The sequence below is a fragment of the Actinomadura sp. NPDC023710 genome (genome assembly GCF_040639875.1).
In the GTDB taxonomy this organism is placed as follows: domain Bacteria; phylum Actinomycetota; class Actinomycetes; order Streptosporangiales; family Streptosporangiaceae; genus Spirillospora; species Spirillospora citrea.
In genome coordinates this window covers 113,187-167,184 of record NZ_JBFAGB010000006.1, presented here as the reverse complement: position 1 = coordinate 167,184, position 53,998 = coordinate 113,187, and the positions used below count along the sequence as shown (strand labels likewise).

Sequence of the window (53,998 nt, the reverse complement as noted above, 5' to 3'; positions counted from 1 at the left end):
ACGTAGTCGTTGTGCAGGTGGGTCTCGGCCACGTGCGTGATGCGGACGTCCAGCCGCCCGGCCAGGGCCAGGAAGCGGTCGATGTCGCGCTGCGGGTCGACCACCAGCGCCACCCGCCCGTCGTGGGCGAGGTAGCTGCGGTCGCCCAGGGACGAGGTCTCGACTACCTGGACATCTACCATCTGCGTTCACTCCTTATACCCCGGGGGGTATCCGCCGGTCAGATCGCGGCCATGGTCGTACCCCCTCATCGCCCGATGAGGGGAGGCCGTCCCGCCGCCTTCAGGAAAGGGCGAGGAAGAGTTTCTCCAGGCGCTCGGCGCTGATCGGCGGCTTCTCGCCGCGGTCGGCCGCCGCCTGGCAGTGCCGGAGCCCGGTTGAAATGATCTTGAAGCCGGCCCGGTCGATCGCCTTGGACACCGCCGCCAGCTGGGTCAGCACCCGCTCGCAGTCGTCGGCGTTCTCGATCATCGAGATCACCCCGCCCAGCTGGCCGTGCGCCCGCCGGAGCCGGGTCAGCGCGTCCGCCAGGGCGGTCGCGTCCATCTCCAGATGCTCCTCCACCTTCCACCTCCGGCGCCCAACATACCCCAGGGGGTATCCGCCTGTGCGTGAGGTACCTCACCTGGCCCCGGGACTTCCGGCAGGACCTTCGGCTCTACCTGCGAAGACTCCCGAACTCGAAACTGGGGGCCAAGCGAGGAACCGCCAGCAGAGGAGGTGGCACCGATGAGCGAGATGCTGGTCGTCCACCGGGAGGACGACGCCTTCGCAGTGATCGTCCGCGACCACGTGATCCACGTGGACCAGCCGTACATGGGGGGAGGAATGGACGCCGGGCCGACGCCGGTCGAGTTGTTCGTGGCGTCCCTGGCCGCGTGCACCGCGCACCACGCCCGGCGCTACCTGAAGGCGCGCTGCCTGCCCGCGAACGGGCTGGAGGTCGCCGTCGAGTACGCGATGAGCCCGGAGGGCCCCGCCCGGGTGTCGCACGTGGAGCTGCGCCTGCGGCCTCCCGTCCGGCTGCCCGACCGGGACGTGGGCGGCCTGATGGCGGCCGTCATGGCCTGCACCGTCCACAACTCGATCCTCGACACCCCGCGCATCGGCGTGCGCCTGGAGAGCGAGCTCACGGCCGCCTGAGCGGGGCGCCGGAGGTCCCGTCGCCAAGGGTCGTTCGGCCCTGGGGAGGGGGCGCGACGGGCGGTGCAATGAAGGCGGACCGATGAGGAGTGCGTCATGAGCCACGTGGTCGTCGGATACGACGGAACGAGCGAGAGCGAGCGTGCTCTGCGCTGGGCGGTGGAGGAGGCCCGGCTCCGGCGGGTGCCGCTGACGGTGTGCCATGCCTGGCGGTGGCCGTACCCGGTCGGTCACATCGACCGCGAGGGCGTGACCATCGTCCGCCGGATGGCGGAGCACATGCTCGACCACGGTGTGGCGCTGGCGCATGACCTGGCTCCCGCTCTGAAGGTGCGCAGGCGGCTGGCCACCGGGGGGCCCTCCGGGGCGCTGCTGAACGAGGGGCCGGACGCCGAACTGATCGTCATCGGCTCGCACCCGCCGGAGGAGATGCACGTCGGGTCCACGGCGCTGCGGGTGCCGGCCCGGGCCGACCGCCCCGTGGCGGTCGTGCGCTCGGCCGCCCCCCGCGACGGTCTGGTGGTCGTGGGCGTGGACGGTTCCCCGGGGGCGGACGCCGCGCTGGCGTTCGGATTCGAGGAGGCGGTGCTGCGCGGCTGGCGGCTGCGCGCGGTGTACGGGTGCTGGGAGCCCGGCGCCGTCCCCGATGGCGACCTGTCGCTGTTCGACGATGAGGACAAGCTCCGCCACGTGTGCGGAGCGGTGCTGGAACGGGCGGTCGCGCCCTGGCTGGTCAAGAACCCCTTCGTCCAGGCGACGACGTCGCTGGTGCTCAGATCGCCCCGTGAGGCCCTGCTGGAGGCGGCGGAGGAGGCGACGCTGACGGTGGTGGGCGCGCGAGGCACCGGCGCCGTCAGGCCTCTGACACTCGGCGCGACGAGCGACGCGCTGCTCAAGCACGCGCCCTGCACGGTCACGATCGTGCCGCAGTGGTTCGGCTGACGCCGGGCGGCGAGGAACACCGAAGGTAGGCGAGCCAAGTGAGCATGGTGACCGCGGCCGATCTGGCCGGAGAGGCGTTCTTCGACGGTATGCGGAGCCTGGACCTGACCAGGCTCGCGAAGGCGGCCCGGCACACCGACATCCCCGCGGGACGGCGCATGTTCGCGGAGTCCGCCGCGGCGGAGCGGTTCTGGCTCCTCCTCGACGGGAGCGTGGCCGTCGACCTGCACGTCCCCGAGGGCGGGACGCTCGTCATCGACACCTTCGGGCCCGGATCGGTGGTGGGCTGGTCATGGCTGTTCCGTCCGCACCGCTGGCGGTTCGGCGCGTTCGCGAGCACGCCCGTCCAGGCGATCGAGTTCGACGGCCGGCTGGTCCGGACGCTGAGCGCGGTCGACCCGTCGCTCGGGTACGAGCTGACGCGCCGCTTCGCCGAGCAGGTCGTGGGCCGCCTGGAGGCGACCCAGACCCGGCTCGCCGAGGCCGCCCCCGAAACCCTCGACCGGGCGGTGTGACCCCTCACGCTGTGCGGACGTCCTGCTCGGCGGTGAGCCATGGCGCCACTTCTTCGGGGAGCCGGCGCCGCTTCAGTCGTGGGGGCGGACGACGGCGACGGGGCAGTGGGCGTGGTGGATCACGCCGTGGCCGACCGACCCGAGGGGGAACGACCGGCCCCGGGACCCGACCACGATCAGGTCGGCCTCCGCGGACGCCCGCGCGAGCATCTGGACCGGGTGGCCGACGACCACGTCTTCGACGACCTTGAGGTCGGGGTGCCGCCGCAGGGCCGCGTCCCGTCCGGCGCGCAGCACCGGGTTCCAGGCGTCCACCAGTGACGCGGTGTCGCCGCCCGTGCCGCCGGGCGTGGGCTTCGTGGGGGTCTCCAGGACGTGCAGGATGTGGAGTTCCCCGCCGAGGCGCGCGGCCTCGTCGGCCGCCCAGCCGATGGCGCGGTCGGAGGGGGCGGACCCGTCGGTTCCGACCAGGATCGCCGTTCGTTGCGTGGACATGTGCTTCTCCTGTGGGGGGATCGGGGGATCAGCGCCCGGCGGCGGGCGTCAGCGGTGGGAGCAGGAGCAGTTCGTGCGCCCGCTTTGCCGTCGGCGCCGGTTCGCCGTGGTCGGGGGTGTCCAGGGGAGCGTCCTCCACGGCGGCGGCCAGCAGCCGGGCCGCTTCGGCGAGCGCGGCCACCTGCCGCTCCAGCACCGCGACGCGGTGCTCCAGAGCCAGGGCGGACGAACCATGGGAGATCTGCCTCGCCATCGCGAAGCTCCTTAAGCTCGGCGAGCCGCCCCGGTGGCGGCCACGGTGCCGACTCAAGCGTCGATCGCGCACCCGCTCGATCGTAGGGACCTTCGTCCCCGTTTCGACGGCGACGGTCCTTTCGTCCCGGCCGCGCCCTCACGCCCGATCGCAAGGAAGCAGGGCGATGTCCCCGAAGCCGGGCGTCCACCACGGGCGGCCCCCGGACGTCACGCCGAGCGCCTCGATCCCCGGGCGGGCCTCCGCCCAGGCGCGGGCCGCGCCGCCCATGGCGAAGGCCGCGGTGGCGAGCGCGTCGACCTCGGTGAGGTGGCGCCCGACCAGCGTGACGGAGGCGAGGCCCGCGGCGGGACGACCGGTGCGAGGGTCGAGGATGTGCCGGCCGCGCTCGGCGGTGCCCGAGGTGGCGACGGCGATGTCGCGACCGGACACGACGGCGATGAGCCCGGTCCTGTCGCGGGGGTCGGCGATGCCGATCCGCCAGGGCTCTCCGGGCCCGGCCTCGCCGCGCGCCTGCACGTCGCCGCCGCCGTTCACGCAGTGGTCGTGCGCGCCGGCGTCGTGGAGGATCGTCGAGGCCCGCTCGATGGCCCAGCCCTTGACCACGCCGCTGGGGTCGAGCCGGCCCCCCGGTTCGCAGGTGAACGCGCCGCCGGTGACCCGTTCGAACTCCGCGCCGAGGCGCAGGACCTCGGCGACCTCGGGATCGCATCCGCCGACCCCGACGCGGCCGTCCGCCAGGCGCGTGACCTGGCTGTCGGGGCGGTAGGGGGAGAAGACGCGGTCGACGTGGTGCAGCCAGGCGACGGCCCGCGCGAGGGCCGCGGTGACGGACGGCGAGCGCGGCGTGCGGATGTCGAAGGAGAACACCGTCCCCATCACGTGCTCGACGTGGCGGATCCGCTCAGGCACGGGCACGGTCCAGGGCGCTTTGCAGGGAGGTGATGTATCCCTCGCTGGTGTAGGTGGCGCCGGAGACGGCGTCGATGTGCGCGTCGCCCGCCGCGAGGGCCTCCTCGGTGAGCTGCGGGAGGGCGAAGGACGCGATCTCGCGGTCGCGGCCGTTCTCCGACGGGGAGCGAAGGACACGGACGGCGCTGAGGCGGCCGCCCGACATCGTGATCTCGACCTGGACCGGGCCGTAGCGGGTGTCGACGCTCTGTCCCCGGTAGGTCCCGTCCGCCGGGTTCGCTCCGCCGCTCGTCCCCCTGCTCGTCGCGCCGCCCGCGGTGGGCGGCGGCGTGGCGGAGTCCTCCTGCTGGTGCGGTTTCAACGACAGCAGCAGCACGACCCCCGCGATCGTCGCGCTCGTTGTGAACAGGGCTCGGCGCATGTGGTCCGGTCCTCTCAGAACTCGAAGGATTCGGATCGGACGTGGCGGCGTCGCACGCCGGCCTGCCTGAGCGCGCGCCGGGCGGCGGCCATCATGCCGGGCGGCCCGCACAGGTAGACGTCCCGGTGCCGGATGTCGGGGACGAGGCCGCCCAGCGCACGGCCGTCCAGCGACAGGGAGTAGTGGGACGGCTCGTCGACGAAGTAGTGGGCGCGGGCGCCGCGGAGGCGGGCGATCTCGTCCAGCTCGCCGCGCAGGGCCAGATCTTCGGGCCGGCGGGCGAGATAGACGAGGGTCACGTCGCCGGGCAGGGTCTCGAACAGCGTCCGCAGCGGGGTGATGCCGACGCCGCCGGCGATCAGCAGGGCCCGGTCGTGGTCCGGCCGCGCCCCGGTGAACCCGCCGTAAGGCCCCTCCGCCCAGACCCGCGTCCCGGGGCGGAGCCGGGCCAGCGCCCGGCTGTGGCCCCCGGCGGCCTTGACGGTGATCCGGAGCCGGTGCCCGCGGGGCGGCTCGGACAGCGAGTAGGGGTTGGCCGTCCACCGCAGGCCCGGGGCGAGGAACCTCCAGCGGAAGAACTGGCCCGGTTCGGCGCGCAGTTCGTCCAGGTGGCGGCCGCTCATGTAGACCGAGACGATCCCGGGCGCCTCGGCGTGGACGGCGGTGACACGCAGGCCGTGCCGGATCCCGCGCACGGCGGGCATCAGGAACCGGAACCAGGCGAGGACGACGGCGACGCCGATGTACAGGGTGTACCAGGCCGCCTTCGCCCAGGGCGATCCGGCGAACTGGGCGCCGTTGGCGAGCTGGTGCGAGAACGCCAGGAAGACGGCCAGGTAGGTGGCGAAGTGCAGGTAGTGCCACGTCTCGTAGCGCAGCCGCCGCCGGGCCGCCCTGGCGGAGGTGATCCCGACGCCGAGGAGGAGCAGGAACCCGGCCGTGCCCCTGAGCATCTCGGGGTAGTCGACGACCACCGTCGCCGTCTCGTGGACGATGTCGGTACGGGCCGTCACCGCGTACCCCCAGATGATCAGGAGGGCGTGCGCCAGCACGAGGCAGACGGTGTACCGGCCGCCCATCGCGTGCCAGCGGGCCAGCCGGTCGGTGCCCACGCCCCGTTCGAGCGCCGGCACGCGGGCCATCAGGGCCAGCAGGACGGCGCACCCGTATCCCGCCAGCAGCCCGGTGACGCGCCCCGCCTCCGTCAGCCAGCCGTCCAGGCCGGTGACCGGGCCGGTGCTCCGCCACCACAGCGCCAGCACCGCCACCGCCCCGGCGTGGACCAGCACCTGCGGCCACCCGTGCGGGAGGCGCCACGACGGCCGCCTGACCTGCGGGGACGGCCGCATGATGTCGTACCTGGTCGTCGTCATGGCGGCCACCCTGCCAGCGCAGTTTCTGAGTTCCCTCTGACACCATGGGAGAAGGCGCCTCTCAGAGCCTTTTCAGAGGGAAGGCAGAGGTTGGAGAGGGATGCTGGCCGGACCATGACAAAGGACGAACCCGCGGTCGCGGGCCTGCGGCGGGCCGACGGGACGCCCGTGCGGGTCCTCGTCGTCGACGACGAACCGGACCTGGCGGAGGTGCTGTCGCGCGTGCTGGCCTCGGAGGGCTGGGCGGTGCGGACGGCGGGCGACGGCGCGGGCGCGCTCGCCGCCGCGCGCGACTTCCACCCCGACGCCGTCGTACTGGACGTGATGCTCCCCGACATCGACGGCCTGCAGGTGCTGCGGCGGCTGCGCGCCGACACGCCCGACGTGTGCGTGCTGTTCCTGACCGCCAAGGACGCCGTCGAGGACCGCATCGCCGGCATCACCGCAGGCGGCGACGACTACGTGACCAAGCCGTTCAGCCTGGAGGAGGTCCTGGCGCGGCTGCGGGGGCTGCTGCGCCGGGCGGGCATGGCGCGGCAGGTCGACGCCGGCCGGCTGCTCACCGTCGGCGGCCTGGCCATGGACGAGGACGCCCGGGAGGTGACCCGCGACGGCGAGGTCGTGGAGTTGACGCCCACCGAGTTCGAGCTGCTGCGGTTCCTCCTGCGCAACCCGCGCCGGGTCCTCAGCAAGGCCCAGATCCTCGACCGCGTCTGGGCCTACGACTTCGGTGGCCAGGCCCACGTCGTCGAGCTGTACATCAGCTACCTGCGCAAGAAGATCGACGCGGGCCGGACGCCGATGATCCACACCGTGCGCGGCGTCGGGTACGTGCTGAAACCGGGGCCGGGGGCTTCGTGAGGGGCCCGCGCACGCTGCGGGCCCGGCTCACCGCCGGGCTGCTCGTCCTGCTGGCGCTGAGCTGCCTCGCCGTGGGCATCGCCACCGCGACCGCGCTCGACCGGTTCCTCATGGGGCGGCTGGACGAGCAGCTGACCGCGTCCGGCGGGCGGTTCCCGGCGAGCCTCGAACACGAGCGGCGCCATGACGCCGACGACCGTCCGGACACCCGTGGGCAGGCGCCGGGGACGTTCGGCGCGCGGCTGTTCGGCCGGACGGTGACGCAGGCCGCGGTCGTGCGCGACAGCTCCGACGAGCCCGTGCCGCTCGACGCGGCGGACCGGCGCGCCCTGGCCGCCCTCCCGCCCGATGGCCGGGCGCGCTCGCTCGACCTGTCGGGGCTGGAGGAGTACCGGGTGATGGCGGTCCGCGGCGACGACGGGGACGTCCTGGTCACCGGGCTGCCGCTGCGGCCCGCCGAGGAGACGCTGCACCGCGTCATCCTGGTGGAGGCGATCGTCTTCGCGGCCGTGCTCGCCGCCGCCGGGATCGCGGCGGCGGCCTGGGTCGGACTGGCCCTGCGCCCGTTGCGGCGGGTCGCCGCGACCGCGTCCCGGGTCACCGAGCTGCCGCTGGCCAGCGGGGAGGTGGCGATGCCCGAGCGCGTCCCCGACACCGACCCCGGCACCGAGGTCGGGCAGGTCGGCGCCGCGCTGAACCGGATGCTCGGCCACGTCGAGAACGCGCTGGCCCGCCGGCATGCCGGCGAGGAGCGGCTCCGCCGCTTCGCCGCCGACGCGAGCCACGAGCTGCGCACCCCCGTCGCCGCGATCCGCGGCCACGCCGAACTCGCCCTGCGCACGGCCGAGCCCGTTCCGGCGGGGGTGCGGCACGCGCTGGGGCGCATCGAGGCCGAGTCGGTCCGGATGTCAGAACTCGTCGACGACCTGCTGCTCCTCGCCCGCCTGGACACCGGCCGCCCGTTGGAGACGGGCCCGGTGGACCTGACCCGCATCATCTTGGACGCCACCGCCGACGCCCGCGCCGCCGGCCCCCGGCACCGCTGGGAACTGGTGCTCCCGGAGGAACCGGTGACCGTCACCGGGGACGCCCGGCGCCTCCACCAGCTGGTCGCCAACCTGCTCGCCAACGCGCGCGCCCACACGCCCCCGGGTACCCACGTCACCGTGCGGCTCGCGGTCCGGGAGGACGCCGTGCGGCTCGACGTGGAGGACGACGGTCCCGGCGTCCCGGCCGGCCTGCGCGAGGAGATCTTCCAGCGGTTCGTCCGCGCCGACCAGGGCCGGTCCCGCAGCGCGGGCGGCACGGGACTCGGACTGGCCATCGTCCAGGCGGTGGCCGCCGCCCACGGCGGCCGCGCCGAACTCGTCGAGGGGGAGCACACGCTGTTCCGCGTGACCCTTCCGAACTCGGAGGCCGAAGACCCGCAGATGGGGCCCCAGCGCTGAATCACCGCCGCGCCGTGCGGGCGTCCTTGTACTGCTCCGTGCTCGCCACGCGGGCGCGCAGCCGGGTGCCGGCCAAGCTGATCGCCTCCGGCATCGAGGCCGCCGCGGCGTGCGCGTTGAGCGGAAGGCCATTGAGGTCCACCCGGAACGAGACCAGATGGGGGCGGGGCACGGCGGGGTCGTGCAGGACGCTGAGCGCGGCCTTGGCGTACAGGACGGGGCGCGGCGCGTGCGCCAGAGCCCGGGCGACGCATTCGCGGGCCGCCGCGTGCTCAGCCGAGGGCCAGGATCCGCGTGACCAGTCGAGCGGTCCGGCCGCCTTCCTGCTCCGCCACGTCGAGCGCCGTCCCGACGTCGAGGTCGTCGAGGAGGGCCCGCGTCACGGCGGCCTCCGCCGCGGGGGAGGAGCGGCCGCGGCCCGCCGCGGCGAGGAGGCGGTCCAGGGCGGCCGCGGCGCCTTCGAGGGCGTCGGGCGTGTAGTCCCACTCCTGCGCCCAGGGCTCGGCGAGGAGCATGAACCGGACGGCCGGGGCCGGGTGGTCCTGGATCAGATCGGAGACCAGCACCAGGTTGCCGGTGGACTTGGCCATCTTGGCGCCGTCCCGGCAGACCGTCCCGACGTGCAGCCAGGCCCGGGAGAACGGCCGCACGCCGGTCAGCGCCTCGGCGATGGCGGCCTCGTAGGCGTGGTGGGGGAACCGCAGGTCGACGCCGCCGGCGTGCAGGTCCAGTGCCGGGCCGAAGGTCGTCATGGCCATCGCGGAGCACTCGGCGTGCCAGCCGGGCCGTCCCGCGCTCCAGGGACTGGGCCAGGCCGGCTCGCCCGACCGCGACGGCCGCCAGAGCGCGACGTCGAACGGGTCCTCCTTGCCGGGGTCGTCGGGCGCGTCGCCGTACTCGGCGAGGAGTTCGCGTGCCCGGCCGGCGTCGAGGTGGGCGCGCCCCGGGACCTCGCCGCCGCGGAAGTAGACCGCGCCGTCCCGCATGTACGCGTGGCCGGAGGCGAGGAGGCCCTGGGCGAGTGCGACGACCTCGCCGACATGGTTGTGCGCACGGGGCTGGTGGTCGACGGCGTGGACGCCGAGGGCCTCCAGATCGCGTTCGAAGTAGAACTGCTGGACGGCGGCGAAGCTGTCGTACGGGCTGCCCGCTCGGTGCGCGGCCTGGTCCAGCACGTCGTCGACGTCGGTGACATTGCGGCACACGCGCACCTCGCCGCCGGCGTGCCGCAGGACCCTCGCGGCGACGTCGGCCCAGACGAACGTGCGCGCATGGCCGAGGTGGGTCGCGTCGTACGGGGTGATCCCGCAGACGTACATGCGGGCGGGGCCGACGACGGGGAGGGGACGGCCGCCGATCCGCAGCGTGCGGCCGGGCGAGTTGAGATCCACGAGAGCGCCGCTCCTCAGGGTGGAAGAACCGGTTGCTCCTCTCTGTCCTACCCCGCCGGGCCCTTCCGGGCCGGGGGACGAAGGTCCCGACGACCGGTGACCTTGGGATCCTGACCGACCGGGCCGGGCGCGGGGCGCTCGAACGCGGTCACCCGATCTGGAGGGGGTGTCGTTCTCGGCGAAGAACATCCCCGCGTCCAGCGTGTTCATCCGCTGCATCGTGCGCCTCCGGCGTGGCGTCTCGGGTCTGCTAGGCCGAACGGGAGCGGCGGTCGAAGTCCGCCCATTCCTCGTCCCACCGCCGGTAGCGGCGCTTGTCGCAACCCCAGCGGACCATGAGGTAGACGGTGAGCAACGGCAGGCCCGTCACCGCCACGACCGCCGCGGCGGAAGACACGTCGTCACCGACCGTCCGCGCGTGTTTCCGCGGGCCCACCTCCTCCAGGCTGTGGCCGGGGGCCGTCCAGAGCACGCGGTGCTCGCCGACCGCGGTCGCGCGCCAGCTGGTGTACCGGCCGGTGTGCGGAGCGCCGTCCGCACCGGTCCAGATCACGGTGACCTCGCGCCCGGACTGCAGTGGCGTGGCCCCGACCACCGTCGCGTCGACCCGGTGGCGTGTCGCGGCCTCGTACCGTTCGGCGCGGACCCCCGCGGCGTGGACGGACCAGACGACGTGGGCGCAGGCGACCGGGGTGACGACCAGGAAGAGCAGCAGCAGAAGCAGCCCGACGCGCCACTGGGTCCGATCCACTTTCCGGCGCAGGGCGTTGTCGTCGAACCCGCAGCGGCGCCGCAGGCGGTCCGCGCGTGTCCTGGCGTCCGGAGCCTTCATGCCTGCTCCCCGGGTCGATGACCGAACGACCTCGGAAGTCGCCCGGAACGGCTCATACCGGCAGCCTTTCCCAGAGACGGGCCGCGCACCACGGACCGATGTCCTCGCCACGCGACCCAAAGGTCCCTTTTTTGGGGTCGGGTCGTCGGCGCGCCCCGGTCAGAAGGACGAACGTCCCTGGCCGACGTGGCCAAGGACTCTGCGGAGCCGGGCCGCTGCTCGCCAGCGTGGAACAGAGCGGTCATCGACAGGGGAGGAAACGTGATGAGCATGAGGGTGCGCGGTACCGCGCTCGCCTACGGCGCGACCGCCGCCTATGCGGCCGCGCTCCGCCCCGCTCTCCTGTCCTGGGGGGCCACCGACACGGAAGCGGACACGTCGTATCCGAGCGACGAGCTGATCGAGAACGCGACGAGCCGGTCCACCATGGCGGCCTCGCTGCCCGCGCCGCCGGAGGCGGTCTGGCCGTGGCTGGTGCAGATGGGATGCGGACGGGCCGGCTGGTACAGCTGGGACCTGTTCGACAACGGCGGGCGTTCGAGCACGGACCGCATCGTCCCCGAGTGGCAGGACCTGGCGGTGGGCGACCGCGTGCCCACGGTCCCGAGCGGGGCGAGCTACTTCCGCGTCGAGGTCCTCGATCCGGGCAGGACCCTGGTGCTGCGGAGCGACCTGGAACTGCCGTCCGGGAGGTCGTTCGACCCGCGCGGACCGATGCCGCGGGCGTACGCGGACGGGATCTGGGCCTTCCACCTCCGCCGGCTGCCCGACGGGTGCACGCGGCTGATCGTCCGGACGCGCGGCCGCGGGGTGCCTTCGATGGCGAACCGGCTGTTCACCTGGATCCTCGGCGAGCCGGCGCACTTCATCATGCAGCACAGGCAGTTCCATGAGCTCCGCCGGCGCGTCGCCCGCCGCGAGTTCGCCGGGGCGGAGGGCACGGAGGGCGCGGAGGGAGCGGAGGCCGACCGGGCCCGCCGCGGGGACCTTCGGCTCCTCCGGTGACCGGTTCGCCGCACACGTCCCGGGCCTGAGGCGAACGAAGGACCTTCGTCCCTGGTCCGGACGCCCGCGGCGAGGTGGAATGTAATCGGGCGAGGGAAGTCGAGCAGAAAGGGACGGAGAAGTGGGAGACCACGCACCGTCCATCTCGAAACGCTGCCTAAGCGGCGGAGGGCTTCTCCCGCCCCTTTCACGTTGTGCGGACGCCGTTTCCCGGCCATTGGCCGGGAAACACGTTCACGGGCGCATCGGTTCCGGCACGGAGGTTCGCGATGTCTGACCGAGGCGGCGCACGCGAAGTGGTCGTCGGATTCGACGGATCGGTTCACGCCATGCAGGCGCTGGACTGGGCGCTGGACGAGGCGGAGCTGCGCGGATCGCCGTTGGCGCTGTGCCACGCGTGGCACTGGCCCTACCAGGGAGTCGCCCCCGAACTGGAGGAGGCGGGCCGGCGGTCTCTGCACGAGGCGGCGCAGCACGTGCTGGCCCACGGCGTCGAGTGCGCCCGGCAGCGCACGGCCGGGGTCGTGGTGAGGCCCGTGTCGGAGGAGGGATCGGCGGCGGAGCGCCTCACGGAGCTGTCGGCCGGCGCCGAGCTCCTCGTGCTCGGGTCCCGCGGGCTCGGGCGGCTGGCGCGCGTGCCGGTCGGCTCGGTCGCCGCGCACGTCGCCATGCACGCGCGCTGCCCGGTCATCGTGGTCAGGGGCGTCGGCGCGCTGCCCCGGCCCGGGGAGCCGAGGCCGGTCGTGGTCGTGGTGGACGGCTCGCCCGCGGCGGACGGCGCGCTCTCGTTCGCCGCCCGCGAGGCGGAGTCGCGGCAGCTGCCCCTGAAGATCGTCTACTCGGGCGCCGAGGGCGCGGCGTCGCCGGGTGCCGCGCTCCGGGGCTCCACGGTCCACGATCCGGTGGAGCGGGCCGTGGCGGTGATCGAGGAGCGGCACCCGGACGTCCTGACACATCCGGAGAACCCCCTCGCGCCCCCGCCCGAAGCGCTGCGGGAGGCCGCGCAGGAGGCGCGTCTCCTGGTGGTCGGGGCCGCGCATCCCGCGTTCGGCTCGGTCGCGCAGTGGCTGCTGTACAACGCGGTCTGCCCGATCGCGGTGGTGACGCGGCCGGCATGAGGAATCTGTGCCTGCCCGCATCGGCCGGCCCTACGTTCTCCCTCTATTTCGATCGCTCCGGGACGCGGCGGAAAGAACCGCGGAGAAACGGTGGGAAATGTTTCGCGCCGCTGAGGGAAATCGACTGCTCGTCTCCGCGCTGACTTGTGCCGACCGGCGGCGGAAGAGGGGCCGAAGGTCCCGCCTCCTGCGGACCGTCGCCCCTCCTGAGCGACGTCCCCGCCAGGCGAGGCTGGAGCCGACCAGGCAGGAACCTTGAAGGGGAGTTCGCACATGAACGACGAGCCGATCACCGGTGTGGTCGTTGGCTACGACGGCTCCACGGGCGGTGTGCAGGCACTGGAGTGGGCCGCCGCCGAGGCCCTGACCCGGGGCCTGCCCCTGACCGTGCTCCACGTGTGGGACGTCTACGTCGGGGGCGGCCCGATCGCCATGCCGGCCGTCGACCTGCGGGCCGTTGCCGAGGAGAACCTCGGCAACGGGGTCGAGCAGGTCCGGAAGGCGGCGCCGGAGCTGAGCGTGCGGGGGGTGCTGGCGCGGGGCCAGGCGGCCGCCCGGCTGATCGAGGCCGGACACGGCGCGGACATGATCGTGCTCGGCCCGCGGGGGCTCGGCGGGTTCGTCGGACTGGTGCTCGGCTCCGTCGGCGCGCAGGTGGCCGCGCACGCCCCCTGCCCGGTCGTGATCGTCCGCGGCGACCTCGTCCCGCCGCCGGAGCAGGTGCACGGGCACGTCGTCGTGGGCGTGGACGGTTCGCCGGTGTCGCGCGAGGCGCTGGCGATGGCCTTCGCCGAGGCCGGCGCGCACGGCTGGGACGTGCACGCCGTCGTCGCCTGGGAGGCGGTCCCCGAGAAGGACGTCCCTCCGCTGGTGGACGAGGCCGGGCTGCGGGACGCCGCCGCGGCCAGGCTGGCCCGGCTGATGATCCCGGCGCGCGAGCTCCACCCCGACGTGAAGGTCGAGTTCGACGTCGTGATCGGGCCGCCGCGCGAGGTCCTGATGAACGCCGCGGAGGAGGCGCGCCTGCTCGTCGTCGGATCGCGGGGCCTCGGCGGGTTCCGCGGCCTGCTGCTCGGCTCGGTCAGCCACGCCCTGATCCACCACGCGCCCTGCCCGGTCGCGGTCGTCCACGCGACCTGAGCGAAGGCGCGTCCTCTGCCTGGTCTCTCCGAACGGGCTCCGGGGGCCGCCTTCAGCGGCCCCCGGACGTGCCCGTCAGTGCCCTGGCGCTTTCTCGTGCTCCGCCTGCGGCGCGGTCGCGGGCGCATGCTCGGGGCGCGGGGTCCGCAGGGTGGCGGCGGCCAGTGCCGCGCCGGCCAGCGCGACCAGTGCCGCGCCGGCGAACGCCGCCGAGAAGCCGTCGGTGAGCGCGCGCAGGTCGCCGAGCCGGTCGGCGCCGAAGGAGGCGGCGATGGCGGTCATCGCGGCCAGGCCGAGGGCCGAACCGACCTGGTAGCTGGTGTTGACGATGCCGGACGCCAGGCCGCCCTCCTCCGGACGGGCGGCCGACAGCGCGGTGCCCAGGGAGGGGATGAAGGCCAGCGACATGCCCAGCGCCGCCACCAGCGAGGCGGGCAGGACGTCCACCCAGTAGTTCCCGTCCGGGCGGATCAGCGCCAGCCAGCCCATGCCGGCGGCCAGCACGAGCAGCCCGGTGACGATGGCGGCCTTGGGGCCGATGCGCCCGAGCACCCGCGGCGCCAGGACGATCATCCCGAGCATGATCAGCGCGGTCATCGGGACCAGCGCGGCACCGGAGGGGAAGGCGCTGTAGCCGAGGACCCGCTGCAGGTAGAGGTTCAGGAAGAACCACATCGGGATCCACGCGCCGCCGAGCAGGAGCTGGGCGATGTTCGCGGCGCCCAGGTTCGGCGCGCGGAAGATCGACAGCGGCATCAGCGGGGTGCGGCGGGACGCCTGGAGGGCCAGGAACGCGCCGAGCAGAACGAGCCCACCGGTCAGTACGGCCCAGGTAGGCACCGCGTCCCAGCCGACCTCGGGGGCGCGGACGACGGCGAAGACGACGGCGCCGAGCCCGGCGGTCACGGTGAGCGCGCCGACCACGTCCACCGAGCCGCGGGCGCTCCCGGCGCCTCCGGGCATCAGCGCCGGCGCGGCGGCCAGCGCGAGTACGGCGATCGGAACGTTGATGTAGAAGACCCACGGCCAGGCCGCGTACTCGGTGATGACGCCTCCGAGGAACACCCCGGCGGTGCCCCCGGCGGGAGCCGCGGCGCCGTAGAGCGACAGCGCCTTGGTCAGCTCGCGGGGTTCGGAGCCGAACAGCATCATCAGCAGGGTGAGCGCGGCGGGCGCGATGAGCGCCGCGCCGACGCCCTGCAGGGCGCGGCCGGTCAGCTCGACGGGGACGGTGCCAGCGGCACCGGCCACCGCGGAGCCGGCGAGCAGGACCACCCAGCCGGCCGAGAACAGCCGGCGGGCCCCGAGCAGATCCGACAGGCGGCCGCCGAGCAGGAGCAGGCCGCCGAAGGCGACGACGTAGGCGTTGAACACCCAGGACAGGTCCTCCTGGGAGAAGCCCAGGTCGTCCTGGATGCGGGGGAGCGCCACCCCGATGATCGAGGTGTCCATGATCACCATGAACTGGGCGGTCGCGATGAGTGCCAGGGCCCACCACCGGCGGGTGGCGGGCGGCACGGAACGAGCGGACATATCCCCTCCATAAATTACCCTTAGGGGGTATCCCTGAGTCCGGCTTACCCTAGGGGGGTATATCCGAAACCGCAAGCGTCAGGAAGGTGACGATGCCTGTGAAGTGCTGCTCGCTCTGCGGACGATGCGCCCGCTAGTACGGGGTAGGGGTACTTGCGGCGGTCGTTCCGGGTTTCTCTCGCCCGTCCGGGGACCCCGCGCGGGGCCGCTTCAACGGACGGACGTGCGGGCCGGCGCGAACCGGCGGGCGAGGTCGGTGAGCCGCAGGATCTTCGCCATCTGCGGGCGGGGACCGGTCAGGGTGACGGTGCCGCCGCTGCGGCGCGCCAGCCCGTCGGCGGCGACGAGCGCCGCCAGGCCCCGCGCGTCGCAGAAGGTCAGGCCGGAGACGTCGACCACGACGTCGGGCCCCCGTTCGCCGATCAGCCTGGCCAGCTCGATCCCGAACGCGGCGGACGAGGCGATGTCAAGCTCCCCGCGGGCCGTCACGCGTGCCGTCCCGCCGTCATCGTCCTCGATCGACGTGACGAGCTCCCCGAACGCTTCCAACCGGATCCCCTGCGTGCTCATGCCTTCCCCCTGGGCCTTTCCCGAATGCCCTAAGGCTCCTTTCTCGGGCGGCCCGCCGCCAGGGACCTAGGTCCTGCGACGCCCCGCCAAGGTCCGGCGGGCCCGGACGGCTCCGCTCGAAGAACGCCGCGCCCGACCTGCCACGGGGTCATCCACCACGCGCGGTGCCCGGTCGCCGTCGTTCCCGCCCACTGATACCGGCCGATCCCGTCGGCGGCGCGTGCCGCCGACGGGATCGCCGTGTCCGGGCGGAGGCCCGAGTCTCAGGCGGGGGCCGGGCTGCCGCGGCGGAGCCCGGTCTGGCGCATCATCCGCTGGAGGTCGTCGGTGGTGACGATGCCGAGCAGGTGGTGGTCCGCGGCGACGGCCGCGACGAGGCCGCCCGCGACGGGGGCCATCTGGAGCAGGTCGTCCACGGGCTGCTCGGGGCCGACGATCCGGTCGGATCCGAGCGGAACGCTCAGATCGCCGAGAGTGACGCCGGTCTCCTGCTTCGGGACGCGGGCCAGCCGGTCCACCGTGACGGCGCCGACGGGGTCACCGGACACGCTCACGACCGGGAACACCGTCTGGCGGGACCGCGCCGCCACGTCCTGGACGAACGCGGACGCGGGCTGCCAGGCCCAGCCGTGGTCGGGGTCGCGCGTCATGACATCGGCGACCCGGAGGCCCTTCGCGGCCTCGCGGAGGTCCGTCCAGCGCGCCTCCGCCCGCGCCGAGCCGGCGATGAACCAGCCGACCACGGCCAGCCACAGTCCGTTGAACCAGCTCGACAGCAGCAGCACCAGCAGACCGGCGCCGATCATGGCCTGGCCGAGCACCATCCCGGCGCGCTGTGCGCTGCGCGTCGCGCTCGCGCGATCGCCGCGGCGGCCCCACAGCAGTGCGCGCAGGATGCGCCCGCCGTCCAGCGGCGCTCCCGGGAGCAGGTTGAACACCGCGATCAGGATGTTGGTCGCCGCCAGCCAGCTCAGCGAGGCGGTGACGATGACGGGGGCGCCGAGCGCGTGCCCGGCCGCCCAGGCCCCGGCGAACGCCGCCCCGGCCGCCGCGCTGGCCAGCGGGCCGACCCCGGCGATCTGGAGATCGGCGCGGGCGGTGGAGGGTTCGCCGTCCAGTTCCGCGAGGCCGCCCAGCGCCCACAGCGTGATCGAGCCGACCCGCACGCCGTGGCGGCGGGCGACCAGCGCGTGCGCGAACTCGTGCGCGGCCAGCGAGCCCATGAACAGCACGGCGACCAGCACGGCCGCCGTCCAGCGCGCCGCCGGGTCGGCGGTGGGCAGCACCGAGCGCGCGAGGATCTCGGCGATCAAGAACATGATCACCAGAACGGACCAGTGCATTCCGACGGGGATCCCCCGGAAGGTGCCGAGCCTGAACGTCTGCTTCATCGCGAGCCTCCTGCCGATGCCACCAGGCTCGCGCGAGGGTCCGTCCGGGGGCAGAGGCGAATTTCCCCTCCCCATGGGCCTTTGGGCCCAAAGAGCGGCTACCGGCGCCCCTCTCCGGCGGCGAAGGTCCCCGCCGCGGCGGACCTTTGGTCCCTGGCTCGTGCCGGACCGCCCGCGAAGGCTGGAAGCAGGCCGTGAGAGGACGCGTGATCTTCGGAGGAGCCATGTCCGCACCGATCGTCGTGGGGACCGACGGGTCCGCCGCCGCGGACCGGGCCGTCGACTGGGCGGCGGGCGAGGCGGCGCTGCGGCACCGGCCGCTGCACATCGTCCACGCGGCGGAGATCTGGCCGTACCAGGTCCACCGGTTCGTCCCGCCGGACGCGGGCGAACGCACCTCACCGGCCGGGCAGGCCGTCCTGCTGGAGGCCGAGAGCCGTGTCCTGGAGCGCCGGCCGGAGCTGCGGGTGACGACCGCGCTGGTCGTCGACGCGACGCCGGACGCGCTGCGCGACGAGGCGGAGAAGGCGTTCGAGCTGGTGCTCGGGCACCGCGGGCACGGCGGCTTCGCCGGGCTCCTGCTCGGCTCGGTCGCCCTGCGCATGGCGGGGCGGGCCGCCGTCCCGCTGGTGATCGTGCGTGACGGCGCCGCCGGCCGCGGTGAGGTCGTCGTGGGCTACGACGTCGCCGAGGAGCCGGGGGAGGCGCTCAGGTACGCCTTCGACGCGGCCGCCGCCCGCGGGGCGCGGCTGCGCGTCGTGCACGCATGGCAGCTCTGCGCGGGCATGGACGAACCCGGATACGCCCTCGACGAGGAGCGACTGAACGACGAGCGTCGGGCGCGGGTCATCGAGGCCTACGCTCCGCTCCGCGAGAGGTATCCGCTGGTCGGTGTGGCCAACGACGTCCTCGTCGGGCACCCGGTGTCCGAACTGACCAGGGCGTCGCGGACGGCGGACCTGGTCGTCGTCGGCGCGCACCACCACCGCTGGGGCCTGTTCCGGCTCGGCTCCATCGGCCACGGGGTGATCCACCACGCCGAGTGCCCGGTGGCCGTCGTCGGCGGGCCCCGATAGAGCGCCGGCGAGGGGGCGTCCGCGGACACGCTTCGGACAGTCTGATCATTGAATTCGGGACTTCCGCCCCTAGGGCGGCTCCGGCCGCCTTCCGACGATGGAGGGTGAACGGCCGAGCGAAGGAGATTCGTCATGAAGGCCAAGGAGTGGAGCGTCGAGCTCTACATCACCGAGGACGGCATCGACACCGTCGCGCAGGCGATCCTGTTCAGCGGAGGCGAGAGGAAGTCCACAGGGCGCGGGCACGCGCGCCGGAACCCGGTCGACCGCGAGGTTCCGGAGATCGGCGACGAGCTCGCCGTGAGCCGGGCGCTGGCCGATCTGGCCGACCGGCTCCAGGGGGTCGCGAGCAAGGACATCGCCCAGTTCGCGGGACCTTCGTGAATGCCGGTGAGTGAACGATCGGCGAGCGAGGTGGGGTGATGTACTCCGATCGGCAGGACGCGGGACGGCAGCTCGTCACCTGTCTGCGGCGGTACACGGGCGCGGACGTCCGGATCCTGGGCCTGCACGGGGGCGGTGTCCCGGTGGCGGCCGAGACCGCCGCGCCGCTCGGCTGCGCGCTGGACGTGCTCGTCGTGCGCGAGCTCGTCGTCCCGGGACCTCCCGGCGTCCTGGTGGGCGCGGTCGCGGAGGGCCCGGCGCGCGTCCTGGACGAGGAGGCCGTCCGGCGGGCGGGGGCCGGGGAGGCGCAGATCGGGGAGCTGGAGCGGGACGCCCGCGTCGAGGCGCGGGCGCTCGGGCTCCGGCTGCGCGGGAGGCGTCCGGGGCTCCCGCCGGCCGGCCGCGACGTCATCGTCGTCGACGACGGCGCGGCCTGCCGTTTCGCCGCCGAGGTCGCGTGCCGGGAGGCCCGGGCCCAGGGCGCCGGGCGGGTCGTCTTCGCCGTGCCCGCGGCGTCGCCCGCCACCGTCGACCATCTGCGGACCGTCGCCGACGAGGTGGTGTGCCCGCTCTCGCCGGTGTTCTTCGTCACCGCGAGCGACTTCTACCTGGACTTCGCGCCGGTAACCGAGGCCGGGGCCGGCCGGCTGCTCACCCAGCCCGTATGACGCGCGCACGCCCGGCGGGTCTCGCGGACCTCAGGCCGCCCAGGTCTCCGGCGCGAGCGGGTCGCGCATCGAGACCATCCCCACCAGTCGGCCGGACGGACGCCTGCCGTTCCTCAGCCCGTCCCGCCGCGCGCCGAGGCCCCCGCGGTTTCCGCGGCCCTCCGCCGCCCGGCTCGCTCGGCGGGCACGACCGCCACCGGACAGGGCGCCTCCAGCAGCGCGGCCTGGGTCACCGGGCCCAGGAGCGTCTGGGGTCCCGAGCCGATTCCGCGCACGCCCATCACGAGCAGCGCCGCGTCGCGGGCGGCGCCGACCAGGGCCTGCCGCGGCGTGTCGACCACGAACTCGGTCTCGAGCGGCACCCGCGGGTACCGGCTCCGCCAGGCCGCGACGTCCTCCTCGAACCGCGCCCTCGCCTCGCGCCTGATCACCTGGGGATCGCTGAAGGGGACGCGGTCCGGCCCGCGGAACGCGGCCGGGTCCCACCAGCTGCACACGGCCGTCACCGACGCGCCGCGCAGCGCGGCCTCCTCGAAGGCGAAGCCGATGGCCGACTCGCCGCCCGTCGAGCCGTCCACGCCCACCACCAGCCGCTCGCGGCCCTGCGGGGCGGGCGGCAGGTCCGGCCGGACGACGACGACCGGGCGGTCGGCATGGGACGCCACCTGGACCGCGGTGGAGCCGACCGTCAGTCCCTCGAACCCGCCGTGCCCCCGCGAGCCGAGCACGACCAGGGCGGCCTCGCGCGACGCCTCCAGCAGCACGGCCGAGGCCCACCCCCGCTCCAGACGCCAGCGGACGTCCAGGCTCTCGGCGAGGCCGTGGGCTTTGCGGACGCCCTCGTCTGCCACGATCGCGCCCGCGCCGCGCAGGACCTCCAGCGTGTCCTTGTCCGGCTGGCGCAGCGGGTAGGGCCAGTGCCAGGCATGGCAGACCGTGAGGGGCAGGCGGCGGAACAGAGCCTCCCGCACTCCCCAGCGGATCGCCTCGTCCGCGACGGGCGACCCGTCGTACCCGACCAGGACGGTGCCCGTCCTTTCATGATCGTTCATGGCCGATCCCTCCCCCTGTCGGTGTGTCCAGCCTTTCCCGGGACGCGGAGGCGCGGGCAGGGGCCGCTGTCCCGGGTTCGAGGGACCTTCGGCACTCCATCGGAACTCACAAATGCAGACAGAGTTGGCAAAAGGTCCACAAACTCATACTTCGCGGGCGTGGTCCGGGGCATGGCTCGGGGAATGATCCTGCGTGTATCGTTCGCTCCCCGTGCAGAGGGCAGAGGGATGACCTATCCGTCACCTGCGCCCGGGCGATTGTGCGGATCGCGTGACGCGCAGCGGATCGCGCAAGACCTGGCCGACCAGATCACCCGCCGGTTGTTCGGCATCGGCCTCGAACTGAACGGCGCCCTGGCCCGCATCCAGGACCCCTGGACCACCCAGCGCGTCCGGGCGGCTCTGACCGGCCTGGACGACGTCATCGACGATCTGCGCCGTGTCGTCTTCGACCTCCGCACCGCCCCCCAGGATCCGGACGTCCCCGACCGCTGAGCCCGTCCTGAGGCGCCGGCCGGCGACGCTGACCCCCGCGTCTCCGCCGCTCGCCCCCGGCCCCCCGGCCGGATCGAGGCGATGACGGCTACGTTGGTCTCGTGCGCGCACGAGACCTCGCCGTCGAGTACCCGACCGTCACGCCGGACAGCAGCGCGCTGGACGCGGCCCGGCTGGTGGCCGAGCACCGGCTCGCCGGGCTGATCGTCGTCGACCCCGGCCGCAGGCCCGTCGCGGTGATCCCGGGTTCGCAGCTGCTGCGGTCCATCATCCCGCCGCACGTCCGGGACGACCCCGCCCTGGCCCGGGTCTACGACGAGCGCCACGCCGACATGCTGTGCGCCAAGCTCGGCGAGAAGCGCGTCGCCGATCTGCTCGTCGAGGGGCGGCGGGCGCTGCCCGTCGTCGACGCCGACGCCACCGTCATGGAGATCGCCAGCGTCATGGCGGCCGACCGCAGCCCCGTCGTCGCGGTCAGCGGCGAGGCCGACCGCACCGACGCGCCGATGATCGGCGTCATCACCGTCGCGCACCTCCTCGACCGCCTGCTCCCCGACCCGCCGCCGGCCTGAGCCGCCGGAGCCCCTGCCTGCGGCTCGCCGCCGGTGTTCATCGCAGGGTCAGCGAGGTCTCGGATTCGACGCGGGTCAGCTTCTCGGGATTGCGGACGTAGTAGAGGCCGGTGATGCGGGCGTCCTCGACGCGGACCGCCAGCACGCCGTCGAGTTCGCCGTCCAGCCGCATGACGAGCGCCGGGTTGCCGTTGACCACGGTCTGCTCGACGGTGACCGTGCTCGGCACCCTGCCGGTGCCGCCGACGATGTAGCGGGCCACCTTCTCGGCGCCGGTCACCGGCCGCAGCGCCGCCTGCTTGAGGCCGCCGCCGTCACCCACCATCACGACGTCGGGGGCGAGGACGTCGAGCAACCCTTGCAGGTCCCCGGTGTCGAGCGCGCGCCGGAAGGACTCCAGGACCGCCCGGGTCTCGGCCTGCGACACCGCCTCACGGGGACGGCGGGCGTCGACGTGCCGTCGGGCGCGGTGGGCGATCTGGCGGACGGCCGCGGGGCTCTTGCCGACCGCGGCCGCGATCTCCTCGTAGCCGACGTCGAAGACCTCGCGCAGCACGAAGACGGCGCGTTCGGTCGGCGCCAGGGTTTCCAGGACGAGCATCAGCGCCATCGACATGCTCTCGGCGAGTTCGACGTCCTCCGCCACGTCCGGCGAGGTGAGCAGCGGCTCGGGCAGCCAGGGGCCGACGTAGGCCTCCTTGCGGCGCGTCATCGTGCGCAACCGGTTGAGCGCCTGCCGGGTCGTGATCCGGACCAGGTAGGCGCGCCGGTCGCGCACCTGCTCAAGGTCGACCTTGACCCACCGCAGCCAGGTCTCCTGGAGGACGTCCTCGGCGTCGGCCGCGGATCCGAGCATCTCGTAGGCCACGGTGAAGAGCAGGTTGCGGTGGGCGACGAAAGCCTCGGTCGCCGGGTCCGCGGGGTGGTCGCTCATGGCTTCATCCTTTCCTGTGCGCTCGGCGCCCGGGCCGGCGGCCGGTCACCTCGCCGCCGTCGAGCGACCCGGCGTATCCCGCGCCTGCCACGATCACCTTCATGTCCGCCTCCTCCGTCAGGATGGGTCGTCCACAGGACACCGCAGGCGGCCTGTTCGTAACACCGGCGCGAGTGCGGTCCGTCACAACCGCGCCGTTCCGGGTCAGCGGAGGTGGTGGTGGAGGGGCGCGGCCAGCTCGACGGTGCTCAGCACGAGCGCGACGGTGTAGTCGATCAGGTGGTCGCGGTCGACGTCCAGCTCTCCGCGGAACCAGGTGGTGAACAGCTCCCAGAGGCCGGCCGTGAGGGTCAGGCCGGTCAGTTCCACGTCGACGTCGGGGAGCGGGACCTGGTCGAGGGTCTCGTGGGTCTGGGCGGCGAAGATCGCGGCCATGGTCCGGATGATCTCGATCCGCCGCCGCTGGAGCAGGGGGGAGGAGGGGAAGGCGTGGGTGAGGATGTGGGCCCGGCGCGGGTCCGTGGTCAGGAAGCCGAACACGGCGGTCACCACGGCGCGGGTGCGGGCCTGCGGGTGGCGGGGCGCCCGGCGGGCGGCGGACAGGATCACGTCGGTGCCCAGGGCGACCTGCTCGTCGACGATCGCCAGGAGCAGGGCGTCGCGGTCCGGGAAGCTCTCGTAGAAGTAGCGGTCGTTGAGCCCGGCCTCGGCGCACACCTTCCGGACGGTCGTGGCGGCCCACCCCTGGGTGCCCAGCAGCTCCAGCCCGGCCGCCAGCAGCGCGGCCCGGCGGCGGGCCCGGCGCTGGTCGGCGGGCACGCCGCCGTAGGGGCGCGCGCGAGGGGGCTGGGACGTCACAGCCCCGATTCTGCCGCATCCCTTGACTTCCTCCGTGAATCTGGAGACGGTACACACCAGATATTTCTGGTGTGTTGCCTCACCAGAACTTCGGTCACGACGAGACGGGAGCGTGAGGCCCGGTGGCCACGGAGATCCCCCCGCAGCCGACGCTGGCGGACATCGACCTGAGCGATCTGCGGTTCTGGACCCGGCCGCTGGAAGAGCGGGCCCGGGCGTTCGCGCTCCTGCGCGCCCAGCCGGGGCGGGTGTTCTTCACCCTGCCGAAGCTCCCCTTCCTGGGGCAGAGCCCGGGGTCCTGGGCGCTGGTCCACCACGCCGACGTGACGGAGGCCAGCCGCCACCCGGAGGTGTTCAGCAGCGAGCCCAGCGCCACCAGCCCGGCCGACATGCCGCGCTGGATGGACGGCTACTTCAACTCGATGATCGACATGGACGACCCGCGGCACGCCAAGATCCGCCGGATCGTCTCCCGGGCGTTCAGCCCCAAGATGCTCGCCAAGGCCGAGGACGACATCGCGCGGCGGGCCGCCCGGATCGTGGACGAGCTGGTCGAGGCCGGCGGCGGCGACTTCGTGTCCGGGGCGGCGGCGCGGCTGCCGGTCGAGGTCATCTGCGACATGCTCGGCATCCCCGCCCGGCACCACCGGCGGGTGGTGGAGCTGACCAACATCATCGTCGGCTACAGCGACCCCGAGTACGTGGGCGCCACCGTCGAGTACAGGGACGGCATCCCGAAGCTGGGCCGGCTCGGCACGCTGCGCATGCTGGGCACGGTGGCGTCGGCGGGGTGGCGGCTGCACCGGCTGGCGTCCCGGCTCGGACGGGAGCGCAGGGCCGCCCCCAGCGGCGACCTGACCTCGGCGCTGGTCAACGCCAACGTCGACGGCGAACGCCTGACCCCGCGCGAGTTCGCCACGTTCTTCCTGCTGCTGGTGGTGGCCGGGAACGAGACCACGCGCAACGCGATCGCGCACGGCCTGAAGTTGTTCACCGAGCACCCCGACCAGCGCGAACTGCTGCTGGCCGACTTCGACGGACGCATCGCCGGGGCCGTCGAGGAGATCGTGCGCTTCAGCAGCCCGGTCATCTTCATGCGGCGCAACCTCACCCGCGACCACGAGATGAACGGCCACACCTTCCGCAAGGGCGACCGGGTGACGCTGTTCTACTGGTCCGCCAACCGCGACGAGGCGGTCTTCACCGACCCCGACCGTTTCGACATCACGCGCTCGCCGAACCCGCACGTCGGGTTCGGCGGCCCCGGCCCGCACTTCTGCCTGGGCGCCAACCTGGCACGGCGAGAGATCACCGTGATGTTCCGCGAGCTGTTCACCCGCCTGCCCGATATCGCCGCGGGGGAGCCCGACCGGCTCATGTCCGGCTTCATCAACGGCTACAAGCGCCTGCCGTGCACCTTCACCCCTCCGCGGCCCCCGGGCTGAAACGCCGGTTCGCGGTTCAGTGCTGGCCGGGCACCGGTGGCCGGACCTCGGTCTCCACGTCCCCCTGCCCGTCGTCCAGGTCGTCGGCGCCGTCGTCGGGCGGGGGGACGTCCTGCTTCCGGCGTGCGCCGCCCGGCCGGGCGCGGGACGGCCGGATGCCGCGCCAGCGGATGAAGGGTTCGACGCCACGGGCGATCAGCGGCCCGGCGATGGCCAGCATCAGCACGTAGGCGGCGGCCAGCGGCCCGAGCCGGGGGTTGATGCCGTCGGACACGGCCAGCCCGGCGATGACGATGTTGAACTCTCCGCGCGGGACCAGCGCCGCTCCGGCGCGCAGGCGCCCGCGGGCGGCCACGCCCGCGCGGCGGGCGGCCAGCCAGCCCGAGGCGAGCTTGGTGGCGATCCCGGCCACGGCGAGGAGCGCGGCCACACCCAGCACGGGGGGCAGCTGGCCGGGGTCGGTGTGCAGGCCGAAGAACACGAAGAACACCGCGGCGAACAGGTCCCGCAGCGGAGCCAGCAGGTCGCGGGCGGTGTGGGCCAGAGGTCCCGACAGGGCGATGCCGACCAGGAACGCCCCGACCGCCGCCGACACCTGCAGCTGCTGGGCCAGGCCGGCGACCAGCAGGGTCAGCCCCAGCACCTTCAGCAGCAGCACCTCGTCGGTGGGGCTGGCCACGAACCGCTCCACCAGCCGGCCGTGCCGCAGCGCGACGAACAGGATCGCGGTGATGGTGGCGGCGGCGATGCCGAGCGTGGTCGCCCCGGCGACCAGCGAGGCCCCGGCCAGCAGCGCGGTCAGGATCGGCAGGTAGGCGGCCATCGCCAGGTCCTCGAACACCAGGATCGACAGCACCGCCGGGGTCTCCCGGTTGCCCAGCCAGCCGAGGTCCCCCATGACCTTGGCGGTGATCCCGGACGAGGTGACGTAGGTGATGCCGCCGAGCGCCACCGCGGCCACCGTCCCCCAGTCGAGGATCAGCGCCACCGCGACCCCGGGGGCGGCGTTGAGCACCAGGTCGGCCAGTCCCGCCGGGGCCGAGGTGCGCAGCGTTCCGACCAGTTCCCCCGCGGTGTACTCCAGCCCGAGGGTGAACAGGAGCAGGATCACCCCCACCTCGGCGCCGAGCGAGACGAACTCCTCGCTGGCGCCGAACGGAAGGATGCCGCCCGAACCGAAGGCCAGCCCGGCCACCAGGTACAGCGGGATCGGGGAGATGGAGAAGCGGACCGCCACCGCGCCCAGCAGGCCCAGCGCCAGGACGATCGCCCCTAGCTCGATCAGTTGTGTCGCGGCGTGCATCGCCCTCTCACCCGCCGTGCAGGATGGTCGCGACGGCGGCGGTGCCCTCGTCGGTGCCGACCACCACCACGACGTCCTCGGCGCGGAACTCGAAGTCCGGGCGCGGGCTGGCGATGACCTCGCCGTCGCGGACCACCGCCACGATCGAGGCGCCGGAGCGGGTGCGGGCCCGGGTGTCGCCCAGCCTGCGTCCCGCGTACGGCGAGGCGGCCGTCAGCAGGATCTGCTCGGTCACCAGTCCCTCGACCTGGCGGTTCAGCTCGGCCAGCCGTTCCACCACCCGGCCGGTGCCCAGCAGCTCGGCCACGGCGTTGGCCTCCTCGGCCGCCAGCGCCACCGACACCACGCAGGTGTCGGGATCGTCCTTGTCATAGATCACCAGATCGCGGCGGCCCGTGCGGTGCGACACCACTCCGATCTGGCGCCCCCGCCCGGTGGTGAACACGTGGCGCAACCCGATGCCCGGCAGCGATGTCCGCTCGACGTCCATGACCCTCTCCCGCTTTCTCCGTGATCTCCGTGGCCGCCCGAAGCATGCCCCGGCATGCGCGCGTGCCGCCGTCCGGCCGTCCCTGATCGCCGCCCATGAGGTTGTGGACATGTTTCAGGCCAACCGGACATGACCCTAGGCGAAACCCGCCGGTGGAAGCGCAGCCCACGGGCCCGCGCGAGCAGGGCCGGGCTCATGCCGACACGGTGTCGCCCGGCACGGTGGACGGTCGCGCGTCCCCGTCCCCGTCCCCGTCTCCGTGCCGGGCGTCCGTCCGGTGCCGGCGCAGGGGAGGATCGGCGAGGCCGACGGAGACGACCGCGGCCGCGGCCGCCAGGCCGCCCGCCAGGAGGGCCAGCGGCGCGGAGGTGACGGACGCGAGCAGCCCTCCGCGGAAATTGCCGATCTCGGGGCCGGCGACGCCGATGACGTGCTCGACCGAGGAGACCCGCCCCCGGAAGTGGTCGGGGGTCTCCATCTGGATCAGGGCGCCGCGGGTGATCACTGCCACGGTGTCGGCCGCACCGGCGGCCGCCAGGCAGGACAGCGCGAGCCAGAGGGGCCCCGCCAGGCCGAAACCGGCGAGGGCCAGGCCCCAGGCCGTGGCCGCGACGAGCTGGGCCAGGGCGCCGCGGCGGAGGCGGGTGACCGCCCCCGAGAACAGGCCGGCGCCGAGCCCGCCGACCGCGATCGCGGACAGGAACAGCCCCAGCGTCCGGGGATCGCCGCCGAACCGGATCTCGTTGATCATCGGGAAGAGCGCGATGGGCATGGCCAGGACGGTGGCGGCGAGGTCGATGCCGAAGGAGCCCCACAGGATCGGGTGCCGGAGGATGATCCGCCACCCTCCCGGCAGCGGCCCGCGACGCCCCCGTCCCGGCGGCTGGTCGTCGGCGCGCCGGGCGGGCATCGCGGGCAGCCGGATCACGGCGATCATCGATGCGGCGGTGGCCAGAGCCTGGATCGCGTACGCGGCGGGGTAGCGCCACTGCGCGAGCACGAGCCCGGCGACGGCGGGCCCGATCAGCATGGCCGCCTGGAACGCGACGTTCTGCAGGGCGAGCCCGGCGGCGACCTGGTCGGCGGGCAGCAGCCGGACGGGGAAGGTGCGCCGGGCCGGCGCCCCGAGCGCCGCGCAGCCGGCCTCGGCGGCGACCAGGGCCAGCAGCAGCGTCACCGACCGGTTTCCGGCGGCGGCCTGGACCATGAGGGCGAGGGCCGCGAGGGCCTGGCCGCCGGTGGCCGCGCGGACGAGGCTCCTGCGGTCGACGGCGTCGGCCAGCGAGCCGCCGACCAGGCCGAGGACGAGCAGCGGAACGCCCGTGGCCAGACCGATGGCCCCGGTCCACAGCGGGCTGCGGGTCAGCTCCCAGACCTGCTGCAGGACGGCGACGACGGCGATCTGCTGGCCGATCGAGGCGAGCGACGACCCGACCCACAGATCGCGGAACGTCCGGCTCCCGCGCAGCGGACGGACGTCGATGAGCCCTTCGCGCAAGGCCACGGCTACGGCTCGGTCGGGGCGGAGGGCGCCGGGGGCGCCGGACCGGGAGGTGCCGCGTCGAGGTGGGAGAGGATCCGCTCCTTCATCGGCCGGCGGGCGAGCGCGCGCTCCAGTTCGGTGACGACGGCGCTGAGCGCGTGGGGCACCTCGTCGTCCAGTTCGGCGACCGCCGCCTCGGTCGCGCGCCACTCGGACTCGAGGAACGGGACGAGGGCGCGGCCGCGGTCGGTCAGGGTGACGCGCCGTGTGCGGGCGTCCGTGCCGGGCTCGGAGTCGACCAGCCCCTCGCGTCGCATCGCCGCGATCGTCTGGCTCATCGCGGAGTGGGAGCGGTCCAACGAGGCGGCCAGCTCCCGGATCGTCAGCGGGCCGGTATGCGCGAGCCGGATCAGGGGGTAGGCGAAGCGGGGGCGGACCCCCCGGATGCCTCGGTCGGTGTACAGGGATTCGATCTGGGCGTCCAGGCCGGTCAGCAGGGTGTGCAGCGCATGCCACCGCCCCGGCGTCGCGGTCGGATCCGATGATGTCACAGCGCTAATATAACAGCACTCATACATACCTCCGCCTCCGGGCGGCGCTCAGCCGGGCGGAGGTGGGTAGAAGAGCCTGCAAGGAACCCGAGAACCCAGGGGCCGTCCGCGATGAGCTCACAACCCGAGATCGACACCACCGTGCCGCACTCGGCCCGGATCTGGAACTTCCTGCTGGGCGGCACCGACAACTACCCCGTCGACCGGCAGGCCGGGGAGGGGATCTTCGCGGTCTTCCCCGGGATGGTCGCCATGGCCCGGGAGTCCCGGCAGATGCTGCGGCGGGTGGTGCGGTACCTGGCGGGGGAGGCGGGCGTCCGCCAGTTCCTGGACATCGGGACCGGGCTGCCCACCATGGACAACACCCACGAGATCGCCCAACGGCTCGCGCCGGCCTCCCGCATCGTCTACGTCGACAACGACCCGCTCGTGCTGACGCACGCCCGGAAGCTGCTGACCAGCACCTCCGAAGGCGCCACCGACTACATCGAGGCCGACGTCCGCGATCCCGAGGCCATCCTCGCCGAAGCCGCCCGCACCCTCGACCACGACAAGCCCATCGCGCTCATGCTCATGGGCATCCTGGGGCTGGTGGGCGACTACGACCAGGCCCGTTCGATCGTCGGCCGGCTCATGGCGGCACTGCCGTCCGGCAGCTACCTGGCCGTCTACGACGGCACCGACAGCGACCCCGCCTACACCGAGGCCATCCGGACCTACAACTCCGCCAGCGGAGCCGTCCCCTACATTCCCCGCACCCAGGAGCAGATCGTCGGCTACTTCGACGGTCTGGAACTGCTGGAACCCGGGGTCGTGCCGGTGACGCGATGGCGTCCCGACCCCGGCCAAGACGACGTCCCCGAGGTGTCCTGCTCAGGAGGACTGGCCCGCAAGCCCTGAGCCGCCGCCTCCTGCGGTCTTCGCTTCGGCAGGCCATCGCCGAAATGGTCGTCGCGCGATTCAACGGTGCGCCGTTCGCCGCTTTCGTGGCGAAGGCCCGGCCATCTCATGGGATGCCATGCATTTCAGTAAAGAATGACTTCGTGTATTGCCGCGATACCGGCAATGCGGAGGTCTCGGCGTGATCGTGTGTTCAGATGAACGCGGAAGAAAGATCGCTTCGGATCTCCGTGGGGAGCAAACGGCATGAGGCATCGGGGAGCTTGCATCACGGCGGCGGTCGGTGTCGTCGCGGTCGTCGCGTCATTCGGGCACGCGTCGGCGGCGGACCGGCGTCCGGGATCGGTGCTGGTCCAGGAATCGTTCACCAGAGCCACCGCTGATTCGCGTTTCGTCGGGTACGGGGCGGCCTGCCTGACGGGCGCGCCTCGGGGGAACGCCGCGGCGGAGGCCACGAACCATCCGCTCCGGGGGTGCCGCCGGGACCCGGTCGGTCCCGTGCCGCCGGGCGACGCCGCATCGCGCGGATATCTCCAGCTCACCGACGCCCACTTCGAGGAGACCGGCGCCGCGTTGTTCGACGCGCCGATTCCCGCGCGGGACGGCCTGGAGGTCACCTTCGAGCAATGGCAGTACGGCAACACCACACGCGCTCCGGCCGACGGGATCTCGTTCTTCCTGACCGACGGCGCCCGGAGCCTCACCACGCCGGGCGCGTTCGGCGGAAGCCTCGGTTACGCCCAGAAACTGCCGGGCGGCAGGGCCGGCGGGCAGTTCATCCCCGGAGTCGACGGCGGGTATCTCGGCATCGGACTCGATGTGCTCGGGGACTACTTCGGCGACGGAGAGGGGCGCGGGAACGGCTGCGAGCGGCGTTCCCCGGCCGGGACGGTGTTCCGTCCGCCCGCCCCCGGCCCCAACGTCGTGACCGCGCGCGGCCCTGGGAACGGCATCACCGGATACTGCCTGCTCGGCGCGACCACCAAGAACAGGACGACCAGGGGTCCCTGGCGGTCGTCGCTTCCCGGGCGCCTTCACGGCGACCTGAGGACGATGCCCGCCAACGTCACGCCGAGCCGGGCCGAAAGGCTGCTGGAGCCGGTGAAGCGAGTCGTCCGCGTGGCGGTGTCGCGCGGACCGAATCCGGTGGCGACGGTCGACATCGACTTCCGGGACGGCGGCGGCTTCAAGCGGGTGCTGAGGTTCGCCGCTCCCAGGCCCGTCCCGAACACCGTCAAGTTCGGCTTCGCCGCGTCCACGGGGCCGCTCACCGACGTGCAGCTCATCCGCCGGGTCGCCGTGCGCTCCCAGAGCAGCTGAGCGAAAGGGCAGGCCCCGGCTCGACGGTCCCGCGCGAAGCGGCCGTCGAGCCGCGGCCTGCGGTCGGTCCTCTTCCGTTCTAGGTGAACGCCGCGACTCCCTCGTACCGGCCTCGGAGTGCCTGGCCGGTCGTCTCGTATTCGAGGAGCAGCAGGCCCGCCGGAGTGGCCTCGTGGCTGACGAGGCGCAGCCCGTTCGGGGTGCCCTGCGCGTTCAGAAGGCGCCGGCCGCTTCGCACCACGACGGGCGCGACCACGAGGCGGAGCGTGTCGACCAGGCCCGCTGAAAGCAGCGAATCCGCCAGCCGGGAACTGCCGTGGATCTGGAGTTCCCGCCCCGGTCGTGCCTTGAGGTCGGCGACCGTCTGGACCGGATCGCCCGCGAGCACGGTCGTGGGATGCCAGGTCCCCTCGGTGAGGGTGTTGGAGACGACGTACTTCGGCAGCGTGTTCATCCGTCCGGCGAAGGGGTCGGCCGGGTCGGTGATCTTCGGCCAGTCGCGCGCGAACGCCTCGTAGGTGCGCCGGCCGAGGAGCAGGCCGTCGGCGAGGCCGAGCCACGCGGAGGCGCGCCGGACGAACGTCGCGTCCATGTGGGGCACGAGCCAGCCGCCGCGGGTGAAACCGTCCGTGCCGTCCTCGTCCGGCGAGCCTGGACCCTGGCTGACCCCGTCGAGCGTGACGAACTCGGAGAGGGCGACCTTCATCGTGTGGTGATCCTCTCCGTGAACGCGGCCAGCTGGCCGGCGACCGTCGTCCAGCCGTCGGCGAAGCCGAGTGCGCTGTGGCGGGCGCGGGCATCGGGGTCGCGGTGCTGGACGACCAGCCGGTAGTCCGTGCCGTCCGGATGGTCGTCCATCGTGATCGTGGCGGTCATCGCGACCGGTGCGGGGTGCGCGGGACGCCACGTGCTGTCGATCGCGTTGGTGAACACGATCCGGTGGGGTTCCTCGACGGCGAGGAAGCACGCGTCCATGTGCGGGACGAACTCGGCGCCGTCGTCGCTCAGCCGCGTGACGAACGCGCCGCCGGGCCGCGTGTCCAGACGGTCCACCCGGCAACGGGAGGGGGCCGGGACCCACCACTGTTCGAGCTGGGACGGATCGGTCCAGGCGCGCCACACGGTCGCGCGCGGAGCGCGGATGATCCGCTCCAGGCCGAGGTCGAGATCGGGATTCATGGGGTCTTCCCCTCCGGGTCGGTGACGAACTGTTCGAGACGGTCGGTGCGCCCCTCCCAGATGCGGCGCTGCTCGGCGAGCCAGTCGTCGACGAGGTCGAGCCGTTCGCGGTTGAGCACGCAGGTGCGCACCCGGCCGGACTTGACGGTGCGGATGAGCCCGTTCGATTCCAGGGTCCGCACGTGCTTCATGAACGAGGGGAGGGTCATGGGGAACTCGCGCGCGAGGTCGCCGACGCTCGTCGGCCCGTGCCCGAGACGCCGGACCACGGCGCGCCGGGTCGGGTCGGCGAGGGCGACGAACACGCCGTCCAGCTCTGGCGAATACTGTGCCATGAGGCTAAGTATTGTGGCCCGGCGATGGTTAGCGCAAGGGCTAAGTATGAGTGGCCCGCTTCACTGGGCCGTGTGTGGGCTGGTCGGTGAGCATGGCGGGCGGGAACAGGTCGAGACCGCGCCGGTCCGGACGCGGGGAAGGAGCGGCGCGGGTGGCGGGCGACCGTGGGGTCGCCGACCGGGTGGGGGAGTGATGTCGAGAACGCTCCGGCGGCTCCGACCACCATCCGAGGGGACCGCCGGCCGGCACGGCGGCCTCCTGCGAACAGCGACCGGAACGAAGGAGAAGGCCATGTCACGCAATATCGAGACCGTCACCACCTACCTGGACGGCTTCCGCAGGAACGACCACGAGCAGATCCTGTCCTGCCTGACCGACGACATCGAGTGGACGGTCTTCGGCGCCTTCCACCTGACCGGCAAGGAGGCCTACGACAAGGCCATCGACGGCCCGCCCGAGCTCCTCGACCCGCCTCGCCTGGAGGTCGTGCGCATGGTCGAGCAGGGGGACGTGGTCATGGCGGAGCTCACCGGGACGGTGGAGCGGGCCGCGGGCGGCGAGATGCGCATGTCCATGGCGGAGGTGTTCGTCCTGCGGGACGGCAAGATCGCCGAACGCCGTGCCTGGGTCGTCGAACTCAAGGAGAACGACTACCGCTGACCCGCGGCGACACGCGGGCGGCCCGGCCGGCGTCGGCACCGCCCCGGGCCGCCCGGCGCCCCGCGCGCCGTGGCGGGTCCGCCGCGTCGGGGCGTCCGGCGGCGAGCAGGACGCCGGCGCCGCCGAGCACGAGGCCGGCGATCACGAGCGGGTGCAGCGCCTGGCCGGTGACCAGCCAGGCCAGCACCGCCGTCACCGACGGGGTCAGGAAGAACACCGTGCTCACCCGGGTCGCCGACGAACGCGACAGCATGCTGTTGAGCAGCAGGAACGCCGCGATGGAGTTGACGAGCACCATCCACGCGACCGACCCGCCGAACGCCGTCCAGTCCGACACGCGCGGGGTCTCCAGGGCCAGGCTGAGCGGGCCCACGGCCGCCGCGCTCACGAGGACCTGCGCGGCGGTCCCGGTCCGGACGTCCATGTCGGGGACGAAGCGCTTCTGGTAGAGGGTCCCGAGGCTGAGTCCGCCGAGGCCCGCCAGGCACAGCGGGATGCCCCAGGCCGACAGGCTCACCCGGTCGGCGACCGCGAGCACCACGCCCGCCGCGCCGAGGGCGAAGCCCAGGGCCTGCCGCCGGGTGACGGTCTCGCCGAGCAGCCGGGCCGCCAGCGCGATCACCACCGGGTTGAGGCCCTGGACCAGCGAGATCACGGCCGCCGGGTAGTGCAGGGAGAGGGCGGTGTAGAAGCAGCCGAACTGCACCGCCTGGATGAGCAGCCCCGTGACGGCGACGTGCGCCAGCGCCCGCCCGCGCGGCCATCGGGCCCGAGTGACGACGGCGTACGCGGCGAGCAGCACCCCCGCGACGGCGAACCGCGCGAACATCAGCAGCAACGGCGGAGCCGCCTTGACGCCTGGGACGCCCGCCACGAACGCACTGCTCCACAGAACGACGAACAGGGCGGGCGCCAGCGCCGCTCCACCCCGCGTCCACCGGCGGTCGCCCCTCCCGCGGGCGGGGCCGCCCCTCCCGCGGGCGGGGCCGCCGGGCTCGTCGGTGCCGGCCGGCGGGGGAGGGATGGGGGTCCCCGGCTTCATCGAGGGTCCTTCCGTTACGGGGCGGGCGGACGCGACCGGACCGCCCCGCCGCATGGCGGCAGGGGCGGGCCGGCGCGTCGGCCGGATGGAAAGGGATCAGGACGCGCGCAGGGCGGACCGGCGCAGGTCCCACAGGGCGTCGTCGGAGGTGCAGACGCCCGCGGCGCCGTGCTGGAGCGCCTCGGAGACGTCCGCCTCCTCCTGGACGAAACCGGCGGCCAGGTACGGGACGCCGAGATCCCGGGCCTCGCGCTCGATGTAGCGCAGCATGACCGCGGGCATGAGCTGGACGAGGTCCGGGTGGGACCGTCCGATGGACTGCACGCTGCGATGCAGGTTCGACCGGTCCGTGACGAAGACCTTCTGCATGGTCAGCAGGCCCAGCCCGCCCGCGCGCTCGATGATCGCCGCGCGGGTGGAGCAGATCCCGATCGCCCCGATCCCCTTGAGGTAGGTCAGGGCGCCCGGGTCGTGCCCGAGGCCCGGCGTCGAGTCCATGTTCACGAAGACGATCTTGCGTGCGGCGACCGTCGCCGCCACCGTGGCCTCCAGATCGCCCAGCGGGACCGACGCCAGGATGCCGAGCGGCGCCGACCGGGAGGCGAACCGGCCGGCCACGGCGACCCCGACGATCGAGGCCATGACCGGGTGCTCGGCCAGCGCGGCCAGCAGCCGCCGGTCAACGGGACGTTTCGGACGAAGACCCATCACATCACCCTATTTATGCTCAGAGGTCCTCGGAGAACCCGGGCAACCCCAGCTTCCCCGGGTTCATGATCCCGTCCGGGTCGAGGGCTTGCTTGACCGCCGCGAGGGTGCCGAAGCCGCTGCCCAGGAAGGGCCTCACGTAGGGCGAGCGGAGCAGTCCCACGCCGTGGTGGTGGCTGATCGCGGCGCCGTGCCGGATGAGGACGTCGTTGGCGGCGTCCCAGGCGGCCCGGTACCACTCCCGTCGGCGGGAGCGTTCCACGTCGCCGCGCAGGGAGAAGTACAGGCAGGCCCCGTCGGTGTAGGCGTGGGACTGGTGCGCGGAGGCGCGCAGCGTCCCCGGCACGGCTTCGACGGCCGCGACCACCTCGTCGTAGAGGGCCGTGAGCGACGACCACGGCGCCGCGATCTCGCAGGTGTCGGCGACGAAGCCGGGTCCCTTGGCGTACCCGTCGCCCGACTTGCCCACGATCATCCGCTCGTCGAGCCAGCGCGCCAGGACCGCGCCGCCGTCCAGCGTGACCGGCGCGCGGGCCGCGCAGACCTCCTCGGCCACGGCCAGCGTCGCGTCCACCAGCGCCGGGTCGCCCTCATCGGCGATCAGCAGCAGGTTGGTGTCCGGCTCACCGAAGTGGGTGCCGCTCTCGTGCGCGTCGTACAGGCGCAGCACCGCCGGGGTCGCGCCGCGCTGGAGGATCTCGCGGCAGGCGTCCAGCCCGTCGGCGAACGTGGCGAACCCGTACGCCAGGCCCGACCCGTAGGCGGGCAGGCGGTGGGTCCGCAGCCGCAGCCGGGTGATCACGCCCAGCGTGCCCTCGGAGCCGAGGAACAGCTGCCGCAGGTCGGGGCCCACGGCCGCGCGGGGGTAGGTCCCGAAGCTCGCGGACGATCCGTCGGGCAGGACCACGTCCAGGCCCACGACCATGTCCTCGATCTTGCCGTACCGGGTGGAGAGCTGGCCCGCCCCGCGGCAGGCCGCCCAGCCGCCGACCGTGGAGATCGCGAACGCCGACGGCCAGTGCCCCGCGGTGGCGCCGTGGACCTCCTGGAGCTCCTTCTCGAACAGGTCGCCGAACATCCCCGCCTGCACCTCGACGATCATCGATTCGGCGTCGAAGGACAGGATCCGGTTCAGCCGGCAGACGTCCAGCACGACCCCGCCGAACACCGGCAGCGCCGCGCCGAGCACGTTGCTGCGTCCCGCCGACACCGTCAGCGGGATGCGGTGCGCGGCGCAGATCCGGACCACGGCGGCCACCTGCTCCTCGTCGGCCGCCTCGACGATCACCGCGTCGGGGGTGGCGGGGCGGCCGTCGGTCTCGCCGATGGACGTGCCCGCCCACCAGTCGCGGGTCCGCCGGACCACCTCGTCCCGGCCGGTGTGCACTGCGGCCGCGGCCGCGCGCAGCTCGGTGACGACCGCTTCGGGGACCCGGGCCACGCCCTCCTGCAGGCTCGCCTCGCCGTCGCCGGGCGGGCAGTCCGCCGCCCAGCGCGGCGGCGTGGGCGCCCCGACGACGTAGTCCCCGCGGTTGAAGGGGTGGGTGATGGTCTGCCTGCTGATCAACTGAGTTCCTCCATCAGTACGGTCCGCTCCCGCTCGACGCCGGAGACGTAGTCCTCGATCTGCCGCCCGGCCTCCTCGTCGGACAGCCCCAGCTCCCGCTGCAGCAGCCGCGCGACCTCCGGGGCGGCCTTGACCGACAGGTCACGGGTGAAGAGCCGCATCCGGGTGCGGCGCGACAGCACGTCGTCGACGGTCCGCGCCAGCTCGCACCGGGCCGCGTACACCACCTCGGCCCGCAGATGGCCGCCGCCCTCGACCACCGGCTCGGCGAGGGAGGCGTCCTCGGCGATGAGATCGGCGACGAAGCGGGCCTCGGTGCCGTACCGCTCGCCCAGGTGCGCGCCCAGCCCGCCGGTCGCCGAGGTGGCCTCCGCGTCGTAGCCCGCCCCGCCGAGCAGCGGGAGGTGGACGGTGCGGCAGCGCGCCTTGCGGCCGAGCTCCTTCAGTGCCTCGTCCACGACGAGCTCGCCCATGTGTCGGCTGGTGGTGAGCTTGCCGCCGGTGACGGTGACCAGCCCGTGGGCGTCGGTGTCGATCCGGTGGTCGCGGCTCATGTCGAGGGTGGCGCCCTCCTTGCCGCCGACCAGCGGGCGCAGCCCGGCGATCGACCCGACGACGTCGTCCGCGCGCAGGCCGGCGTCGAACGCCGTGTTGGCGCCGTCGAGGAGGTACTCCATCTCCTCCCGCGTGCACAGCACCTCGTCCAGCGGCCCGTCGTAGTCGGTGTCGGTGGTGCCGATCACGACCACGTCGCCCCACCGGGTGCACGTGGCGCGGCGGGCCCGGCCGGGGACGGGCACCGTCACGGTCCCGTCGATCGGCAGCCGGGTCCACGGCACCACGATGTGCACGCCCTTGGCGGGACGGACGCGCGGCCGGTGGCCGGGATCCGACAGCGCGTCGAGCGTGTCGGACCAGACCCCCGTCGCGTTGACGACCACCCCGGCGCGCACGTCGACGTCGCGGCCGTCGACACCGACGGTGGCGCCGCGCACGCGCCCGCCCTCGCGGATCAGGCCGCGGCAGGCGGCGCCGTTGAGGACGGTCGCGCCGAAGTGCGCGGCGGTCCGCGCGATGGTCAGGGTGAGGCGGGCGTCGTCGGTGCGGCTGTCGTAGTAGAGCAGGCCGCCCCTGAGGCGGTCGGCGCGCAGGCGGGGGGCGCGGACGAGGACCTCCGGCACCGTGAGCCGCCGGTGGAGCCGCCCGATGCGCCAGCCGCCCGCCAGGTCGTAGGTCCACAGCAGACCCTCGAACGCCTTGGCGATGCGCGGGTCGAACACGCCGTCCTGGGTGAGCACGGGGAACACGAAAGGGAGCCGCTGCACCAGATGGGGGGCGTTGCGGCGCAGCCGCTGCCGCTCCAGCAGCGAGCGCCGCACCAGCGGCAGGTTGCCCTGCTCGATGTAGCGCAGGCCGCCGTGCACCATCTTCGAGGACTTGGAGGACGTGCCCGAGGCGAAGTCGTCCCGTTCCACGAGCGCGACCCGGAGCCCCCGGCTGACGGCGTCCAGGGCGGTGTAGCAGCCGGTGACGCCGCCGCCGACGACGAGCACGTCGAACCGCTGGGCGGCGAGCCGTTCGATCTGCGCGCCGCGGTCCAGCGCCAGCGGGGTGCGGCGGATCGCGTTCCTCGTCTCTGACCTCGCCTTGCGTTCGGTAAGCCGGATCACGACGTCGATTCCTTCGTTGAGTGGGTGGGGACATGGCGGGCCAGCAGGTCGCGCCACGCGGCGCGGGCCTCCCGGCGGTCGCCGTCGGCGAGCGCGGGCTCGAACACCGGGGCGGTGCCGAGCCCGGCGACGGCCGAGGCGAGGTCGGGCCACAGTCCCGCGCGCACGCCGCCGAGGTAGGCGGTGCCGCGCAGGCTGGCGGTCTCATGGGCGAGGGCCCGGCGCACCGGGCGCCCGATCAGGTCGGCCTGGGCGGACATCAGGACGTCGCTGCCGGCCAGGCCGCCGCCGCAGACGAGGTCGGTGACGGGCCGCCCCATGGCCTTTTCCACGCCTTCCAGCAGGTCGCACACCGAGTGCGCGAAACCGTCGAGGACCCCCCGGGCGAGCTCGGCCCGGGTGGTGGACAGGCTCAACCCGGCGAGGAGCCCGGTGGCCTCCGGCGCCCAGACCGGCGTGCGCAGCCCCGCCAGCGCGGGCACGAACCGCACGCGGGACGGTCCCGGGTGCTCGCCGGCCAGTTCGGTCAGCCGCCGGGGCGACTCGAACATCCCGATCTCCTCGCAGAGCCAGCGCACCGCCGAGCCGGTCGTCGCGGCGAACCCCTCCAGGCTGAACAGCGGCACGCCGCGCGAGCGCCAGGCGACCAGGGTCAGCACACCGGGCACCCGGTCGCGGTGGCCGGGCGGGCGGCCGCCCGCGACCGCGTCCAGGAACGTGCCCGTCCCGTGCACGCACATCGCCTGGCCGGGCCGGTGCGCGCCGAGCGCGACCATCGCCGCGTGCTGGTCGCCCATGACCGACAGGATCGGCAGCCGCGCCCCCAGGACGGACGGGTCGGTGAAGCCGAAGTCCCCGTCCTCGTCCACGACGGACGGCAGGATGTCGGGCGGGCAGCCGAGAAAGTCCGCCCAGGGCCCGTACCAGCCACCGGTCCGCACGTCGTAGGCGCCGGCGGCGACGGCGTTCGTCGCGGACATGACGTGCCGGGCGCCGCGGGTGAGCTTCCACACCAGCCAGGTGTCGATCGATCCGAACACCAGCCGGCCCCGCTCGTGCGCCCGCCGCGCCTCCTCGTTCCGGGCGACCTCCTCCGCGGCCCACAGCAGCGGGGCCCGGGACCCGACCGGCCGCCCGGTGCGCTCGGCGAGACGCTCGTCCCAGTCCGGCTCCCACTCCCGCAGCCGCTCGGCGTAGCGGCGGTCCTGCCACACCACGGCGGGGCTGAGCGGCTCACCGGTCACCGCGTCCCACAGCAGCACGGTCGCGCGCTGCGTGGAGATCGACACCCCCGCGATCTCCACGCGGTCCGCGGCCGCCCGCTCCAGGGCCGTCCGGCAGACCCGGACGGTGTTCTCCCAGATCTCCGCCCCGTCCTGCTCCACGCGCAGGTGGTCGGGCGAGCGCACCGAGATCGGCAGGTACGCGGCCGGCGCCGCGCCCCCGTCGTCGAGAACGACGGCGGCGCGGGTCCCGGTGGTGCCCTCGTCGATGCTCAGCACGCCGCGCCGGCGTTCTCTGATCATCTGCGAAACACTCCTCTCGTCAGCGCGTTCGGACCGGCCCCGCGCTCAGACCGGCACCGTTTCGCGCCGCTCCAGCCGGACGGGCTCCTCTTCCAGGTTCACCGCGACGCGCGTCGGGTCCCACTTGACGATCACGCAGGTGGCCAGGCCGACCAGCGGCACCGCCGACAGGACCATCAGGCTGGCGCCGACCCCGAACGCGGCCTGGAGCTGCGGGAACACGTACAGGCCCGCGACCGAGCCGAAGCTGCCGAGCATCCCGGTCACGCCGGTGCCGAGGGTGCGGATGTCGCTGCGGTACGACAGCGCGGCGATCGACTTGCCGTTGGGGCCGGGGCCGGCGGAGTGGAAGAAGATGAACAGCACCGGCAGCGACGCGGCCAGCGCGATCGGGAGCTGCTTGAAGGTCGCGCCCATGACCAGCAGCGCGACGAACACCACGGCGTACCCGGCCGCCGAGCTCACCCGCAGGCCGAGCCGGCGGCCGAAGTAGGCCGACAGGCACCCGCCGGCGATGCCGACCGCGTTGAACGCCATCGAGCCCGCGGTCGCCTTCTCGAACTCCTTGCCGAACAGCTCCAGGCTGATCACCGGCAGGTACCAGCCGACGGCGAAGTACTGCATGGACTGGGTCAGGGAGATCACAGTCGACAGCACGGTCCGGGGCAGGTACGCGCCGCGGAACAGCACCCCCGCGTCCCGGACGCCGACCTGGTGGCGCGCCTCCCGGGCCTGCGGGGTGTCCAGCGGGCCCTCCTTCGCCTCCACTCCGTACAGGCGGCGCAGGTTCGCGGCGCTCTCCCGCAGCCGGCCCTTGGACGCCAGCCAGGTCGGGCTCTCCACCAGGAAGGCCATCTGGAGGACGAACAGCGCCGCGGCGAAGACGACCGCCGAGCCCACCGACCACCGCCAGATGTCGGAGCCGACGTCGAGCTTGTAGAACAGCAGCGTGAGCGCGAGGTTGGTGGTCGTCGCCAGGTACCAGACGCCCTGCCAGAAGTTGAGCCTGCCCTTGAGCGAGGACGGGGTGTACTCGGCGAGCAGCGCCATCGCCACGGCGAAGTCGATGCCGTAGGCGACGCCCACCAGGGCCCGTCCGGCGAAGACGGTCTGGAAGTCCGAGCCGACCGCGGTCAGGACCGCGCCGATCCCGAAGATCACCTTCGTCATCAGCAGGGGCCTGATCCGTCCGATCCGGGCGGCGAGCCAGCCGCCGAAGGGATTGGAGACGATCGCGATGGCCGGGGCCATCGCGGTGAGCACGCTGACCTGCGTGGGCGACAGATCCAGCTGCTCGACCATGGGGGACAGCCCCGCGCCCAGCGCCGCGTTGGAGTAGGCGTCCAGGAACAGGCCCGACAGGGCCAGGAACCAGATCCAGTTCGCGCGGCCGCGCAGACTCGTGAGGGTGTCGATGAGGCCGGCCGCGTCCGCCGCGCTGCGGATGACCGCCGTTCTCGTGCTCGCAGGGCCGTCGTTCATGCCCGCCGCCTTTCGGGGTTGAAACCCTTGCCAGCGGTCCGGGAATGACTGAAGGCACAGACGAAGACCACTGACAGGGGTGTCTTCGTCTGTGCCTGTCGGTTGACGGGAGGTTAGGCGGGGCCGATCCGGTGTGTCAAGCGACACATCTTCCGCCCGGCCCGGCCACGAAGCCGCAGGCCACGGCTCGCTTCAGCGGTGTCGGCTCTCCGGGCGATGAGTTCTCGCCGGGCCGCGAGTCCTCATTGCGGACCGGCCGGTGACCGAAGGAGAAGCCGTGAAGAACGATGTGTGGCCGATGGTGCATGCGGAGCGTGCGGCGCTGATCGACGACCTCTCGCACCTCGATGCCGATCAGTGGGAGGAACCGTCCCTGTGCGACGGGTGGACGGTGCACGACGTGGTGGCCCACCTGGTCGACACGGCCCGCACGACCCGCTTCGGTTTCGTCGTCCGCCTCGCTCGGGCCCGGTTCGACTTCGACCGTCAGAACACCCGAGGCGTGGAGCGCGAGCGCGGTGCCTCACCCCAGGAGACTCTGGAACGGCTCCGCCAGGTGGCGACGCTCAGGGCGACCCCTCCGGCACCGCTCGACAGCCGGCTCGTCGAAGAGGTCGTCCACGGCGAGGACATCCGCAGGCCCTTGGGCATCGTCCACGCCTACCCGCGGCAGGCGGTCGTCAGGGGGCTCCGACTGCAGGCCCGCACGCCGGCGTCCTTCGGCGGAGCCAAGGAGCTGACGACCCGTTTCCGCCTGACGGCGACGGACGCCGACCTCTCGATCGGTGACGGCCCGGAAGTGAGCGGAACCGCCCTCTCGCTGCTCCTGGCGATCTCCGGCCGCAACGTGGCGCTGAACGATCTCTCCGGACCGGGCGTCCCCACCCTGGCGACGTCCGCCTGACCATCGGCGACCCAGGCGGGTTGCGTTGCGCGTCCCGGCTAGCGGAGAGCGTCGATGAAGCGTCGCGCCTCCTCCCGCCGCATGCCGGTCTCGGCGCAGACGAGCGCCAAGGCGGACTCGTAGTCGCCGGCGGTCTTGAAGGCCCGTACCCGCTCCGAGAGCATGGGCCGGTCCGTGGGCGGCTCTGCGGGGATCCATCCCGCCCGGACGGCGTCGACATAGTCCTTGGCGGCCCTCAGCCCGAGGGAGGTCTCCTGCCGGACGAACTTCGCCGCGTCCTTCCACCTGCCCTGAGCGATCATCGCGCGGGCCTTGGTCTGGACGTCGACAGGCACCGTCCGGGCGTACGCCTCCCCCTTGAGACCGTCCACGTAGTCCTTGGCCTCTTTGAGGCCCAGCCCGGTGGCCTGCCGGATCAGCCTGACGGCGGGGATCACGTCGCCCTCGGCGACGAGGGCGACGGCCTGCGCCCTCGCCTCGGGCATGACATACGGGACGGACGGCTTCACTCGATCACTCCTCCAGACGGCGGTCGCCCGATTCTCGTACAGCGGCGCACGCCGGTGAAAGCGCTCGGCGAACAGGGGACCGGCGTCGCCGCCCACCGTCTGCGGCCGACGACGCTGGTCGCGGCCTCACGGTCCGCCGGACAGTTGTCCTTGCTGCCGGGAATGAAGTCGTAGAGCCGGGCGGAATGGGGGCCTCGGCTTTGAGGTCCACCTGGTCTTCGGCCATTTCCGGGCCCTCGACGGTCAGGGCCGCCGCCCAAGATCACTCTGGATCCCACACCGGCGCCCGTCGCTCGGGTCACCCTTATCGGTGTGCCGTCGCCGCATGACGGTCAGGCGGGCGCCCTTGGCTCGTTCGGTCCGCGACTCGCGGCGGAGAGCCGGTCGTCCATCCCTATTCGAGGGGCTGGGTTCCCGCTGGCCCAAGTACTTCGTCACTGCGCGGAGCTTTCTTGGGCAGTGACGTGGAGACCATTTTCTCAAAAGTCCTGCGCCTGTGACTTTCTGTGCCCTCGAATGCCGTTGGGTTGCGGAGAGATGCTTGAGTCTGCTCATGCATCCACCCGTGTCCAGCATGCCACCGTGAGACCCTCTCGCCAGGTCAGAGGCGATGATCCACGTAGTCGCGATCAGCGACACCGTCAGCCGTATATCCGGCGAAACTGTAGTCGTCTGGCAAGGTGCTCGGCTGGGACATGTAGGGCAAACGGCCGAAAATGAACACCCTTCGGGGGTGGGGGCCGTGATGGCGCGCTCGATCCGGATTTCAGAAGAACTGCCCTCCGAGGATCTCGCAACAATCTACCTATGCCTTGTCATTGATCGTTGGCTATTGGCTATAAAGAAGAGAGTCCGCGCGGTTCCCTGAAAGGAGCGAGCCCGGATCGAGCGCACGTGCCTCCCCCGGCGGGAAGGCCCCGACACGGCGCTCACCATCGATCTCCAAAGGCGTACCGGTCACGCTCGGCAGCCGAGCAAGGCGAGGGAGGCCGGCGCCGACCAGGAAGGACAAAACCCCCTATGACCCGCACCCCCAGGTCCCAGGAAACGCACGCCGTCGAACAGAGCGATCAGCCGCGGGCCGAATCGGTCGCGCTGCCCGTCCCGGACGGCCCGATACTGGGCGGAAAGCGGGGCCAGGGAACGTGACCGCCCTCGAAGCCGTCAAGGTCCGCGCCCGCGAGGTCGAACCGAACCACCGGCTCGGCGGCAGTATCCGGATGCTCCTGTCGCCCGGCACGGCCCGGACGACGGCGGGCCTCATGGCGCTGCTCGAACTCCAGCCGGGGGAGCGGGTCAGCGAGCATTACCATCCGTACACGGATGAGCACGTCTACGTCTCCGACGGATGCCTCGTCCTCACCGTCAACGGTGCCGAGCAGGTCGTGGACGCCCGGGAGTCGGTGCTGATCCGCCGTGGTGCCCGGCACCGCTACGAGAACCGGGGCGACCGTCCGGTGACGGCCGTGCTGTTCCTCGGGCCGCTGGCCCCGAGCCCCGACATGGGCCACGTGGAGACCGCGGAGCCGCACGGCGATGGGCCGCCGCCGTCGGTGGACACGGCCCTCTCCGCTGCGGCGGGCGCGCGGGAGCCGGCATGAGCGGGCGGCCGGCCCGCCCCGTGGCGATCACCGGGATCGGGGTCCTGGCGCCGGGCGCCCCGGGCACGAGCGGTTTCTGGGAGACCGTCACCGGCGGGACGCCCACCTTCCGCATGATCACCGTGTTCGATCCGGGGCCGTACCGGTCCCGGATGGCGGCGGAGATCGACTTCGACGCCGCGGGGCACGGGCTGACGCCCCGGCAGCGGCGCCGGATGGACCGCGCCGCCCAGTTCGCCCTCGTCACCGCCCGCGAGGCCCTGGCCGGCTGCGGGCTCCGGTCCGGCGACCTCGACCCGGCCCGCACCGGCGTGGTCGTCGGCAGCGCGGTCGGCTGCACCGTCTCGCTCGAACGCGAGTACAGCGTGGTCAGCGACAGCGGCCGTCTCGCGGTGGTGGATCCGTCCTACGGCTCACCGCACCTGCCCGACTACCTCGTCCCGACGTCCCTGGTCCGCGAGGTCGCGTGGGACGTCGGCGCGGAGGGTCCCGCCTGCGTGGTGTCGACCGGATGCACCTCCGGACTGGACGCCGTCGCGCACGGTGTGGAGATCATCCGCGACGGCGCAGCGGACGTGGTGCTGGCGGGGGCGTGCGAGGCCCCCATCTCCCCGATCACGGTGGCCTGCTTCGACGCGATCCGGGCGACGTCCCCGGACAACGACGATCCCGAGCGGGCCTGCCGCCCCTTCGACGCCACCCGGGCGGGGTTCGTGCTCGGCGAGGGCGCGGCGATGCTGGTGCTGGAGGACGCCGCGGCGGCCCACGGGCGGGGCGCCCACGTGCATGCGGAGATCCGCGGGTTCGCGTCCCGGAGCAACGCCTTCCACATGACCGGGCTGCGGCCCGACGGGGCCGAGATGGCGGCGGCGATCAGAAAGGCGCTGGACGAGGCGGACGTCCCGGTCGAGGGCGTCGACTACATCAACGCGCACGGGTCGGGCACCAGGCAGAACGACCGGCACGAGACGGCCGCCTTCAAACTCGCGCTCGGCCCGGAGCACGCCTACCGGCTGCCGGTCAGCTCCATCAAGTCGGTGGTGGGCCACTCGCTCGGCGCGATCGGGGCGATCGAGGTGGCGGCGAGCGCGCTGGCGATCGAGCACGACCTCGTCCCGCCCACCGCGAACCTCCGGCATCGCGATCCCGAGTGCGACCTGGACTACGTTCCGGTGACGGCACGGAAGCAGCGGATCGACACGGTGCTCACCGTCGGCAGCGGGTTCGGCGGCTTCCAGAGCGCGATGGTGCTCAGCGCCCCGGGAAGGTGGCGGGGATGACCGGGCCCGCGACGGCCGCCGAGGACGACCAGGCGGTCATCACCGGGCTGGGCGTGGTCTCGCCGAGCGGCCTGGGCGCCGAGCGGCACTGGGAGGCGACGCTCACCGGCCGCATCGCGATCGGGCCCATCACCCGGTTCGACCCGAGCGGCTACCCGGTGCGGCTCTCCGGCGAGGTCCCCGGATTCGTTCCGCGCGACCACCTCCCGGGACGGCTGCTGCCGCAGACCGACCGCCTCACCCAGCTGGCCCTGACCGCCGCCGAATGGGCGATCACCGACGCCGGGTTGACACCGTCCCCCGAGGAGTCGCTGCGGTACGGCGTCGTGCTGGCCAACTCGGCCGGCGGGTTCGAGTTCGGTGAGAACGAGCTGCGCAAGCTGTGGTCGATGGGGCCGAAGAAGGTCAGCGCGTACCAGTCGTACGCGTGGTTCTACGCGGTCAACACCGGTCAGATCTCCATCCGCCACGGGCTGCGCGGCCCCTGCGGCGTCCTGGTCAGCGGTCAGGCCGGCGGCCTGGACGCGATCGGGCAGGCGTGCCGGGTGCTGCGCAAGGGCGCCGACGGTGTGCTGACCGGGGGATTCGAGGCCCCGGTGTGCTCGTGGGGGGTGACCGCGATGTCGGCCGGCCGGGACGCGCCGACCGCTCCGCGGCTGTCCGCGGGCGACGACCCCGCCACCGCCTACCGCCCCTTCGCCGCCGACGCCTCCGGGCATGTCATCGCCGAGGGCGGCGCGATCTTCGTCCTGGAACGCGAGCGCCATGCCCGCGCCCGCGGCGCCCGCCACCGGTACGGGCGGGTCGCCGGGTACGCCGCGACGATGGACCCGCCGCCGGGGTCGAGCCGCCCGGCGACGCTGCGCAACGCCGCCGCGCTCGCCCTCGCCGACGCCGGCCTCGCCCCGGAGCGGATCGACGTGGTGTTCGCGGACGCCGCGGGGAGCGCGATGCGCGACCGCGTCGAGGCCGAGGCGCTCGCCGGGCTGTTCGGCGCCGGCGGCGTGCCGGTGACCGCGCCCAAGGCGATGACCGGGCGGATGTCGGCGGGCGGCGCCGCCGTCGACGTCGCGACCTGCCTGCTGGCCATGCGCGACGGGATGATCCCGCCGACCGCCGACGTCCGGCCCGATCCGTCCTACGGACTCGACCTGGTCACCGGACGCCCCCGGCCCGCCCGCATCGACCACGCGCTGATCCTGGCGCGCGGCGAGGGCGGGTTCAACAGCGCCCTCGTCCTGGCCGCCTGCCCGCGCGTAACCCCGGCCGCGGCCGAACCACGCGACGAACGGACCCCCCATGCCCTTCCCGGAACCGACCCCAGGAGCTGAAATGGCCCAAGACGGCCCGATAACCCTGACCGACCTGGTGATCGTCCTGCGCGCCTGCGCCGGCGAGGACGACGGAGTCGACCTCGCCGGCGACATCGCCGACCGCGCGTTCACCGATCTCGGCTACGACTCCGTCGCGATGATGGAGGTCTCCGCGCGGATGGTCGAGCGCTTCGGCCTGGAACTCGACGAGGACAGGCTGTTCGCCCTGGGGACGCCCGCCGAGATGCTCCGCTGCCTCAACCAGGCCGCGACGGGGGACGGGGAGGCCCGGCGATGACCGTGAGCACCGACAACGAGATCCTGGTGGACGCGCCCATGGAGCTGGTGTGGGAGCACACCAACGACGTGGCGGGGTGGCCGGACCTGTTCACCGAGTACGCCGCCGTGGAGATCATCGAGCGGGACGGCCCCTCGGTGATGTTCCGGCTCACCACCCACCCGGACGAGCAGGGCAACGTCTGGTCGTGGGTGTCCCGGCGCACCCCCGACCCCGAGACCCGCACCGTCCGCGCCCACCGGGTGGAGACCGGGCCGTTCGCGTTCATGAACATCTCCTGGGAGTACCGCCAGCAGACGGCCGGCGTGCTGATGCGGTGGACGCAGGAGTTCGCGATGAGGCCGGACTCACCGATCGGCGAGGACGCGATGCGCGACCGCATCGACCGCGGCACCGTCGAGCAGATGGCGCACATCAAGGCGGTCCTGGAGGACCGTGCCCGGGAGGCCCCCGGCACGGACGGATCCGGCGGGTACGGGCCCGGCGACCTCCACGCGCAACGCCTGCTGTATCTGACGTGCGGGATGCGGCTGGCCGCGGTGGTGAGCACGCTGGCGGAACTGGGCGTGGCTGATCTGACCGCGTCCGGGCCGCGTTCCGTCACCGAACTGGCCACGGCCACCGACACCGTGCCGGACGCGCTCTACCGCCTGCTGCGCTGCGCCGCCTCCGTCGGGATCCTGGAGGAGCAGCCGGACGGACGGTTCGCGAGCACACCGCTGGGCGACGGCCTGCGCGCCGACGACCCCTACAGCCTGCTGCCTCTGGTCCTGCACAGCACGCGGTCGTTCGTGACGAAGCCGTTCGGGGCGCTGGCGCACAGCATCCGCACCGGCGAGCCCGCGACGATCCCGACGCTGGGCACCGACATCTGGCGCTATTTCGAGGACAACCCCGAGGAAGGCGCCCGCTTCGACCGCACCATGACCACGCTGGGCCGCTGGGAGACCGAACGGCACCTGGACGTCGTCGGGCCCGAGCGGTTCGGCCGGATCGCCGACATCGGCGGCGGGCAGGGCCACTTCCTCGCGGCGGCCCTGCGGCGGGCGCCGGACGCGTCGGGCGTGCTGTTCGAACGGCCGTACGCCGTCAAGGCCGCGGCGGAGGTGCTCGACGCCCAGGGGGTCGCCGAGCGCGTCACCCGGATCGCCGGCGACTTCTTCACCGATCCGCTGCCGGACGACTGCGACGCGTACGTGCTCAAGGCCGTCCTGCACAACTGGCCGGACGAGCGGGCCGCCGAGCTGCTGACCGCCGTGCGCGGGGCGATCGGGGACCGCCGCGAGGCGCGGCTGTTCATCGTCGAGCACGTGGTGGCGGAGGGGAACCGCTGGGACCACGCCAAGTTCCTCGACCTCGACATGCTCGTGCTGTTCGGCGGCCGGGAGCGGCGGCCGGGGGAGTGGCGGCGGCTGCTGGCGCGGTGCGGGTTCGCGCTGGTCGACCGTCCCCGGGAGGGCCACTGGACCGTCCTGGAATGCCGCCCCGTGGAGGCCGCGTGACCGGGCGCCGGTGAACCGGGCCCGCCGATCCCCGATGACAAGGAGGACGAGCATGCTTTTCCAAGCCCCGCCCCCGACCCACCGGGCGGTCATGATCCGGAAGATCGCGCCCGGCGACCGGGACGCCGTCGCGGGGGTGTTCCGCGAGCACGACCGCACCGACCTGCCCCGCCGCATCGGCGTCACGCGCCGCACTCTGCTGACGTTCCACGACCTGTACATCCACCTGGTCGAAGGAGACGCGTCGTTCGAGAAGGCCCTGTACGCCGCCGGCGACGACCCCGGGTTCCGCGATATCAACGCCAGACTCGCCACGCTGCTCGTCCCGTACGACAGGGACCGCCCGGCCATGCACCAGGCACAGGCCGAGGAGTTCTACCACTGGTCGGACGACCGGCAGCAGGCGACGTACCGGCTGCTGCTGGAGATCCGCGTGGACGAGGCGCGCGGCACGGAGTTCGAACGGACCTGGCGGCAGATGGCCGCCGTCGCCGCCCGCCACCCGGGGCACGTCACCGAGTCGCTCTCGCGCGACCTCGCCGACCCCGGCACCTACCATCTGATCAGCGACTGGACCGACGAGGACGCCCACGAACGCTTCCTCGCCTCACCCGAGCACCGGGCGCTCGCCGCCGCGCTCCGCGACCTGGACGCCAAGGTCCGCGCGACCCGCACGCGCATCAGCGCCCCCCACGCCGGCCCGGCCGAGGACGGCGGGACGGGCGGGGCGTCCAGCACCGGGCAGGTCGAGCGATGATCGAGCCGACCGACCTGGACGAGGCCGGCGACCGGTCGACGCCGCCGCTGATCAATGACATCCGCGCCCCCGGCCCGGTCGCCCGCGCGCGGATGCTGTCGGGCGACGTCGGTTACGCGGTGACCCGGGCGGCCGAGGCGCAGCACGTGCTGTGCGACCCGGCCTTCAGCAGTGCCGCGACGTTCCTGCCCCGCACACCCGCGGAGCCGCAGGAGCCGGTCGGCTCCAGCAGGGTCCTGTTCGAGATGGATCCGCCCGAGCACACCCGGCTCCGGCGGGCGGTCGCCCAGGCGTTCAACCGCCGCCGCGTCGAGGCCATGCGGCCGGGCATCGCGGAGGTCGTCGACGGACTGCTGGACGAGATGGCCGCGGACGGGGCGCCGGCCGACCTGGTCCGGGCCCTGTGCGCGCCGCTGCCGCTCACCGACATCTGCGAGCTGCTCGGCGTCCCGCGCGAGGACCGCGACTCCTTCCGCGGCTGGGCCGAGGCGATCATGGCGCTGCGCGGTCACTCCCCCCAGGAGATCGACCGGGCCCGGGCCGCGATCCAGCGCTACTTCGTCGAACTGGTCGCGGCCAGACGCGCCGAACCGGCCGACGACCTGGTCAGCGAACTGCTGACCGTGCGCGACCGCGAGGAGCCGATCACCGAACCCGAGCTGGTCAGACTCGCGATCACCCTGCTGATCGCCGGGCACGGGCCCACGATGAACCAGCTCGCCCGGAGCGTGTACGCCCTGCTGACACGCCCCGAGCTGTACGCCGCGCTGCACCGCGATCCGGATCTGGTGGCGACGGCGGTGGAGGAGCTGCTGCGGACGGTGCCGTCCGTGCCGGTCGGCACCCCGCGCCTGGCGCTCCGGGACGTGGAGGTCGGCGGTGTGCCGATCCCCGCCGGCAGCACGGTCGCGGTGTCGGCGCTCGCGGCCAACCACGATCCGGCCCTGTTCACCGATCCGGAGGTGACGGACCTCGGCCGCACCGACAACAAGCACCTGACGTTCGGCCACGGCCCCCACTTCTGCATCGGCGCCCAACTCGCCCGGACCGAGATGCGGACGGCCCTCGCCGCCTTGGTGCGGCGCTTCCCCGGCCTGCGCCTGGCCGTCCCCCCGGAGGCCGTCCAGTGGCGGACGGACTCCCTCTTCCACGGCCCCTTGGAGCTGCCCGTGACCTGGTGACCCGGCGGCCCGCTCGGCGGGGAGCGACGGCTTCCGCGGTGAGATCAGGGGGCGCGCCCGGTCAGCCTCGCGACCGTGTCGTCCAGTGCCTGGACCTGCGACGACTCGCCGGCGTAGGCGTGGACCAGCGCGAGGAACTCCTGGAGCCCGCCGGGGAACTCCGAGCATGTGCGGACGATCGAGTGGACGTCCAGATGGGGCTGCGTGCGGCGCGGCACGCGGATCGCGATCTCTTTGCGCAGGGCGTCCACGATCTGCTGCCGGCCCTCGGCCGTCGTCAGCAGCGGAATGTCCATGAGCCGGTCGACGATCTCGAACAGGGCGGGGAGACCGTTGGCGTCCGCCCGATCCGCCCGGGAGCCCGCGCCGGGGCCGGGGGCGGGCGGTTCGGTGCCGCTGACCGGAAGCGGTCCCACCGGGGCGGGCGCCTGCGCGGCGTTCCCCGCCGGCGCCGGCGATCGCGTTGCCCGAAGGCAGAGCCAGGCGGTGGTCTCCGTCTCCTTGAGACGCACGTCGATCGGCTGGAACTCCGTGGGGTCGATGGCGCCGCGACCTTCCCGGATCACCGCGCGGTAGAACTCGTCGGACGCCAGGACCCCCAGGTCGGCCGGCATCGCGGCGAGGGCCTCCTTGAAGGACGGCGCGTCCAGGAGCCGGTTGACGTGGTTGACGGTGGTGCCGACGATCCCGTTGGCATCCGATTCGAGCGGCCCGCTGTGCAGCGCGATCCGCAGCCGCATCCGGGCGTGTTCGGCGGACAGTTCGTTGTGCCTGCGGAGGGAACCGCGCAGGTGGTCGGGCAGCGGGTGGGCGAGGCGGGCCGGATCGTAGGACGGCGGCAGCACGACGATGACACCGTCGCCGCGGTCCTCCTGGTAGCAGCCCGCGAGAGGCATGCCCGACGCCTCGAAACAGCTCCGGAGGGCCTCGTACAAGACGGTTCGCAGATGGCTTTGCACGTGGTCGGCGCGTTTGCCGAAACTGATGATGTCGCAGACGAAGAGCGTGCAATGGCCGGTCGGGGTCCAGCCTGTCCCCGCTTCGCCGGAGCCGTTCCGCATGACCTGTGATGCCCCTTGAACGATTGGATTGCCCCCAAGGGTGCACGCATGGCGCTCGCTCCGGCAAGTAGCGTGCCGATCGGCTGCTCCGCCGAATGGGCGCCCCTTGCGGAGGTGTGGTAAATCCCATTGTGTCCGGCGACGCAGAACCACCGGGTGGTCGCGGCCTACATTGACTGGCGGGACGGCCGGGGGCGGGGAGGCGGTGACGGCGCATGACGGACGACGAGACGAGGTCACCCGCCCTGGTGCCGCCGGCGGCGCTGTCGCTGGGGCACGCGCAGGAGCAGGTCCGCACGGAGCAGACCACCGCCGAGATCGTCGCGCTGCTCACCGACATACCGGATATGCGGGAGGCGCCGGGGCGCTCCATCGTCGCCCACTACATCAGTGAGCACGTGCGCGCCCCGCTGCTGTTACCGGAGCTGCCGCAGCCGAGGTATCACCTCTACCACCTCGTGCTCGCGTGCCGGGAGATACCCGACGGGCTGCAGTTGCTGGTCCGCGCGGTCGAGTTCGTGGCCGGCCCGACCGCGGCCGTGGCGCGCCTGAAGCGCATGCTGAGCCCGGTCCGCGCCCACCTGGAGCCGGTCGTCGAGACCCAGATCGAGGACCTGCTGACCGGCCTGCGGATACCGTCCCTCACCCGCCTCTACGTGGCCGCAACCGGAAACAGCATCGCCACCGTGCCGTTCCGGCTCACCGACGCCTGGGACGCGTTCTCCGCGCTCCTCGACCACAACACGGCGCCCGGGAAACCCTCGCCGCACCTGATATTCGTCGCGATGCTGCTGCAGACCATGCAGACACGGCAGACGGCGGGAAGCGCCGGGACCGAGGAGGCATGGCGCCTCAAGAGGCTGCGCGACTGGCTGGCGATGCAGACGGAGCAGCTGCGCGGCGCCGGCGACGTCGCCCAGGCCGACTACCTCGACCGCATGCGCGACCGTTCCGGGGTGCTCGCGACGCGCGCCGACAAGCCCATCTACCTCATCATCCAGCTCGAACCGCTCCCGGATCTCGTCGAGGACGAGGTCATGTGCCGGCTCTCGCACTGGCGGCAGATCCATCCGCTCGAATGGCGCCCCGAGCCGGGGGAGGACCAGGTGGTCCCGCTGAGCGCGGTGCGCGAGCACGTCGGCGCTTTGATCCACGAGGCCGAGCGGGGCTGGGCCTACGAACTCGACGACTCCCTGGTGCTGGAGTTCGTGCTGCCGCTGGACATGATCAATCTCGACGTGGACCAGTGGACGCGCGACGCCTCCGGGATGCCGGATCCGCCGCCGCTCGGTGCGGAGTACGAGATCCTCGTCCGGAGTCAGGAGAGGCTGCGCGCCCTGGGTCTCCACCGCGCGTGGCGTCAGCGCTGGCAGGTGCTCGTCGACGCCGTCGACGGCCTCACCTACTGGGCCGCCACGGGGGAGCCCGCCCATCCGCGTCCGATGGGCGATCGGCTGTTGAGCAGCCGCGAGATCGTCGCGTGCGTGCTGAGCGGTCCGCCCGACCGCGAGCCCGGCCGGAGCGAGCTCTGGAAGGCACTGCGGGCGGGGGTGCCCGTGGTGCTCTGGCACCGGGCGGATCAGCTCGCTTCGGAAATGCGGGAGGCGGTGCGGCAGGTCGTCGATCGTCCCGACATCAGGGCGCTGCCGACCGACATCAGACGGCTCCGGGGAAACGCGCCGTCCGATGACCGCAATGGTCGCTCTGCTCTGGAGTTAACCCTCCTATGGGATGACCCGAATCACTTCTTGGACGATGCCCGTGCTCTTCGTGCTCCGGCATCCCGGACGTGACGGTCGACGTGATGTGACCGTAAAAGGGCGTGGTCGCTCCACGCTCCTTCCAAACCTTGCGAAGTGGCGCCCCGGAGGGGATGCTCGACCTAAGGTGGCCCTCACCGGTTCTGCCCGAGTTCGAACATCCATCGCAAGAACCCATAGCCACACCAGAAGGGGACATCGTCGATGGCCGCTGACGAGCCGCCCGAGGTCCCTTCCCCTCGTGACGCGCCCATGCCCGCCGGCCCGGGGGACGCCGCCCCGGACGCCCGCGCCGCATGGTGGATCTATCGCGGCACCGGGCGCCCCCTGCCGCAGGGACGGTTCGCCGCGGCGCTGCCCCCGCCGCCCCCGTGGCGCGCCTTCGACGGCGGTCCGCCGCTCCCGCCTCCGCCCGGTGACGAGCGCGACCTCGTCCGCCGGCTCGGCCCCGTCAGCGCCCGGCCGCGCCCGGCCGACCCCGCGGAGGTCGACGCCGTCAACGCGGCGGTGTTCCTGCGGCGGCCGCTCCTGGTCACCGGGGAGCCGGGTGTCGGGAAGTCGACCCTCGCCTACCGGATCACCCGCGAGCTGGGGCTCGGCCGGGTGCTGCGCTGGCCCATCGGCAGCCGGAGCACGTTGCGCGACGGACTCTACGAATACGACGCGATCGGCCGGGCGCAGGACGCCGCGACCGGCCGCGGGGCGCTCGCGCGGCAGGGCGGGGAGTTATCGGAGGCGCCGGTCGAGGGGGATCCGGATTCCGCCGCGCTGACCGACGCCGGAGTGGG

At 73.2% G+C, this 53,998-nt stretch carries 58 protein-coding genes (2 of these 58 only partly in view); 27 read left to right on the top strand and 31 right to left on the bottom strand.

Annotated features, from left to right (window positions below):
• Positions 1–182: the beginning of an MBL fold metallo-hydrolase gene (locus tag AB0H37_RS09480; protein ID WP_360612103.1), read on the bottom strand. It extends 1,204 nt beyond the left edge of the window; 182 of the gene's 1,386 nt are visible here — the first part of the coding sequence; the start codon lies at positions 180–182; its stop codon lies off the left edge, out of view.
• Between the two features lie 100 nt (positions 183–282).
• On the bottom strand, positions 283–546 hold the full coding sequence (locus AB0H37_RS09475; protein ID WP_173392307.1) for a metal-sensitive transcriptional regulator: 264 nt from the start codon (positions 544–546) through the stop codon (positions 283–285).
• 183 nt (positions 547–729) lie between these two features.
• Here AB0H37_RS09475 and AB0H37_RS09470 point away from each other — a divergent pair, with 183 nt between their 5' ends.
• From AB0H37_RS09470 to AB0H37_RS09460, 3 genes are all read left to right on the top strand, one after another.
• Positions 730–1,143, top strand: coding sequence for an OsmC family protein (locus AB0H37_RS09470; protein ID WP_179834122.1), 414 nt, complete (start codon positions 730–732; stop codon positions 1,141–1,143).
• A gap of 96 nt (positions 1,144–1,239) precedes the next feature.
• Positions 1,240–2,085 (top strand): universal stress protein, encoded by an 846-nt coding sequence (locus AB0H37_RS09465; RefSeq protein ID WP_179834123.1) that lies wholly within the window; start codon positions 1,240–1,242, stop codon positions 2,083–2,085.
• A gap of 44 nt (positions 2,086–2,129) precedes the next feature.
• Positions 2,130–2,600 carry a cyclic nucleotide-binding domain-containing protein gene (locus tag AB0H37_RS09460; protein ID WP_360612173.1) on the top strand — a complete coding sequence of 157 codons (471 nt, stop codon included), beginning with the start codon at positions 2,130–2,132 and terminating at the stop codon, positions 2,598–2,600.
• A 72-nt stretch (positions 2,601–2,672) separates the two neighbouring features.
• Here AB0H37_RS09460 and AB0H37_RS09455 read toward each other — a convergent pair whose 3' ends face one another.
• The 5 genes from AB0H37_RS09455 to AB0H37_RS09435 form a co-directional block, all read right to left on the bottom strand.
• Positions 2,673–3,095 (bottom strand): universal stress protein, encoded by a 423-nt coding sequence (locus AB0H37_RS09455; protein WP_360612102.1) that lies wholly within the window; start codon positions 3,093–3,095, stop codon positions 2,673–2,675.
• Positions 3,096–3,123: 28 nt separating this feature from the next.
• Entirely contained in the window at positions 3,124–3,348 is a 225-nt protein-coding gene (locus AB0H37_RS09450) for a hypothetical protein (RefSeq protein WP_360612101.1), read from the bottom strand.
• A gap of 138 nt (positions 3,349–3,486) precedes the next feature.
• Positions 3,487–4,260 (bottom strand): FAD:protein FMN transferase, encoded by a 774-nt coding sequence (locus AB0H37_RS09445; RefSeq protein ID WP_360612100.1) that lies wholly within the window; start codon positions 4,258–4,260, stop codon positions 3,487–3,489.
• Complete coding sequence (locus tag AB0H37_RS09440) at positions 4,253–4,681, bottom strand: FMN-binding protein (RefSeq protein WP_360612099.1); 429 nt, start codon at positions 4,679–4,681, stop codon at positions 4,253–4,255. The genes AB0H37_RS09445 and AB0H37_RS09440 overlap by 8 nt, the downstream gene beginning before the upstream one ends.
• 14 nt (positions 4,682–4,695) lie before the next feature.
• Positions 4,696–6,054 (bottom strand): ferric reductase-like transmembrane domain-containing protein, encoded by a 1,359-nt coding sequence (locus AB0H37_RS09435; RefSeq protein WP_360612098.1) that lies wholly within the window; start codon positions 6,052–6,054, stop codon positions 4,696–4,698.
• A 114-nt stretch (positions 6,055–6,168) separates the two neighbouring features.
• Between AB0H37_RS09435 and AB0H37_RS09430 the strand changes: the two genes are divergently transcribed.
• A complete protein-coding gene (locus AB0H37_RS09430) occupies positions 6,169–6,915 on the top strand; it encodes a response regulator transcription factor (RefSeq protein WP_329092586.1) in 747 nt (248 codons plus the stop codon).
• Positions 6,912–8,363 carry a HAMP domain-containing sensor histidine kinase gene (locus AB0H37_RS09425; protein ID WP_360612097.1) on the top strand — a complete coding sequence of 484 codons (1,452 nt, stop codon included), beginning with the start codon at positions 6,912–6,914 and terminating at the stop codon, positions 8,361–8,363. Before AB0H37_RS09430 ends, AB0H37_RS09425 begins: the two co-directional genes overlap by 4 nt.
• Before the next feature lies 1 nt (position 8,364).
• Here AB0H37_RS09425 and AB0H37_RS09420 read toward each other — a convergent pair whose 3' ends face one another.
• The 3 genes from AB0H37_RS09420 to AB0H37_RS09410 form a co-directional block, all read right to left on the bottom strand.
• Positions 8,365–8,535, bottom strand: coding sequence for a hypothetical protein (locus AB0H37_RS09420; protein WP_360612096.1), 171 nt, complete (start codon positions 8,533–8,535; stop codon positions 8,365–8,367).
• 100 nt (positions 8,536–8,635) lie between these two features.
• The gene (locus tag AB0H37_RS09415; RefSeq protein ID WP_360612095.1) at positions 8,636–9,754 is read right to left on the bottom strand and encodes a class I tRNA ligase family protein; all 1,119 of its coding nucleotides are present in this window, start codon (positions 9,752–9,754) and stop codon (positions 8,636–8,638) included.
• A 250-nt stretch (positions 9,755–10,004) separates the two neighbouring features.
• The gene (locus AB0H37_RS09410; protein WP_360612094.1) at positions 10,005–10,586 is read right to left on the bottom strand and encodes a hypothetical protein; all 582 of its coding nucleotides are present in this window, start codon (positions 10,584–10,586) and stop codon (positions 10,005–10,007) included.
• Positions 10,587–10,850: 264 nt separating this feature from the next.
• On the opposite strand from AB0H37_RS09410, the gene AB0H37_RS09405 reads away from it, so the two are divergent.
• From AB0H37_RS09405 to AB0H37_RS09395, 3 genes are all read left to right on the top strand, one after another.
• The gene (locus AB0H37_RS09405) at positions 10,851–11,591 is read left to right on the top strand and encodes a hypothetical protein (RefSeq protein WP_360612093.1); all 741 of its coding nucleotides are present in this window, start codon (positions 10,851–10,853) and stop codon (positions 11,589–11,591) included.
• 269 nt (positions 11,592–11,860) lie between these two features.
• The gene (locus AB0H37_RS09400; protein ID WP_360612092.1) at positions 11,861–12,709 is read left to right on the top strand and encodes a universal stress protein; all 849 of its coding nucleotides are present in this window, start codon (positions 11,861–11,863) and stop codon (positions 12,707–12,709) included.
• A 273-nt stretch (positions 12,710–12,982) separates the two neighbouring features.
• A complete protein-coding gene (locus AB0H37_RS09395; protein WP_360612091.1) occupies positions 12,983–13,849 on the top strand; it encodes a universal stress protein in 867 nt (288 codons plus the stop codon).
• Between the two features lie 75 nt (positions 13,850–13,924).
• On the opposite strand, the gene AB0H37_RS09390 is transcribed toward AB0H37_RS09395, so the two are convergent.
• The 3 genes from AB0H37_RS09390 to AB0H37_RS09380 form a co-directional block, all read right to left on the bottom strand.
• Entirely contained in the window at positions 13,925–15,382 is a 1,458-nt protein-coding gene (locus AB0H37_RS09390) for an MFS transporter (protein ID WP_360612090.1), read from the bottom strand.
• Positions 15,383–15,592: 210 nt separating this feature from the next.
• On the bottom strand, positions 15,593–15,952 hold the full coding sequence (locus AB0H37_RS09385) for an STAS domain-containing protein (RefSeq protein ID WP_360612089.1): 360 nt from the start codon (positions 15,950–15,952) through the stop codon (positions 15,593–15,595).
• Positions 15,953–16,215: 263 nt separating this feature from the next.
• On the bottom strand, positions 16,216–17,343 hold the full coding sequence (locus tag AB0H37_RS09380; protein ID WP_360612088.1) for a site-2 protease family protein: 1,128 nt from the start codon (positions 17,341–17,343) through the stop codon (positions 16,216–16,218).
• 224 nt (positions 17,344–17,567) lie between these two features.
• On the opposite strand from AB0H37_RS09380, the gene AB0H37_RS09375 reads away from it, so the two are divergent.
• The 3 genes from AB0H37_RS09375 to AB0H37_RS09365 all read left to right on the top strand — a co-directional run bounded on the left by AB0H37_RS09375 (position 17,568) and on the right by AB0H37_RS09365 (position 19,471).
• Complete coding sequence (locus AB0H37_RS09375; RefSeq protein ID WP_179834144.1) at positions 17,568–18,419, top strand: universal stress protein; 852 nt, start codon at positions 17,568–17,570, stop codon at positions 18,417–18,419.
• A gap of 132 nt (positions 18,420–18,551) precedes the next feature.
• Positions 18,552–18,803: a DUF1876 domain-containing protein gene (locus AB0H37_RS09370; RefSeq protein ID WP_360612087.1), complete on the top strand. Its 252-nt coding sequence runs from the start codon at positions 18,552–18,554 to the stop codon at positions 18,801–18,803.
• 38 nt (positions 18,804–18,841) lie between these two features.
• A complete protein-coding gene (locus AB0H37_RS09365) occupies positions 18,842–19,471 on the top strand; it encodes a phosphoribosyltransferase (protein ID WP_360612086.1) in 630 nt (209 codons plus the stop codon).
• Positions 19,472–19,584: 113 nt separating this feature from the next.
• Here the strand turns inward: AB0H37_RS09365 and AB0H37_RS09360 are convergent, their stop codons facing one another.
• Entirely contained in the window at positions 19,585–20,523 is a 939-nt protein-coding gene (locus tag AB0H37_RS09360; protein ID WP_360612085.1) for a universal stress protein, read from the bottom strand.
• A 258-nt stretch (positions 20,524–20,781) separates the two neighbouring features.
• On the opposite strand from AB0H37_RS09360, the gene AB0H37_RS09355 reads away from it, so the two are divergent.
• The gene (locus tag AB0H37_RS09355) at positions 20,782–21,018 is read left to right on the top strand and encodes a histidine kinase (RefSeq protein ID WP_360612084.1); all 237 of its coding nucleotides are present in this window, start codon (positions 20,782–20,784) and stop codon (positions 21,016–21,018) included.
• Between the two features lie 101 nt (positions 21,019–21,119).
• The gene (locus AB0H37_RS09350) at positions 21,120–21,590 is read left to right on the top strand and encodes a CBS domain-containing protein (RefSeq protein ID WP_329092508.1); all 471 of its coding nucleotides are present in this window, start codon (positions 21,120–21,122) and stop codon (positions 21,588–21,590) included.
• A gap of 37 nt (positions 21,591–21,627) precedes the next feature.
• On the opposite strand, the gene AB0H37_RS09345 is transcribed toward AB0H37_RS09350, so the two are convergent.
• Both AB0H37_RS09345 and AB0H37_RS09340 read right to left on the bottom strand, forming a co-directional pair.
• Positions 21,628–22,524 (bottom strand): RNA polymerase sigma-70 factor, encoded by an 897-nt coding sequence (locus AB0H37_RS09345; RefSeq protein ID WP_179834150.1) that lies wholly within the window; start codon positions 22,522–22,524, stop codon positions 21,628–21,630.
• Between the two features lie 204 nt (positions 22,525–22,728).
• Positions 22,729–23,382: a TetR/AcrR family transcriptional regulator gene (locus tag AB0H37_RS09340; RefSeq protein ID WP_360612083.1), complete on the bottom strand. Its 654-nt coding sequence runs from the start codon at positions 23,380–23,382 to the stop codon at positions 22,729–22,731.
• 122 nt (positions 23,383–23,504) lie between these two features.
• On the opposite strand from AB0H37_RS09340, the gene AB0H37_RS09335 reads away from it, so the two are divergent.
• Entirely contained in the window at positions 23,505–24,827 is a 1,323-nt protein-coding gene (locus AB0H37_RS09335; RefSeq protein ID WP_360612082.1) for a cytochrome P450, read from the top strand.
• Positions 24,828–24,843: 16 nt separating this feature from the next.
• On the opposite strand, the gene AB0H37_RS09330 is transcribed toward AB0H37_RS09335, so the two are convergent.
• The 4 genes from AB0H37_RS09330 to AB0H37_RS09315 form a co-directional block, all read right to left on the bottom strand.
• Entirely contained in the window at positions 24,844–26,130 is a 1,287-nt protein-coding gene (locus AB0H37_RS09330; protein ID WP_329092504.1) for a cation:proton antiporter, read from the bottom strand.
• Positions 26,131–26,137: 7 nt separating this feature from the next.
• Positions 26,138–26,620: a cation:proton antiporter regulatory subunit gene (locus AB0H37_RS09325; protein ID WP_179834155.1), complete on the bottom strand. Its 483-nt coding sequence runs from the start codon at positions 26,618–26,620 to the stop codon at positions 26,138–26,140.
• Positions 26,621–26,813: 193 nt separating this feature from the next.
• On the bottom strand, positions 26,814–28,124 hold the full coding sequence (locus tag AB0H37_RS09320) for an MFS transporter (RefSeq protein WP_360612081.1): 1,311 nt from the start codon (positions 28,122–28,124) through the stop codon (positions 26,814–26,816).
• A 2-nt stretch (positions 28,125–28,126) separates the two neighbouring features.
• The gene (locus AB0H37_RS09315; protein ID WP_229810451.1) at positions 28,127–28,654 is read right to left on the bottom strand and encodes a MarR family transcriptional regulator; all 528 of its coding nucleotides are present in this window, start codon (positions 28,652–28,654) and stop codon (positions 28,127–28,129) included.
• A 111-nt stretch (positions 28,655–28,765) separates the two neighbouring features.
• On the opposite strand from AB0H37_RS09315, the gene AB0H37_RS09310 reads away from it, so the two are divergent.
• Together AB0H37_RS09310 and AB0H37_RS09305 are read left to right on the top strand one after the other, a co-directional pair.
• Positions 28,766–29,554 (top strand): SAM-dependent methyltransferase, encoded by a 789-nt coding sequence (locus tag AB0H37_RS09310; RefSeq protein ID WP_360612080.1) that lies wholly within the window; start codon positions 28,766–28,768, stop codon positions 29,552–29,554.
• A gap of 246 nt (positions 29,555–29,800) precedes the next feature.
• Positions 29,801–30,874 (top strand): hypothetical protein, encoded by a 1,074-nt coding sequence (locus tag AB0H37_RS09305; protein WP_329092496.1) that lies wholly within the window; start codon positions 29,801–29,803, stop codon positions 30,872–30,874.
• Positions 30,875–30,953: 79 nt separating this feature from the next.
• Here the strand turns inward: AB0H37_RS09305 and AB0H37_RS09300 are convergent, their stop codons facing one another.
• From AB0H37_RS09300 to AB0H37_RS09290, 3 genes are read right to left on the bottom strand one after another with little or no spacing between them, the layout of a single operon-like run.
• Positions 30,954–31,580: a dihydrofolate reductase family protein gene (locus tag AB0H37_RS09300; protein WP_360612079.1), complete on the bottom strand. Its 627-nt coding sequence runs from the start codon at positions 31,578–31,580 to the stop codon at positions 30,954–30,956.
• Positions 31,577–32,053 carry an SRPBCC domain-containing protein gene (locus AB0H37_RS09295; RefSeq protein ID WP_329092492.1) on the bottom strand — a complete coding sequence of 159 codons (477 nt, stop codon included), beginning with the start codon at positions 32,051–32,053 and terminating at the stop codon, positions 31,577–31,579. Before AB0H37_RS09295 ends, AB0H37_RS09300 begins: the two co-directional genes overlap by 4 nt.
• Entirely contained in the window at positions 32,050–32,388 is a 339-nt protein-coding gene (locus AB0H37_RS09290; RefSeq protein WP_360612078.1) for a metalloregulator ArsR/SmtB family transcription factor, read from the bottom strand. The genes AB0H37_RS09295 and AB0H37_RS09290 overlap by 4 nt, the downstream gene beginning before the upstream one ends.
• Before the next feature lie 292 nt (positions 32,389–32,680).
• On the opposite strand from AB0H37_RS09290, the gene AB0H37_RS09285 reads away from it, so the two are divergent.
• Positions 32,681–33,049 (top strand): nuclear transport factor 2 family protein, encoded by a 369-nt coding sequence (locus AB0H37_RS09285; protein WP_360612077.1) that lies wholly within the window; start codon positions 32,681–32,683, stop codon positions 33,047–33,049.
• Here the strand turns inward: AB0H37_RS09285 and AB0H37_RS09280 are convergent.
• The 6 genes from AB0H37_RS09280 to AB0H37_RS09255 all read right to left on the bottom strand — a co-directional run bounded on the left by AB0H37_RS09280 (position 33,027) and on the right by AB0H37_RS09255 (position 41,044).
• Positions 33,027–34,091 carry a DMT family transporter gene (locus AB0H37_RS09280; RefSeq protein ID WP_360612076.1) on the bottom strand — a complete coding sequence of 355 codons (1,065 nt, stop codon included), beginning with the start codon at positions 34,089–34,091 and terminating at the stop codon, positions 33,027–33,029. The genes AB0H37_RS09285 and AB0H37_RS09280 overlap by 23 nt on opposite strands.
• Positions 34,092–34,187: 96 nt before the next feature.
• Positions 34,188–34,799, bottom strand: coding sequence for a glycerol-3-phosphate responsive antiterminator (locus tag AB0H37_RS09275; RefSeq protein WP_360612075.1), 612 nt, complete (start codon positions 34,797–34,799; stop codon positions 34,188–34,190).
• Between the two features lie 19 nt (positions 34,800–34,818).
• On the bottom strand, positions 34,819–36,366 hold the full coding sequence (locus AB0H37_RS09270; RefSeq protein ID WP_360612074.1) for an FAD-binding oxidoreductase: 1,548 nt from the start codon (positions 36,364–36,366) through the stop codon (positions 34,819–34,821).
• Positions 36,363–38,036, bottom strand: coding sequence for a glycerol-3-phosphate dehydrogenase/oxidase (locus AB0H37_RS09265; protein ID WP_360612073.1), 1,674 nt, complete (start codon positions 38,034–38,036; stop codon positions 36,363–36,365). The genes AB0H37_RS09270 and AB0H37_RS09265 overlap by 4 nt, the downstream gene beginning before the upstream one ends.
• Positions 38,033–39,562 (bottom strand): FGGY family carbohydrate kinase, encoded by a 1,530-nt coding sequence (locus AB0H37_RS09260; RefSeq protein WP_360612072.1) that lies wholly within the window; start codon positions 39,560–39,562, stop codon positions 38,033–38,035. Before AB0H37_RS09260 ends, AB0H37_RS09265 begins: the two co-directional genes overlap by 4 nt.
• Before the next feature lie 45 nt (positions 39,563–39,607).
• The gene (locus AB0H37_RS09255; protein ID WP_360612071.1) at positions 39,608–41,044 is read right to left on the bottom strand and encodes an MFS transporter; all 1,437 of its coding nucleotides are present in this window, start codon (positions 41,042–41,044) and stop codon (positions 39,608–39,610) included.
• A 277-nt stretch (positions 41,045–41,321) separates the two neighbouring features.
• Between AB0H37_RS09255 and AB0H37_RS09250 the strand changes: the two genes are divergently transcribed.
• Entirely contained in the window at positions 41,322–41,948 is a 627-nt protein-coding gene (locus tag AB0H37_RS09250; RefSeq protein ID WP_360612070.1) for a maleylpyruvate isomerase family mycothiol-dependent enzyme, read from the top strand.
• A gap of 38 nt (positions 41,949–41,986) precedes the next feature.
• Here AB0H37_RS09250 and AB0H37_RS09245 read toward each other — a convergent pair whose 3' ends face one another.
• The gene (locus AB0H37_RS09245; protein WP_360612069.1) at positions 41,987–42,457 is read right to left on the bottom strand and encodes a hypothetical protein; all 471 of its coding nucleotides are present in this window, start codon (positions 42,455–42,457) and stop codon (positions 41,987–41,989) included.
• A 1,145-nt stretch (positions 42,458–43,602) separates the two neighbouring features.
• Between AB0H37_RS09245 and AB0H37_RS09240 the strand changes: the two genes are divergently transcribed.
• Genes AB0H37_RS09240 through AB0H37_RS09210 form a run of 7 tightly spaced genes read left to right on the top strand, consistent with a single transcriptional unit; the run spans position 43,603 to position 50,389 of the window.
• On the top strand, positions 43,603–44,058 hold the full coding sequence (locus AB0H37_RS09240) for a cupin domain-containing protein (protein WP_218935092.1): 456 nt from the start codon (positions 43,603–43,605) through the stop codon (positions 44,056–44,058).
• Positions 44,055–45,338, top strand: a complete 1,284-nt coding sequence (locus AB0H37_RS09235; RefSeq protein ID WP_360612068.1) for a beta-ketoacyl-[acyl-carrier-protein] synthase family protein — start codon at positions 44,055–44,057, stop codon at positions 45,336–45,338. Before AB0H37_RS09240 ends, AB0H37_RS09235 begins: the two co-directional genes overlap by 4 nt.
• Complete coding sequence (locus AB0H37_RS09230; RefSeq protein WP_360612067.1) at positions 45,335–46,669, top strand: ketosynthase chain-length factor; 1,335 nt, start codon at positions 45,335–45,337, stop codon at positions 46,667–46,669. Before AB0H37_RS09235 ends, AB0H37_RS09230 begins: the two co-directional genes overlap by 4 nt.
• Position 46,670: 1 nt before the next feature.
• Positions 46,671–46,949 (top strand): acyl carrier protein, encoded by a 279-nt coding sequence (locus AB0H37_RS09225; protein WP_329092461.1) that lies wholly within the window; start codon positions 46,671–46,673, stop codon positions 46,947–46,949.
• Positions 46,946–48,451: a methyltransferase gene (locus AB0H37_RS09220; RefSeq protein WP_360612066.1), complete on the top strand. Its 1,506-nt coding sequence runs from the start codon at positions 46,946–46,948 to the stop codon at positions 48,449–48,451. Before AB0H37_RS09225 ends, AB0H37_RS09220 begins: the two co-directional genes overlap by 4 nt.
• Before the next feature lie 52 nt (positions 48,452–48,503).
• Positions 48,504–49,208 carry a TcmI family type II polyketide cyclase gene (locus AB0H37_RS09215; protein WP_360612065.1) on the top strand — a complete coding sequence of 235 codons (705 nt, stop codon included), beginning with the start codon at positions 48,504–48,506 and terminating at the stop codon, positions 49,206–49,208.
• Entirely contained in the window at positions 49,205–50,389 is a 1,185-nt protein-coding gene (locus AB0H37_RS09210; protein ID WP_360612064.1) for a cytochrome P450, read from the top strand. Before AB0H37_RS09215 ends, AB0H37_RS09210 begins: the two co-directional genes overlap by 4 nt.
• A 44-nt stretch (positions 50,390–50,433) precedes the next feature.
• On the opposite strand, the gene AB0H37_RS09205 is transcribed toward AB0H37_RS09210, so the two are convergent.
• Positions 50,434–51,285 (bottom strand): hypothetical protein, encoded by an 852-nt coding sequence (locus AB0H37_RS09205; RefSeq protein ID WP_360612063.1) that lies wholly within the window; start codon positions 51,283–51,285, stop codon positions 50,434–50,436.
• 380 nt (positions 51,286–51,665) lie between these two features.
• On the opposite strand from AB0H37_RS09205, the gene AB0H37_RS09200 reads away from it, so the two are divergent.
• Together AB0H37_RS09200 and AB0H37_RS09195 are read left to right on the top strand one after the other, a co-directional pair.
• A complete protein-coding gene (locus AB0H37_RS09200) occupies positions 51,666–53,243 on the top strand; it encodes a hypothetical protein (RefSeq protein WP_329092451.1) in 1,578 nt (525 codons plus the stop codon).
• Between the two features lie 171 nt (positions 53,244–53,414).
• A protein-coding gene (locus AB0H37_RS09195) for a MoxR family ATPase (RefSeq protein ID WP_329092449.1) crosses the window boundary here: on the top strand, positions 53,415–53,998 show its 5' portion. It continues 574 nt past the right edge of the window; only the first 584 of its 1,158 coding nucleotides appear in the window; it begins with the start codon at positions 53,415–53,417; its stop codon lies beyond the right edge, outside the window.

Bases quoted from the DNA above. Each gene is read 5' to 3' on its own strand.
- AB0H37_RS09475 (WP_173392307.1), bottom strand. From the start codon at position 546: ATGGACGCGACCGCCCTGGCGGACGCGCTGACCCGGCTCCGGCGGGCG.
- AB0H37_RS09470 (WP_179834122.1), top strand. From the start codon at position 730: ATGAGCGAGATGCTGGTCGTCCACCGGGAGGACGACGCCTTCGCAGTG.
- AB0H37_RS09465 (WP_179834123.1), top strand. From the start codon at position 1,240: ATGAGCCACGTGGTCGTCGGATACGACGGAACGAGCGAGAGCGAGCGT.
- AB0H37_RS09460 (WP_360612173.1), top strand. From the start codon at position 2,130: ATGGTGACCGCGGCCGATCTGGCCGGAGAGGCGTTCTTCGACGGTATG.
- AB0H37_RS09455 (WP_360612102.1), bottom strand. From the start codon at position 3,095: ATGTCCACGCAACGAACGGCGATCCTGGTCGGAACCGACGGGTCCGCC.
- AB0H37_RS09450 (WP_360612101.1), bottom strand. From the start codon at position 3,348: ATGGCGAGGCAGATCTCCCATGGTTCGTCCGCCCTGGCTCTGGAGCAC.
- AB0H37_RS09440 (WP_360612099.1), bottom strand. From the start codon at position 4,681: ATGCGCCGAGCCCTGTTCACAACGAGCGCGACGATCGCGGGGGTCGTG.
- AB0H37_RS09435 (WP_360612098.1), bottom strand. From the start codon at position 6,054: ATGACGACGACCAGGTACGACATCATGCGGCCGTCCCCGCAGGTCAGG.
- AB0H37_RS09430 (WP_329092586.1), top strand. From the start codon at position 6,169: ATGACAAAGGACGAACCCGCGGTCGCGGGCCTGCGGCGGGCCGACGGG.
- AB0H37_RS09410 (WP_360612094.1), bottom strand. From the start codon at position 10,586: ATGAAGGCTCCGGACGCCAGGACACGCGCGGACCGCCTGCGGCGCCGC.
- AB0H37_RS09405 (WP_360612093.1), top strand. From the start codon at position 10,851: ATGAGCATGAGGGTGCGCGGTACCGCGCTCGCCTACGGCGCGACCGCC.
- AB0H37_RS09400 (WP_360612092.1), top strand. From the start codon at position 11,861: ATGTCTGACCGAGGCGGCGCACGCGAAGTGGTCGTCGGATTCGACGGA.
- AB0H37_RS09395 (WP_360612091.1), top strand. From the start codon at position 12,983: ATGAACGACGAGCCGATCACCGGTGTGGTCGTTGGCTACGACGGCTCC.
- AB0H37_RS09390 (WP_360612090.1), bottom strand. From the start codon at position 15,382: ATGTCCGCTCGTTCCGTGCCGCCCGCCACCCGCCGGTGGTGGGCCCTG.
- AB0H37_RS09385 (WP_360612089.1), bottom strand. From the start codon at position 15,952: ATGAGCACGCAGGGGATCCGGTTGGAAGCGTTCGGGGAGCTCGTCACG.
- AB0H37_RS09380 (WP_360612088.1), bottom strand. From the start codon at position 17,343: ATGAAGCAGACGTTCAGGCTCGGCACCTTCCGGGGGATCCCCGTCGGA.
- AB0H37_RS09375 (WP_179834144.1), top strand. From the start codon at position 17,568: ATGTCCGCACCGATCGTCGTGGGGACCGACGGGTCCGCCGCCGCGGAC.
- AB0H37_RS09370 (WP_360612087.1), top strand. From the start codon at position 18,552: ATGAAGGCCAAGGAGTGGAGCGTCGAGCTCTACATCACCGAGGACGGC.
- AB0H37_RS09365 (WP_360612086.1), top strand. From the start codon at position 18,842: ATGTACTCCGATCGGCAGGACGCGGGACGGCAGCTCGTCACCTGTCTG.
- AB0H37_RS09360 (WP_360612085.1), bottom strand. From the start codon at position 20,523: ATGAACGATCATGAAAGGACGGGCACCGTCCTGGTCGGGTACGACGGG.
- AB0H37_RS09345 (WP_179834150.1), bottom strand. From the start codon at position 22,524: ATGAGCGACCACCCCGCGGACCCGGCGACCGAGGCTTTCGTCGCCCAC.
- AB0H37_RS09330 (WP_329092504.1), bottom strand. From the start codon at position 26,130: ATGCACGCCGCGACACAACTGATCGAGCTAGGGGCGATCGTCCTGGCG.
- AB0H37_RS09325 (WP_179834155.1), bottom strand. From the start codon at position 26,620: ATGGACGTCGAGCGGACATCGCTGCCGGGCATCGGGTTGCGCCACGTG.
- AB0H37_RS09310 (WP_360612080.1), top strand. From the start codon at position 28,766: ATGAGCTCACAACCCGAGATCGACACCACCGTGCCGCACTCGGCCCGG.
- AB0H37_RS09305 (WP_329092496.1), top strand. From the start codon at position 29,801: ATGAGGCATCGGGGAGCTTGCATCACGGCGGCGGTCGGTGTCGTCGCG.
- AB0H37_RS09300 (WP_360612079.1), bottom strand. From the start codon at position 31,580: ATGAAGGTCGCCCTCTCCGAGTTCGTCACGCTCGACGGGGTCAGCCAG.
- AB0H37_RS09295 (WP_329092492.1), bottom strand. From the start codon at position 32,053: ATGAATCCCGATCTCGACCTCGGCCTGGAGCGGATCATCCGCGCTCCG.
- AB0H37_RS09290 (WP_360612078.1), bottom strand. From the start codon at position 32,388: ATGGCACAGTATTCGCCAGAGCTGGACGGCGTGTTCGTCGCCCTCGCC.
- AB0H37_RS09285 (WP_360612077.1), top strand. From the start codon at position 32,681: ATGTCACGCAATATCGAGACCGTCACCACCTACCTGGACGGCTTCCGC.
- AB0H37_RS09280 (WP_360612076.1), bottom strand. From the start codon at position 34,091: ATGAAGCCGGGGACCCCCATCCCTCCCCCGCCGGCCGGCACCGACGAG.
- AB0H37_RS09275 (WP_360612075.1), bottom strand. From the start codon at position 34,799: ATGGGTCTTCGTCCGAAACGTCCCGTTGACCGGCGGCTGCTGGCCGCG.
- AB0H37_RS09260 (WP_360612072.1), bottom strand. From the start codon at position 39,562: ATGATCAGAGAACGCCGGCGCGGCGTGCTGAGCATCGACGAGGGCACC.
- AB0H37_RS09255 (WP_360612071.1), bottom strand. From the start codon at position 41,044: ATGAACGACGGCCCTGCGAGCACGAGAACGGCGGTCATCCGCAGCGCG.
- AB0H37_RS09235 (WP_360612068.1), top strand. From the start codon at position 44,055: ATGAGCGGGCGGCCGGCCCGCCCCGTGGCGATCACCGGGATCGGGGTC.
- AB0H37_RS09230 (WP_360612067.1), top strand. From the start codon at position 45,335: ATGACCGGGCCCGCGACGGCCGCCGAGGACGACCAGGCGGTCATCACC.
- AB0H37_RS09225 (WP_329092461.1), top strand. From the start codon at position 46,671: ATGGCCCAAGACGGCCCGATAACCCTGACCGACCTGGTGATCGTCCTG.
- AB0H37_RS09220 (WP_360612066.1), top strand. From the start codon at position 46,946: ATGACCGTGAGCACCGACAACGAGATCCTGGTGGACGCGCCCATGGAG.
- AB0H37_RS09215 (WP_360612065.1), top strand. From the start codon at position 48,504: ATGCTTTTCCAAGCCCCGCCCCCGACCCACCGGGCGGTCATGATCCGG.
- AB0H37_RS09210 (WP_360612064.1), top strand. From the start codon at position 49,205: ATGATCGAGCCGACCGACCTGGACGAGGCCGGCGACCGGTCGACGCCG.
- AB0H37_RS09205 (WP_360612063.1), bottom strand. From the start codon at position 51,285: ATGCCTCTCGCGGGCTGCTACCAGGAGGACCGCGGCGACGGTGTCATC.
- AB0H37_RS09200 (WP_329092451.1), top strand. From the start codon at position 51,666: ATGACGGACGACGAGACGAGGTCACCCGCCCTGGTGCCGCCGGCGGCG.